This window comes from Streptomyces sp. NPDC048584, assembly GCF_043199595.1.
GTDB classification, from domain to species: domain Bacteria; phylum Actinomycetota; class Actinomycetes; order Streptomycetales; family Streptomycetaceae; genus Streptomyces; species Streptomyces edwardsiae.
In genome coordinates, this window is sequence record NZ_JBICWF010000005.1 from 54,907 (window position 1) to 108,750 (window position 53,844).

The 53,844-nt window shown below is 71.8% G+C and carries 58 protein-coding genes and 1 tRNA gene (2 of these 59 cut by a window edge); 32 read left to right on the forward strand and 27 right to left on the reverse strand.

Translation table 11 applies throughout. The features are described 5' to 3' along the window. Nucleotides 1-19, forward strand: the 3' portion of a protein-coding gene (locus ACGFR9_RS12855; RefSeq protein ID WP_393206465.1) for a YgfZ/GcvT domain-containing protein. It extends 947 nt beyond the left edge of the window; the window shows 19 of its 966 coding nt (coding positions 948-966); its start codon lies off the left edge, out of view; its stop codon occupies nt 17-19. 10 nt (nt 20-29) lie between these two features. Here ACGFR9_RS12855 and dtd read toward each other — a convergent pair whose 3' ends face one another. After that, the gene (gene dtd / locus ACGFR9_RS12860; RefSeq protein WP_393206468.1) at nt 30-455 is read right to left on the reverse strand and encodes a D-aminoacyl-tRNA deacylase; all 426 of its coding nucleotides are present in this window, start codon (nt 453-455) and stop codon (nt 30-32) included. Between the two features lie 177 nt (nt 456-632). Here dtd and ACGFR9_RS12865 point away from each other — a divergent pair, with 177 nt between their 5' ends. Both ACGFR9_RS12865 and ACGFR9_RS12870 read left to right on the forward strand, forming a co-directional pair. Next, nucleotides 633-1,265, forward strand: a complete 633-nt coding sequence (locus ACGFR9_RS12865) for an aerial mycelium formation protein (RefSeq protein WP_393206471.1) — start codon at nt 633-635, stop codon at nt 1,263-1,265. Between the two features lie 57 nt (nt 1,266-1,322). Then, on the forward strand, nt 1,323-2,579 hold the full coding sequence (locus tag ACGFR9_RS12870) for a GNAT family N-acetyltransferase (protein WP_393206474.1): 1,257 nt from the start codon (nt 1,323-1,325) through the stop codon (nt 2,577-2,579). Between the two features lie 169 nt (nt 2,580-2,748). Here the strand turns inward: ACGFR9_RS12870 and ACGFR9_RS12875 are convergent, their stop codons facing one another. Continuing rightward, nucleotides 2,749-2,934, reverse strand: a complete 186-nt coding sequence (locus ACGFR9_RS12875; protein WP_030223540.1) for a hypothetical protein — start codon at nt 2,932-2,934, stop codon at nt 2,749-2,751. A gap of 174 nt (nt 2,935-3,108) precedes the next feature. Here ACGFR9_RS12875 and ACGFR9_RS12880 point away from each other — a divergent pair, with 174 nt between their 5' ends. After that, complete coding sequence (locus tag ACGFR9_RS12880) at nt 3,109-4,023, forward strand: FadR/GntR family transcriptional regulator (protein ID WP_393206477.1); 915 nt, start codon at nt 3,109-3,111, stop codon at nt 4,021-4,023. A gap of 22 nt (nt 4,024-4,045) precedes the next feature. On the opposite strand, the gene ACGFR9_RS12885 is transcribed toward ACGFR9_RS12880, so the two are convergent. Further along, nucleotides 4,046-4,234: a hypothetical protein gene (locus ACGFR9_RS12885; protein ID WP_030223537.1), complete on the reverse strand. Its 189-nt coding sequence runs from the start codon at nt 4,232-4,234 to the stop codon at nt 4,046-4,048. Nucleotides 4,235-4,384: 150 nt separating this feature from the next. Here ACGFR9_RS12885 and ACGFR9_RS12890 point away from each other — a divergent pair, with 150 nt between their 5' ends. Then, nucleotides 4,385-5,269 carry a winged helix-turn-helix domain-containing protein gene (locus ACGFR9_RS12890; protein ID WP_393206480.1) on the forward strand — a complete coding sequence of 295 codons (885 nt, stop codon included), beginning with the start codon at nt 4,385-4,387 and terminating at the stop codon, nt 5,267-5,269. Beyond that, nucleotides 5,218-6,024 carry an HAD family hydrolase gene (locus ACGFR9_RS12895; protein ID WP_393206483.1) on the forward strand — a complete coding sequence of 269 codons (807 nt, stop codon included), beginning with the start codon at nt 5,218-5,220 and terminating at the stop codon, nt 6,022-6,024. Before ACGFR9_RS12890 ends, ACGFR9_RS12895 begins: the two co-directional genes overlap by 52 nt. Before the next feature lie 2 nt (nt 6,025-6,026). Here the strand turns inward: ACGFR9_RS12895 and ACGFR9_RS12900 are convergent, their stop codons facing one another. After that, nucleotides 6,027-6,209 carry a hypothetical protein gene (locus ACGFR9_RS12900; protein ID WP_393206486.1) on the reverse strand — a complete coding sequence of 61 codons (183 nt, stop codon included), beginning with the start codon at nt 6,207-6,209 and terminating at the stop codon, nt 6,027-6,029. Between the two features lie 174 nt (nt 6,210-6,383). Here ACGFR9_RS12900 and ACGFR9_RS12905 point away from each other — a divergent pair, with 174 nt between their 5' ends. Together ACGFR9_RS12905 and ACGFR9_RS12910 are read left to right on the forward strand one after the other, a co-directional pair. After that, entirely contained in the window at nt 6,384-7,259 is an 876-nt protein-coding gene (locus ACGFR9_RS12905; protein ID WP_030223530.1) for a winged helix-turn-helix domain-containing protein, read from the forward strand. A gap of 257 nt (nt 7,260-7,516) precedes the next feature. Further along, nucleotides 7,517-9,634 carry a phosphotransferase gene (locus tag ACGFR9_RS12910; protein WP_393207506.1) on the forward strand — a complete coding sequence of 706 codons (2,118 nt, stop codon included), beginning with the start codon at nt 7,517-7,519 and terminating at the stop codon, nt 9,632-9,634. 19 nt (nt 9,635-9,653) lie between these two features. Here the strand turns inward: ACGFR9_RS12910 and ACGFR9_RS12915 are convergent, their stop codons facing one another. Next, nucleotides 9,654-10,541, reverse strand: a complete 888-nt coding sequence (locus ACGFR9_RS12915; protein WP_393206489.1) for an NAD(P)-dependent oxidoreductase — start codon at nt 10,539-10,541, stop codon at nt 9,654-9,656. Between the two features lie 50 nt (nt 10,542-10,591). Here ACGFR9_RS12915 and ACGFR9_RS12920 point away from each other — a divergent pair, with 50 nt between their 5' ends. After that, nucleotides 10,592-10,936, forward strand: coding sequence for a winged helix-turn-helix transcriptional regulator (locus ACGFR9_RS12920; RefSeq protein ID WP_393206492.1), 345 nt, complete (start codon nt 10,592-10,594; stop codon nt 10,934-10,936). Between the two features lie 176 nt (nt 10,937-11,112). Then, nucleotides 11,113-12,336 (forward strand): aminotransferase class V-fold PLP-dependent enzyme, encoded by a 1,224-nt coding sequence (locus tag ACGFR9_RS12925; protein WP_393206495.1) that lies wholly within the window; start codon nt 11,113-11,115, stop codon nt 12,334-12,336. Between the two features lie 30 nt (nt 12,337-12,366). Here ACGFR9_RS12925 and ACGFR9_RS12930 read toward each other — a convergent pair whose 3' ends face one another. From ACGFR9_RS12930 to ACGFR9_RS12940, 3 genes are all read right to left on the reverse strand, one after another. Further along, the gene (locus ACGFR9_RS12930; RefSeq protein ID WP_393206498.1) at nt 12,367-12,954 is read right to left on the reverse strand and encodes a DinB family protein; all 588 of its coding nucleotides are present in this window, start codon (nt 12,952-12,954) and stop codon (nt 12,367-12,369) included. A gap of 77 nt (nt 12,955-13,031) precedes the next feature. Then, nucleotides 13,032-13,499 (reverse strand): hypothetical protein, encoded by a 468-nt coding sequence (locus tag ACGFR9_RS12935; protein WP_393206501.1) that lies wholly within the window; start codon nt 13,497-13,499, stop codon nt 13,032-13,034. Between the two features lie 37 nt (nt 13,500-13,536). Then, nucleotides 13,537-14,061: an AAA family ATPase gene (locus ACGFR9_RS12940; protein ID WP_393206504.1), complete on the reverse strand. Its 525-nt coding sequence runs from the start codon at nt 14,059-14,061 to the stop codon at nt 13,537-13,539. 96 nt (nt 14,062-14,157) lie between these two features. Between ACGFR9_RS12940 and ACGFR9_RS12945 the strand changes: the two genes are divergently transcribed. From ACGFR9_RS12945 to ACGFR9_RS12955, 3 genes are all read left to right on the forward strand, one after another. Next, nucleotides 14,158-14,595 carry a helix-turn-helix domain-containing protein gene (locus ACGFR9_RS12945; protein WP_393206507.1) on the forward strand — a complete coding sequence of 146 codons (438 nt, stop codon included), beginning with the start codon at nt 14,158-14,160 and terminating at the stop codon, nt 14,593-14,595. Nucleotides 14,596-14,675: 80 nt separating this feature from the next. Next, entirely contained in the window at nt 14,676-15,302 is a 627-nt protein-coding gene (locus ACGFR9_RS12950) for a hypothetical protein (RefSeq protein ID WP_393206510.1), read from the forward strand. A 131-nt stretch (nt 15,303-15,433) separates the two neighbouring features. Then, the gene (locus ACGFR9_RS12955; RefSeq protein ID WP_393207509.1) at nt 15,434-15,766 is read left to right on the forward strand and encodes a DUF2516 family protein; all 333 of its coding nucleotides are present in this window, start codon (nt 15,434-15,436) and stop codon (nt 15,764-15,766) included. Nucleotides 15,767-15,825: 59 nt separating this feature from the next. On the opposite strand, the gene ACGFR9_RS12960 is transcribed toward ACGFR9_RS12955, so the two are convergent. The 3 genes from ACGFR9_RS12960 to ACGFR9_RS12970 form a co-directional block, all read right to left on the reverse strand. Beyond that, nucleotides 15,826-17,196 (reverse strand): PP2C family protein-serine/threonine phosphatase, encoded by a 1,371-nt coding sequence (locus ACGFR9_RS12960; protein ID WP_393206513.1) that lies wholly within the window; start codon nt 17,194-17,196, stop codon nt 15,826-15,828. 390 nt (nt 17,197-17,586) lie between these two features. Beyond that, the gene (locus ACGFR9_RS12965) at nt 17,587-18,672 is read right to left on the reverse strand and encodes an NlpC/P60 family protein (RefSeq protein WP_393206516.1); all 1,086 of its coding nucleotides are present in this window, start codon (nt 18,670-18,672) and stop codon (nt 17,587-17,589) included. A gap of 218 nt (nt 18,673-18,890) precedes the next feature. Further along, nucleotides 18,891-19,688 carry a class I SAM-dependent methyltransferase gene (locus ACGFR9_RS12970; protein WP_393206519.1) on the reverse strand — a complete coding sequence of 266 codons (798 nt, stop codon included), beginning with the start codon at nt 19,686-19,688 and terminating at the stop codon, nt 18,891-18,893. A 207-nt stretch (nt 19,689-19,895) separates the two neighbouring features. On the opposite strand from ACGFR9_RS12970, the gene mshA reads away from it, so the two are divergent. After that, nucleotides 19,896-21,233: a D-inositol-3-phosphate glycosyltransferase gene (mshA, locus tag ACGFR9_RS12975; RefSeq protein ID WP_393206522.1), complete on the forward strand. Its 1,338-nt coding sequence runs from the start codon at nt 19,896-19,898 to the stop codon at nt 21,231-21,233. Continuing rightward, on the forward strand, nt 21,226-21,744 hold the full coding sequence (locus ACGFR9_RS12980; protein WP_393206525.1) for a YbjN domain-containing protein: 519 nt from the start codon (nt 21,226-21,228) through the stop codon (nt 21,742-21,744). Before mshA ends, ACGFR9_RS12980 begins: the two co-directional genes overlap by 8 nt. Here ACGFR9_RS12980 and ACGFR9_RS12985 read toward each other — a convergent pair. Beyond that, entirely contained in the window at nt 21,698-22,507 is an 810-nt protein-coding gene (locus tag ACGFR9_RS12985; protein ID WP_393206528.1) for an AraC family transcriptional regulator, read from the reverse strand. The two genes, ACGFR9_RS12980 and ACGFR9_RS12985, sit on opposite strands and share 47 nt — an antisense overlap. On the opposite strand from ACGFR9_RS12985, the gene ACGFR9_RS12990 reads away from it, so the two are divergent. Next, nucleotides 22,506-22,973 (forward strand): DUF2000 family protein, encoded by a 468-nt coding sequence (locus tag ACGFR9_RS12990; protein ID WP_393206531.1) that lies wholly within the window; start codon nt 22,506-22,508, stop codon nt 22,971-22,973. The two genes, ACGFR9_RS12985 and ACGFR9_RS12990, sit on opposite strands and share 2 nt — an antisense overlap. 148 nt (nt 22,974-23,121) lie before the next feature. Then, complete coding sequence (locus ACGFR9_RS12995) at nt 23,122-24,573, forward strand: FG-GAP and VCBS repeat-containing protein (RefSeq protein ID WP_393206534.1); 1,452 nt, start codon at nt 23,122-23,124, stop codon at nt 24,571-24,573. A gap of 275 nt (nt 24,574-24,848) precedes the next feature. On the opposite strand, the gene ACGFR9_RS13000 is transcribed toward ACGFR9_RS12995, so the two are convergent. Then, entirely contained in the window at nt 24,849-25,823 is a 975-nt protein-coding gene (locus ACGFR9_RS13000) for an alpha/beta fold hydrolase (RefSeq protein ID WP_393206537.1), read from the reverse strand. 206 nt (nt 25,824-26,029) lie between these two features. On the opposite strand from ACGFR9_RS13000, the gene ACGFR9_RS13005 reads away from it, so the two are divergent. Together ACGFR9_RS13005 and ACGFR9_RS13010 are read left to right on the forward strand one after the other, a co-directional pair. After that, nucleotides 26,030-27,421 carry a PE-PGRS family protein gene (locus ACGFR9_RS13005; RefSeq protein WP_393206540.1) on the forward strand — a complete coding sequence of 464 codons (1,392 nt, stop codon included), beginning with the start codon at nt 26,030-26,032 and terminating at the stop codon, nt 27,419-27,421. 31 nt (nt 27,422-27,452) lie between these two features. Next, nucleotides 27,453-28,055, forward strand: coding sequence for a hypothetical protein (locus tag ACGFR9_RS13010; RefSeq protein ID WP_393206543.1), 603 nt, complete (start codon nt 27,453-27,455; stop codon nt 28,053-28,055). A 20-nt stretch (nt 28,056-28,075) separates the two neighbouring features. On the opposite strand, the gene ACGFR9_RS13015 is transcribed toward ACGFR9_RS13010, so the two are convergent. Then, a complete protein-coding gene (locus tag ACGFR9_RS13015) occupies nt 28,076-28,900 on the reverse strand; it encodes a hypothetical protein (protein ID WP_393206546.1) in 825 nt (274 codons plus the stop codon). A 124-nt stretch (nt 28,901-29,024) separates the two neighbouring features. Further along, nucleotides 29,025-29,786 (reverse strand): phosphoglyceromutase, encoded by a 762-nt coding sequence (locus ACGFR9_RS13020; protein WP_393206549.1) that lies wholly within the window; start codon nt 29,784-29,786, stop codon nt 29,025-29,027. Nucleotides 29,787-29,933: 147 nt separating this feature from the next. Here ACGFR9_RS13020 and ACGFR9_RS13025 point away from each other — a divergent pair, with 147 nt between their 5' ends. Continuing rightward, a complete protein-coding gene (locus ACGFR9_RS13025; RefSeq protein ID WP_393206551.1) occupies nt 29,934-31,202 on the forward strand; it encodes an MDR family MFS transporter in 1,269 nt (422 codons plus the stop codon). 67 nt (nt 31,203-31,269) lie between these two features. On the opposite strand, the gene ACGFR9_RS13030 is transcribed toward ACGFR9_RS13025, so the two are convergent. Next, entirely contained in the window at nt 31,270-31,425 is a 156-nt protein-coding gene (locus ACGFR9_RS13030) for a hypothetical protein (RefSeq protein ID WP_393206554.1), read from the reverse strand. Nucleotides 31,426-31,558: 133 nt separating this feature from the next. After that, nucleotides 31,559-32,248 carry a phosphate signaling complex protein PhoU gene (gene phoU, locus ACGFR9_RS13035; protein WP_393206557.1) on the reverse strand — a complete coding sequence of 230 codons (690 nt, stop codon included), beginning with the start codon at nt 32,246-32,248 and terminating at the stop codon, nt 31,559-31,561. 201 nt (nt 32,249-32,449) lie between these two features. Here phoU and ACGFR9_RS13040 point away from each other — a divergent pair, with 201 nt between their 5' ends. Both ACGFR9_RS13040 and ACGFR9_RS13045 read left to right on the forward strand, forming a co-directional pair. Continuing rightward, nucleotides 32,450-33,742 carry a sensor histidine kinase gene (locus tag ACGFR9_RS13040; protein ID WP_393206560.1) on the forward strand — a complete coding sequence of 431 codons (1,293 nt, stop codon included), beginning with the start codon at nt 32,450-32,452 and terminating at the stop codon, nt 33,740-33,742. After that, on the forward strand, nt 33,739-34,419 hold the full coding sequence (locus tag ACGFR9_RS13045) for a response regulator transcription factor (RefSeq protein WP_030223454.1): 681 nt from the start codon (nt 33,739-33,741) through the stop codon (nt 34,417-34,419). The genes ACGFR9_RS13040 and ACGFR9_RS13045 overlap by 4 nt, the downstream gene beginning before the upstream one ends. A gap of 349 nt (nt 34,420-34,768) precedes the next feature. Here the strand turns inward: ACGFR9_RS13045 and ACGFR9_RS13050 are convergent, their stop codons facing one another. Continuing rightward, entirely contained in the window at nt 34,769-35,458 is a 690-nt protein-coding gene (locus ACGFR9_RS13050) for a DUF461 domain-containing protein (protein WP_393206563.1), read from the reverse strand. A 607-nt stretch (nt 35,459-36,065) separates the two neighbouring features. On the opposite strand from ACGFR9_RS13050, the gene ACGFR9_RS13055 reads away from it, so the two are divergent. The 6 genes from ACGFR9_RS13055 to ACGFR9_RS13080 all read left to right on the forward strand — a co-directional run bounded on the left by ACGFR9_RS13055 (nt 36,066) and on the right by ACGFR9_RS13080 (nt 42,639). Continuing rightward, nucleotides 36,066-36,548, forward strand: a complete 483-nt coding sequence (locus ACGFR9_RS13055; RefSeq protein WP_003953493.1) for a CarD family transcriptional regulator — start codon at nt 36,066-36,068, stop codon at nt 36,546-36,548. A 323-nt stretch (nt 36,549-36,871) separates the two neighbouring features. Next, complete coding sequence (gene ispD, locus ACGFR9_RS13060; protein WP_393206566.1) at nt 36,872-37,645, forward strand: 2-C-methyl-D-erythritol 4-phosphate cytidylyltransferase; 774 nt, start codon at nt 36,872-36,874, stop codon at nt 37,643-37,645. Continuing rightward, nucleotides 37,635-38,132 (forward strand): 2-C-methyl-D-erythritol 2,4-cyclodiphosphate synthase, encoded by a 498-nt coding sequence (gene ispF, locus ACGFR9_RS13065; RefSeq protein WP_393206569.1) that lies wholly within the window; start codon nt 37,635-37,637, stop codon nt 38,130-38,132. Before ispD ends, ispF begins: the two co-directional genes overlap by 11 nt. Before the next feature lie 145 nt (nt 38,133-38,277). Next, complete coding sequence (cysS, locus tag ACGFR9_RS13070; protein ID WP_393206574.1) at nt 38,278-39,678, forward strand: cysteine--tRNA ligase; 1,401 nt, start codon at nt 38,278-38,280, stop codon at nt 39,676-39,678. 127 nt (nt 39,679-39,805) lie between these two features. Beyond that, entirely contained in the window at nt 39,806-40,750 is a 945-nt protein-coding gene (gene rlmB / locus ACGFR9_RS13075) for a 23S rRNA (guanosine(2251)-2'-O)-methyltransferase RlmB (RefSeq protein ID WP_393206577.1), read from the forward strand. A gap of 260 nt (nt 40,751-41,010) precedes the next feature. Beyond that, nucleotides 41,011-42,639 carry a DoxX family membrane protein gene (locus ACGFR9_RS13080; protein ID WP_393206580.1) on the forward strand — a complete coding sequence of 543 codons (1,629 nt, stop codon included), beginning with the start codon at nt 41,011-41,013 and terminating at the stop codon, nt 42,637-42,639. 288 nt (nt 42,640-42,927) lie between these two features. On the opposite strand, the gene ACGFR9_RS13085 is transcribed toward ACGFR9_RS13080, so the two are convergent. The 3 genes from ACGFR9_RS13085 to ACGFR9_RS13095 all read right to left on the reverse strand — a co-directional run bounded on the left by ACGFR9_RS13085 (nt 42,928) and on the right by ACGFR9_RS13095 (nt 45,825). Beyond that, nucleotides 42,928-43,659: an NDP-sugar synthase gene (locus tag ACGFR9_RS13085; protein WP_393206583.1), complete on the reverse strand. Its 732-nt coding sequence runs from the start codon at nt 43,657-43,659 to the stop codon at nt 42,928-42,930. Between the two features lie 439 nt (nt 43,660-44,098). Next, nucleotides 44,099-44,554 (reverse strand): hypothetical protein, encoded by a 456-nt coding sequence (locus tag ACGFR9_RS13090; protein WP_393206586.1) that lies wholly within the window; start codon nt 44,552-44,554, stop codon nt 44,099-44,101. Between the two features lie 182 nt (nt 44,555-44,736). Then, complete coding sequence (locus tag ACGFR9_RS13095; RefSeq protein ID WP_393206589.1) at nt 44,737-45,825, reverse strand: ABC transporter ATP-binding protein; 1,089 nt, start codon at nt 45,823-45,825, stop codon at nt 44,737-44,739. Between the two features lie 290 nt (nt 45,826-46,115). Here ACGFR9_RS13095 and ACGFR9_RS13100 point away from each other — a divergent pair. Further along, a tRNA-Thr gene (locus ACGFR9_RS13100) sits at nt 46,116-46,189 on the forward strand. Between the two features lie 42 nt (nt 46,190-46,231). Here the strand turns inward: ACGFR9_RS13100 and ACGFR9_RS13105 are convergent. From ACGFR9_RS13105 to ACGFR9_RS13115, 3 genes are read right to left on the reverse strand one after another with little or no spacing between them, the layout of a single operon-like run. Next, the gene (locus tag ACGFR9_RS13105) at nt 46,232-47,128 is read right to left on the reverse strand and encodes an aminoglycoside phosphotransferase family protein (RefSeq protein WP_393206592.1); all 897 of its coding nucleotides are present in this window, start codon (nt 47,126-47,128) and stop codon (nt 46,232-46,234) included. Nucleotides 47,129-47,142: 14 nt separating this feature from the next. Next, nucleotides 47,143-48,117: a zinc-binding dehydrogenase gene (locus ACGFR9_RS13110; protein ID WP_393206595.1), complete on the reverse strand. Its 975-nt coding sequence runs from the start codon at nt 48,115-48,117 to the stop codon at nt 47,143-47,145. Nucleotides 48,118-48,173: 56 nt separating this feature from the next. Beyond that, nucleotides 48,174-49,334, reverse strand: coding sequence for an FAD-dependent oxidoreductase (locus ACGFR9_RS13115; protein WP_393206598.1), 1,161 nt, complete (start codon nt 49,332-49,334; stop codon nt 48,174-48,176). A gap of 132 nt (nt 49,335-49,466) precedes the next feature. Between ACGFR9_RS13115 and ACGFR9_RS13120 the strand changes: the two genes are divergently transcribed. Then, a complete protein-coding gene (locus ACGFR9_RS13120; RefSeq protein WP_393206601.1) occupies nt 49,467-50,141 on the forward strand; it encodes a pentapeptide repeat-containing protein in 675 nt (224 codons plus the stop codon). 13 nt (nt 50,142-50,154) lie between these two features. Here the strand turns inward: ACGFR9_RS13120 and ACGFR9_RS13125 are convergent, their stop codons facing one another. After that, nucleotides 50,155-50,655: a hypothetical protein gene (locus tag ACGFR9_RS13125; protein WP_393206604.1), complete on the reverse strand. Its 501-nt coding sequence runs from the start codon at nt 50,653-50,655 to the stop codon at nt 50,155-50,157. 50 nt (nt 50,656-50,705) lie between these two features. Between ACGFR9_RS13125 and ACGFR9_RS13130 the strand changes: the two genes are divergently transcribed. After that, nucleotides 50,706-52,109: a M1 family metallopeptidase gene (locus ACGFR9_RS13130; protein WP_393206607.1), complete on the forward strand. Its 1,404-nt coding sequence runs from the start codon at nt 50,706-50,708 to the stop codon at nt 52,107-52,109. Between the two features lie 66 nt (nt 52,110-52,175). Here the strand turns inward: ACGFR9_RS13130 and ACGFR9_RS13135 are convergent, their stop codons facing one another. Beyond that, complete coding sequence (locus ACGFR9_RS13135) at nt 52,176-52,751, reverse strand: TerD family protein (protein WP_030223415.1); 576 nt, start codon at nt 52,749-52,751, stop codon at nt 52,176-52,178. A gap of 170 nt (nt 52,752-52,921) precedes the next feature. Between ACGFR9_RS13135 and arfB the strand changes: the two genes are divergently transcribed. Then, the gene (gene arfB, locus ACGFR9_RS13140; protein WP_393206611.1) at nt 52,922-53,350 is read left to right on the forward strand and encodes an alternative ribosome rescue aminoacyl-tRNA hydrolase ArfB; all 429 of its coding nucleotides are present in this window, start codon (nt 52,922-52,924) and stop codon (nt 53,348-53,350) included. Nucleotides 53,351-53,709: 359 nt separating this feature from the next. On the opposite strand, the gene ACGFR9_RS13145 is transcribed toward arfB, so the two are convergent. Beyond that, on the reverse strand, nt 53,710-53,844 hold the 3' end of the coding sequence (locus ACGFR9_RS13145; RefSeq protein WP_393206614.1) for a flavin reductase family protein. Its footprint extends 447 nt past the window's final position; only the last 135 of its 582 coding nucleotides appear in the window; its start codon lies beyond the right edge, outside the window; it ends in the stop codon at nt 53,710-53,712.

Below are 53,844 nucleotides of genomic sequence, written 5' to 3' on the forward strand. Positions count from 1 at the left end.
GACCGTCGTCGAGCCCTGAGCCGTACGGCTCAGATCTCCAGCAGCACGGTGAACGGGCCGTCGTTGGTCAGCGACACCCGCATCTTCGCCCCGAAGCGGCCCGTCGCCACCGTCGCGCCCAGCGCGCGCAGCCGCGTGACCACCTCGTCGACCAGCGGCTCGGCGAGATCGCCGGGCGCGGCGGCGTTCCAGGTGGGGCGACGGCCCTTGCGGGCATCGCCGTAAAGGGTGAACTGGCTGATCACCAGCAGCGGGGCGCCGATGTCGCTGCAGGACTTCTCGTCCTGGAGCATCCGGACCGACCAGAGCTTGCGGGCGAGCTGCGCCGCCTTCTCCATGGTGTCGTCGTGGGTGACGCCGACGAGGACGCACAGTCCCTCGCCCTCGATCGCCCCCACCGTCTCGCCGTCCACGACCACGCTCGCGCTGTCGACCCGCTGTACCACTGCTCGCATACGACCATCATGCCGGTCGGGGAACAGACGGCCGACGGCGGCCCACGAGGGGCCCCGGTCGGGCTATTTTTACTCCTTACCGCCCATCTGGGGCGGATCGGGGGCACTCGCTCACAATGGGACCGCTTGGGGTGGCACGATGCTGGCACATGCCGGTCGAGGGGACGGTTGAGGCATATGAGCACACCGGGGATCGGACAGCCGCGCGCGGCTGTCGCGTCGACCCAGTCGGGCACCGGGGAGCGGGAGTTCGGCCGGCCGCCCACACAGCGCACGGACAGTCCGGTGCTGCCCGAGGACCGGGCGGTGCACGACCTGTTCGTGCTCGGCCTGGCCGAACTGCGGGCGGTGCGCCGGGACGCGCAGCGCGACGAGACCGACCTGAGTTATGTACGGCGGCTGCTGCAGGGGCGGATCGACATCCTGCGGGCGGAACTGGCCCGGCGGCTGCCGCGGGAGACGCCGTCGGTCGTCGCGCGCGCGGAGGCGTCCGTGATCGAGCGGCTGGGGGAGATCCTGCGGGACACCCCGGCCCGGCACCGCTCCTCCGCCCGGCACGTCACGCTGGGGACGCCGCGGAGCGAGGAGTACCGGCGGCTGGCGGCCGAGATGCTCGCCGAGGTGGAGCTGTCCGACCTGGGCGCCCGCACCGACGGGGAGCTGAACACGGCGATGGGGCGGCTGGTGCGGTACGAGCAGCAGGTGTCCCGGCGGCGGCAGCGGCTGCAGCGTACGGCGGACGAGTGCGGCGCGGAGATCGCGCGCCGGTACCGGGACGGGGAGGCACAGGTCGACGACCTCCTGGTCTGAGGACGGTCGGGGAAAACCTCTTCGACACCCGGCGCGGGGCCGACCTACCGTGAGGTCATGACCTCCCGCGCCGGCGTCGACGTACGTCCGATCACCGAGTCCGAGTTCGCCGACTGGCAACGGGCGATGAACGTGGGGTTCCTGCGGGAGCCCAGCCTGTCCGAGGAGATCCTCGACGCGCGCCGGGAGCAGTTCACTCCCGGCCGGTCGGTCGGGGCCTTCGACGGCGGGCGGTGCGTGGCGACGTTCCGTTCGTTCGCACAGGAGCTGACGGTGGTCGGCGGGGCGACCGTGCCCGCCGACGCCGTCACCAACGTCACCGTGAGCGCCACCCACCGCCGGCGCGGACTGCTGACCCGCATGATGGAGCGCGACCTCGCCGCCGCGAAGGAGCGCGGGGACGTCGTGGCGACGCTGATCGCGGCCGAGTACCCGATCTACGGACGGTACGGCTTCGGCCCGGCCACCTCGACGGCCGAGTGGACGATCGACGTGCCGCGCGCCGGTCTCGACCCGCGCCGGGCGGGCCCGGAGGACGGCGGCCGGGTCGACCTGGTGGACGCCGAGGACGTCCGCAAGCTGGGCCCCGAGCTGCATGAGCGGCTGCGCCGTACCCAGCCGGGCGTGGTCAGCCGGGACGAGCTGTGGTGGCGGGTGACGACCGGGGCGGTGCGCTTCTGGCCGGCCTTCAAGGAGCCGTACTACGTGGTGTACCGCTCGGCCGCCGGCGAGGTGGAGGGCATGGCCGCCTACACCGTCGACGACGAGTGGACCGACGCCAAGCAGCCGCTGAACACGGCACAGGTGAAGTGGCTGACCGGGGTGACCCCGGCCGCCGAGCGCGCGCTGTGGCTGTACCTGTGTTCCATCGACTGGGTGGTGAGGGTGAAGAGCGGCTGGCGGGCGCCGGACGACCTGCTCCCGCACTTTCTGCCGGACCCGCGCGCGGCCGCCGTGACCACACAGGCGGACTGGCTGTGGGTACGGATCCTGGACGTCGTACGGGCCCTGGAGGCGCGGACGTACGAGGGCGCGGGGTCGCTGGTGCTGGAGGTGGCCGACCGGTCGGGGCCGGCGGCGGGGCGTTACCGGCTGGAGGTGTCCGAGGACGGGACCGGGGTCTGTGGGCCGGCCGTCGGGAGTGCCGATCTGTCCCTGGACGTCGCCGAGTTGGCCGTGCTGTGGCTCGGTGACGAGTCGGCGGTGCGGCTGGCGGCGCTCGGCCGGGTCCGGGAAGAACGAGCGGGCGCCGCCCGTCAGGCCGACGCCCTGCTGCGTACTTCCAGGCGACCGTGGTGCCCGGACGTGTTCTGAGCGCGGTCGCTCCCGCGCCTGTACCCCCTGCCTCCTTCCGCCGACGACGGGTGGGTTCTCATCCGTAGCGAGCTGTTCGGTTGTGGTTGTTGTGCGGGTGGTGCCCGTCGGCAGGGCTCCCGGCTCCCCTCCGGAAGGGAGTCCGGCCGGCGGTCCGTACGGTGTGCTGTCAGCCGGACTGGGCGAGCAGCATCACGAGGATGACCGCGCCGATGCCGCTGACCAGGGTGTTGCGTGCCTTGATGCCCACGGTGAGGGCGACGAAGGCGATGATTCCCATCGGTCCGTACTTCCACTGGACGAGTTGCTCGAACCCGATGGCCAGCGCTGCGAGGACGATGGCGATGAGCGGCATGGCGGTCCCCCTAGGTGTTCACGGCCGCCCACCCGTCTCCTGATGGCCAACCCCTGCGGGAATCAACCAGGTTGTCTGAGTTGGCAGCCAACTTCTCCTTAGTTATAGCCACTTGGAAGAGTCCTATAACCACCCTTCACTGAACTGCCCGAAGATGGCGGGAAGTTGTAGTGTTTGGCTGTGGACCCGGAACACGACTCCGCCACTGGTCGGGAGAAGCCCCAGCGGCCACAGCCGACACATCGCGAGGTGGCCGACGAGCTGCGCACCCGGATCAGGACCGGGGTGCTGCGGCCGGGCCAGCGCATGCCCACCCAGGCCCAGCTGGCCGCCGAATTCGGTGTGGAGCGCCCCGCGGTGCGCCAGGCGCTGCGCATCCTGCAGTCCGAGCGGCTGCTCACGAACGTCTCCAAGGGCGCCCCGGCGACCGTCGCCGCCGACCCCGGCAGGGCGCTGACCGGCTCCGCCGCACCCCCGCTGCCCACCACGGTGGGCCTCGCGCCCAGGGTCGCCGCCGCCTTCGGGGCCGAGCACGTCGAGATCGACGCCGTCTGTCTGACCTCCATCTCCCTCACCCTCGCCATCGGGGAGCCGCTGCGGCAGATTCACTCCGGGCGGCTGAAACCGGCCAAGGTCGACCTGCGGGTCCTGCTGCCCGGCCGGAACATCGACCTCGCCTTCCCGGTGCCGGTCGAGGGGTCCGACGGCGCCGAGGGTTCGGTCCACGAGCGGTGGCTGGCCCAGCGCAACGCCCAGGGGCAGGTGCTCCGCCACAACCTGCTCGCGCTGCGCGCCACCCACGGCATCGACGTACGGGTCACCTTCCGGGCGCTCCCCTTCACCCCGCCGGTGAAGCTGTATCTGCTCAACGGCACGGAGGCGCTGTTCGCCTACTACACGCTGGCGCGCAGCAAGGCGCAGATCGACCAGGAGTACCTGGAGATGTACGACGCCCAGGGCATCCGGTCCATGCTGTTCACCTTCGAGCAGGGGCCGGGCCTGCTGGACACCACGTTCGTGAAGCAGTCCCGGCTGTGGTTCGACGCGCTGTGGGAGACGATCAGTTCGGAGCTGGTGCTCACCGGCTGAGGTCTCCCGCGCCGCCGGCCGCTCACAGGGCCGGCCTCGCCACCAGCAGGGCGAGCAGCACCGCTCCGGCGGAGCTGAGTCCCGGCCGGTTGGCCCTGATGCCTATGGTGAGCAGCAGCAGACCGACGATGCCGGCCGCGCCGTACTGCCACTGGACGAGCTGTTCGACGGTGATGACCAGGACGGCGGAGACGAGGGCGAGGACGGGCATGGGGTGTTCCTCCTTCGGGCGTGCGGCGGAACCATCGGCCGACCAACTCGCTGGAGTTGGTAACCAACTGTCTCTAAGTTGTCCCCACTTGGCCAGTACTTACAAACAACTTTCAAACAACTCCCGCCAGATGGATCAAAGTTGTAGCTTTTGGTCGTGACCCAGGAGAACGTGGCCGTGAACGGCAGCAGCAGAGTCTCTCCCCAGGAGATCGCCGACACCCTGCGGGAACGCATCCGGGCCGGCGAGCTCAAGGCCGGTGACCGGCTGCCCACCCAGGCGGAGCTGGCCGAGGAGTTCGGCGTGGAGCGCGGCACCGTTCGCCAGGCCCTGCACGCCCTCCGGGAGGACGGCCTGCTCAGCAATCACGGCAAGGGCAGCCCGCCCCGGATCGCCGCGCCGCCCCCCGCCCGGGAGGAGCCCCAGCCGACGATGGTGGGCCTCGCGCCACGCCTCACGGAGGCGTTCGCCGCGGCCCACGTGCGCGTCGACGCGGTCTGCCTGACCGCCGAGAGCCTGATGCTGGCACTGAGCGAACCCGTCCGGCACATCCACGAGGGCCGTATCCGCCCCGAGTCGGTCGACGTCCGCCTCCTGCTGCCGTCCCGGGAGATCAACCTGGCCTTCCCGGTCCCGGTCGACGGCCGGGAGAACAACGACGGCGACCCCGTCCACGAGCGCTGGCTGTCCATGCGCAACGCCCAGGCCCGGGTGCTGCGCCACAACCTGCTCGCGCTGCGCGCCACCCACGGCATCGACGTACGCGTCTCCTTCCGGGCGCTCCCCTTCACCCCGCCGGTGAAGCTGTACCTGCTCAACGGCGAGGAGGCGCTGATCGGCTACTACATGCTGACCCGGCGCGAGGAGGAGTGGGAGAGCCAGACCCTGGAGATGTACGACGCCCTGGGCTCCCAGTCCCTCCTGTTCTCCTTCGTCAAGCGGGACGGCCGGCGGGAGCAGGCGTTCGTGGAGGAATCCCAGAAGTGGTTCGACGCCCTCTGGGAAACCATCACGTCGGACCTGACACTCTCCTAGTGACTCCTGAGACGAAACAGACGGATGCGGTGACAGCCGGGAAGCGGACCGGTACCGACGACGAACCGAACGAGCTGCGGCGGCTGATCGAGGACGCCCGTGTCGTGCTGTGGGACTTCGACGGCCCCATCTGCCGGCTGTTCGCGGGCCATTCCGCGGAACGGGTGGCGAACGACCTGGCGACCTGGCTGGAGAGCCGGGGCCTGCACGGCCTGCTGACGGAGGACGAACGCGAGTTGCTGGACCCGCACGTCGTCCTGCGCGCCGTCGACCGGCGGCACCCCGGCAGCGACCTGGTCGCGGAGCTGGAGGAGCGGCTCACCCAGGAGGAATCGCGCGCCACCGTCTCGGCGATGCCCACCCCCTACGCCGATCCGCTGATCCGCACCTGGGCCGCGGTGGGCACCCGGCTGGCCATCGCCACCAACAACTCCCCGCGGGTCGTGCGCGAGTACCTCGCGTCCCGCGGCCTGGGCGCCTGCTTCGCCCCCCATGTGTACGGGCGCACACAGGAGCTGAACCACCTCAAACCCGACCCCCACTGCATCAACCGGGCCCTCAACGCCATCGGTGCCGCCCCCGAGAACGCCCTGATGATCGGTGACGCCCCGACGGACCTGCTCGCCGCGCAGGCGGCCGGCGTCCCGTTCCTCGGCTACGCGCGCAACGAGCGCAAGGGCAAACTGCTGTACGACGCGGGCGCCGAGACGGTGGTGGACTCCCTGGAACCGGTCCTGCGCCTGGTCCGGCACTGACCTCAGGCCTGGATCATCAGCACGGTGAGCACCACCGCCGCCCCGATGGCCGGGCCGTCCCGGCGTGCCCGTATCCACACGCCGAGGAAGAACAGGAGTGCCACACCGAGGGGGCCCAGTCTCGTCTGGGCGAGCAGGCCCAGGGACAGCTCGCCGAGTCCCATGAGCATGTGGAACAGGGGCATGATCCGACCATCTCCCTTCCACTTTCAGGGAAGTCTCAACTTCCCGTCCAATTGGACTGGTTGTGCTGACTGGGGTCTTCCCGGCCAGGTTGATCCCTTAACCAACAGTCCAATAAAGCCGTCCAGTTGGTGCATTTCGGTTTGCCGTCGGACCGGAAGCGGTACGGTCCGCGCATGAACGGACAGCAGACCGGCGAAGGCGGCGGTGGCAGGGAGTTCGAACGGGTCGCGGACGAACTGCGCGGGCGGATGGCGGGAGGCACGTATCCGCTGCGCTCCTTCCTGCCGTCGCAGCGCGATCTGGCCGAGGAACTGGGCGTCTCCCGCGACACCGTGCAGCGGGCCCTGCGGGAACTGGCCGACGAGGGCTGGATCGAGTCACGGCAGGGCAGCGGCTCCCGCGTGGTCAAGACCCAGCGCATACAGTCCTCGGCGGCCAAGGCCACGAGGCTGCGCGGCGCGGTGACCCTGGCCCCGTTCATCAGCGAGGCCTTCGAGCAGCCCGAAGTCAGCCTGGACGTCTACACGCTGACGTCCGAGTCCCTCGACATGCACATCCGGCTGCAGGCGGAGCGCATCCGCGGCGGCTTCATCGCACCCCAGCGCATCACGCTCCGCATGCTCCTGCCCGACTCGACGCTGCCGCTGCCCTACCCCCGGGTCAAGGACGACCCGGACGACACCCGTATGCGCGACCGGCTGCGCACCATCACCGAGTGGCACACCACCTCACTGCTGGGGGCGCTCAGGGACCTGCAGACGGAGGGGCTGGTGCCCTCGGTCGACGTCCGGATCCGGCACACCCCCCTCACCCCCACGTTCAAGCTCTACCTCTTCAACACCGTCGAGGTGCTGCACGGCATGTACGAGATCATCGAGCGGCCGCTCAAGCTGAACGCGGACGAGGTGATCACGGCCCTGGACGTGCTGGGCCTCGGGGCGACCCTCACCCACCACGAGAAGACGGACGACCCGGCCGCTCCCGGTTCCGTCTTCGTGGACAGCATGCGGCAGTGGTTCGACTCGGTCTGGGATCTGCTCTCCGCGTGAACCGTGTGCTGTAGCATTCGCGCACCGACTGAGCAAGCGCTCGCCTCCGTTCGTACCCAGGGACACAACAGCCGACTCGAACGGCCCCGGCGGCCTCCCGTAGACGGGTGACACCACCTCCGAACCGGCGGGGGGTGCTCCGTGTGCGGGGCAGGAGGCCGCATGCGTACCGTCAGTCGTGACTCCCCTCGTACCTCCCGGAGCGGCCCGTGGGCGCACCACCCCTTCCCGCGTTCCGCGCCCGGCTCCAGGACTTCATGGAACAGGCCACCCGGAACGGGACGGCCAACAGCGGCCACCACAACCAGAACTACGTACTGCCGCTGACCGAGCCGGTGGCCCGGCTGCTGGGACGTGAGGCGGGGACCTCCGTGACGGTACGGATCCGCCGGGCCGAGGCGCTGCCGGTGGTGATCAGGACCTGGGAGAACGAGGACGAGATCCTCGGCGCGGTCAGAGGGGTCCTCCCCCATGTGCCGCAGTGCCTGGCCAAAGGCGACGGCTTCGCCCTCCACAGCTATGTGGAGGGCGTACCGCTGTCCAGCGTCTGCGGCAACGGGAAGCCCGTGGACAAGCTGCTCATCAGGGCACTGGCCGGGCTGCTCGCGCAGATGGCCGATGTCCGGCGCAGTGCCCTGCCTCCCCTGCCGCGCGGCTGGCCCTTCAACGACACCGACAGCCAGGGCTTCCTGCGGACACTGGCCCATCTGGCGGACCGGCAGGTCCGGCAGCCCAACTGGGCCGTCTTCGGCGGGCTGTTCGCCGCGCTGGGCATTCCGGAGGACGCCCTGATCCGGCTGGCCGAGCGGGTGCCCGCCATGACCCGGCGGCCGTACAGCCTGCTTCACGCGGACCTGCACCGCGACAACGTGATCGTCTCCTACGGCGGTACTCCGCCGCTGATCTGCGTCGACTGGGAGCTGGCGACCTACGGCGACCCGCTGCACGACCTGGCGACCCATCTGGTGCGCATGCGGTACCCGGCCCAGCAGTGGCCCGAGGTGATCGACGCCTGGGAGGAGGCCATGCGGGGCATCCGCCCCGCCGCGGTCAGCGGACTGGCGAAGGATCTGCGGCACTACCTGGCCTTCGAGCGCGCCCAGTCGGTCTTCCCGGACGTGATGCGGGCGGCGCAGTCCCTGGAGCACGCGTTCAGCCAGAAGAACCTCGACGAGGCGACGGCGGAGGTGCGACGGGCGCTGGAGGCCGCCGCGCTGCCGCTGCGGCTCAGCAACGTGCCCGGTGCGCGGGAGATCGAGCGGGCCCTGTTCCGCTGGCTGGCGTCCCGCCGGGGCCGCGATCACGACGGCCCCGACCGCGACCAGGCCTTCGGCTGGCAGCAGGACCGGCGGCTGCCGCTGCCCGGCGACTTCCCCGAGTCCGCCGTCCTGGACGCCCTCGCGGTGGAGGGCGCCGCCCCGGCGAACCGGGTGTTCAAGGGCACCGCGCACCTCAACACCGTGGTCCGGGTTCCGGGCCACGCGGGACCCGTCGTCGTACGGCGCAGGCTGCCCGGAGTCCGGCGGCGCGAGCGCAGCTTCCTCAGCGAGCACGCCGTGCTCCGTGCCATCGAGCGCACACCCGTCGACGTCGCGGCACCGCGCGCCCTGGCGCTGGGCGAGAGCTACCCCAACGACCGTTTCGCCGTCCACACCTACGTGGGCCCGCACGACGACGTCGCCCACGCGCCGAACCACCCGGTGAACGGCCTGCTGCCGCACGAGGCCGACAGCCTCGTCGACCAGCTCTGCGCGCTGACCGGCGTGAACTACCACCCCCTCGACCCGCTGGCGGGGGAGCGCGGCTTCCACCGCCGGCTGAAGGACCAGCTCGTCCTGCTGGTCGAGGAGCTGCCCAAGAAGTCGCAGCAGCTGGCCCGGCAGCTGGGGCTGCCGGACGCGGGCCGTCTGGACCAGATCCTCTCCCGGTTCGAGGTGAGCCACCGCGAGACGTCCCTGCTGCACGGCGACCTCAACCCCTGGAACCTGGTGCGCCGGGGCGGCTCCTACGCGCTGACCATCATCGACTGGGAGATGGCCCTGATCGGCGACCCCCTCTACGACCTGGTCCGCCATATGCACCTCACCCCGACCCGGCCGGAGATCCGGGACCGGATGTTCCGCCGCTGGGAGGAGCGGCTGCCGGCCGCGTACACCCGTGACTGGCACAGGGACTGGCAGGTGTACCGCCGCCTGGAGATCGTCCGCTCGGCGTACATCGACCTCGACCGCATCGTCAACGGCGAGAGCCTGGACGCGCCCAACGTCAAGCGGGCGGTGGACTCCTACGCCGTGACCCTGGCCGTCGCCATCGGCTCCCTCGGCCTCCCCCTGCGCTCCACGGCGAACCCGTACCTCGCCCGCGCCCTGGTGTGAGCGGGCGCCGTAGTACTCGTCAGCGTCCCGCGAGGAGTTCGGTGACACGGGTGAAGCCGTCCGTGCCGTGGCCGAGGGCGATGACACGGCGGGCCTGGCCCTCGATCACGCGCATCACGCCCGCGTCGATGCCATGGGACTCGGCGGCGTGGACGACGTGGGCCATCGTCGAAGCGGCCGAGGTGACCGGGTTCAGCTCGCCCGAGTACGTGCCCGCGTCGGCGTCGGCCGCGAACTCGGTGAACAGCGGCGGCAGGATCGCGGCGATCCCCTGGGCGAAGGGGGCGAGTTCCGTCGCGGCGACGCCCTCCGCGCGGGCCAGGGCGAGGGCGTGCGTGTAGCCGGCCATCGCCGTCCAGAAGACGTCGAGCAGCGCGATGTCGTAGGCCGCCGCCCGGCCGATGTCCTCCCCGAGGTGGGTGTGGGTGCCGCCGAGCGCCGCGAGGACGGGCCGGTGCTCCCGGTACAGTTCCTCGGGGCCGCTGAGGAGGAGGACCGCCTCGTCCGTGCCGATGGACGGGGTGGGGGTCATGATCGCGCCGTCCAGGTAGCGGATGCCGTGCCCGGCGGCCCAGTCGGCGGTGTCGCGGGCGCGGCCGGGGACGTCGGCGCTCAGATTCACCACCGTACGGCCCTTGAGCGCGGCGGTGACGGCGTCCTCGCGCAGTACGGCGTCCGAGGCGTCGTAGTTCACCACACAGACGACGGTGAGCGGGGCGGCGGCGACCGCCTCCTGCGGCGACGACGCCGGGACCGCGCCCCGGGCGATCAGCTCGGCGTCCCGGCCGGGCGTGCGGTTCCAGACGGTGGTGCGCAGGCCCGCGTCCAGGAAGGCGCCGGCCAGCGCCCTGCCCATCGGGCCGAGCCCGAGGACGGTGACGGACGGCTGCCGCTGATGGTCGGTCATGGTGTGACTCCCTTAATATCCAAGGCAATTGATACGGAAAGGGGCATGGCATGGTGCACCGGCGCCACGATCCGGACGTCTGCGGGGTGACCGCCGCGATCGCCGTGATCGAGGGCAAGTGGAAGACCACGCTGCTGTGGCTGCTGGAGTCCGGACCGCACCGGCCGGCCGCGCTGCGCCGGCAGGTGCCCGGCCTCACCGAGAAGGTGCTGACGCAGGCGCTGCGGGAGATGGAGGCGGACGGACTCGTGCACCGCGAGGTGTACGACGTACTGCCGCCGAAGACGGTCTACTCCCTGACCGCGTTCGGCCGTGAGCTCGCCGAGGCGCTCGGACCGCTGTCCGACTGGGGCCACCGCCGCCTGGCCCGGCTCACCGGGGCCCCGGCCTCCTGACGGCCGGGGCGTCCTCCGCTCCTTCCCTGTCCCCCGGTCCAGGTTCGCCGCACGCGGCCGCACTGCCAAGTACGCACTTTTTTGTGCGTACGGCGGTGACCTGTGCCCCGGAAGCGGGGCGGCCGGGCGGGTGGTGTCGAATGGGTGTCCTGATGTTCGTCGCGGATGGGAGTCATGTGAGCGAGTCCGAGGTCGCCGCCGCGCCCCGCCCCCTGCTGCTGCCCGACGGCCGGCCGGCCGCGCGGGCGTGGACGCTGGACCCCGCGCTGCGCCATCTCAACCACGGCTCCTTCGGCGCCGTACCGCTGGCCGCCCAGGAGCGGCAGCGGGAGTCGCGGGAGCGGATGGAGAGCGCCCCGGTGGTGTGGTTCCCCGAACTGCCGGGACGGCTCGCGGCCGCCCGCGCCGAACTCGCCGCCTTCCTCGGCACCGACGCCGGTGACCTCGCCCTGGTGCCGAACGCGAGCGCCGGCGCGAGCGTCGTGTACGCCAACCTGGAGCGCCGGGGCGGCGGGGAGATCGTCGTCACCGACCACGGCTACGGCGCAGTCACGATGGGCGCCGAACGGCTGGCCCGCCGCTGGGGCGGCCGGGTGCGCACGGCCGGGGTACCGCTGGACGCCGGTGAGGAGGAGGCGTACGAGGCGGTGCTGGCCGAGGTCGGCCCGGACACCGGGCTGGTCGTCCTCGACCAGATCACCTCGGCCACCGCCCGCCGGCTGCCGGTGCGGCGGATCGGCGCGGAACTGCGGCGGCGCGGGATCCCGCTGCTCGTGGACGGCGCGCACGCGCCCGGTCTGATCGCCGCGCCGCTCGAGGGGCTGGCCTGCGACTTCTGGACGGGCAATCTGCACAAGTGGGGCTGCGCCCCGCGCGGTACCGCGGCCCTGGTGGCGCGCGGCCCGCTGCGGGACGGGCTGTACCCGCTGATCGACTCGTGGGGCGCCGGTGATCCGTACCCCGAACGCTTCGACCAGCAGGGCACGGTCGACGCGACCGGCCCGCTGGCCGCACCGGCGGCCCTCGACTTCATCGACGCGGCCTGGGGGTGGGCGGCCGCCCGCCGTTACATGGACGAGCTGGCCGCCTACGGTGCCCGGGTCGTGGGCGACGCGCTCGCCGCACTGACCGGTACGGACGCCTCCGTCGACGTCGGCATGCCCGTCCCCGGCATGCGGCTGGTGCGCCTGCCCGACGGCCTCGCCGGCACCCGCCTCGCCGCCGACGCCCTGCGTGACCGGGCACCGGCGGAACTGGGCGTGGAGACGGCGTTCACCAGCTTCGGCGGCGTGGGCTACGTACGGCTGTCCGCGCACGTCTACAACACGGCGGAGGATTACGAGTACTTCGCCGAGAAGTGCGTTCCGGTGCTCGGGGAGTGGGCTCGCGCGGCGGGGTGAAGGGCCTTGGCCGGTTCCCGAGCGGGCCGGTCACGCCTCCCGGGCGATGCGCTCCAGCCGGTCCCGGTAGGCCGCCCACCACGCCGGATCGTGCGACGGCAGGCTGGTGTCGGTCTCGCTCATCCCCGCCGCGCCGTCCATGAGTTCGCGGAGGATGTCGGCCTGCCCGGCGTGCCGCTGGGTGTCGGCGACGACCCGGACCACGGCGTGGTGCAGCGTCAGTTCGTCCTTGCCGTCCGGCCACCACGGCACCCTGCCGGTCGTGTCCGGCGGCAGCGCCTCGATCGTCGCGTCCGCGTGCGCCCACGCCCGTCGGTACAGGCCGGAGATGTCGTCCCGGGACTCCTCGGCGGTGGCCCACATGTCCCCGTTGGTCTCGGCGGCGTCCGCGAGCCACGGCATCGCCTCACCGGACGGCCGGCCGAAGGTATCGCCCAGATACCCCAGTTCGACACCCGCCACATGCTTCACCAGCCCGAGCAGATTGGTCCCGGTCGGCGTCATCGGCCGCCGGACGTCGTACTCGGACAGCCCGTCGAGCTTCCAGAGCAGGGCGTCACGGGCGGACTGGAGGTAGAGGCGGAGGTCGCTCCCGGCGGCACCGGTCGATGAAGTCATACGGTCCAGTCTCCCGCCACGCCCGGGCCGTCACCACGGTTCGCGAGGTCCGGAGGACGGTCCCGGTCCTGGGGTGCTCACCGCGTTCGGGCTCGACGGCGCCACCGTGGGCGGGGGCGGGCCGGTTGCAGGCCCAGGCTCATCGCGTAGCCGACGAGGCTGTCCTCGCAGCCGTGCCGGAAGCGTTTGCGTATGCGCTGGACGGGCCAGACGACCGAGCCGTCGGGGAGGCGGAGTCTGATGTCGGCCTCGCCGGGCGGGGCGTCGTCGTCCGCCTCCCAGCTCCCGCCGGCGCTGCGCCGGACCGTCTCCCCGAGATAGGCGCCGAGGGCGAACAGACGGGGCCCGAGGCCGGCCGCGAGGAGGCCTCCCTCCACCGCGATCCCGTGGTCGCTGTGTTCGGTCATGAAGCGCTCGAGGTCCCGCAGGCTCATCGGCGTGAAGTCCGCCCGGTATCCGGCGCCTTCCAGCGCGCGGGCGATCCGGACGGCGCTGGTGTGCACCTCGTCCACGAGGCGTGGTGCGTCGGCGGTGGTCGCGGTCATGCCCGGGATCATCGCCGATGCCACTGACAACGGGCGTTCAGCCCCTGACGGCCTCCGCGATCCGCAGCGCGGTCCCGCCGGGGGTGAGGCGGGTGGTGTCGACGACCTCGGCCTCGGCGTGCAGCCAGGTACGGGCCGCCTGCGCGTACGGCTCCAGGTGGGCGAGGCGGAACGGGGAGTCGGGGCCCAGGACGGCGTCACCCGCGATACGGCCGCGCAGGGTCTCCTGGTCGGCGTGCAGGACGAAGTGGCGTACGGGGATGCCGTACCGGTCGAGACCCGCGCTGATCTCCCGCCAGTACTCCTCGACGAGCACGGTCATGGGCATCACCAGGGTGCCGCCGGTGTAGTCGAGCACATGCCGCGCCGTCTCGACGACGAGCGGCCGCCACGGCGGCCAGTGCTGGAAGTTCCCCGTCTCGGGCAGCGACGGCGAGATGTCCATCAACGCCTCGCCGACCTTCTCGGCGTCGAACACCCGGGAGTCCGGAAGCAACCGCCGCACCAGCGCGGCGGCCGTCGTCTTCCCCGCGCCGTGAGTCCCGTTGATCCATACGATCATGCGCCCACGCTAGCGTCACGCGTGTGTGCGTGTGCCGTGGCGCACTATTGCAAGCAGGTGCTTGCAATAGTTAGCGGGGTGCGGCAGGGTGGGGGTATGGCCTCGCTCAACGTCGGGAATCTCGGTGAGTATCTGCGCGAGCAGCGGCGCAACGCGCAGTTGTCGTTGCGGCAGCTCGCCGATGCCGCCGGGGTGTCGAATCCGTATCTCAGCCAGATCGAGCGCGGGCTGCGCAAGCCGAGCGCGGAGGTGCTGCAGCAGGTCGCCAAGGCGCTGCGGATCTCCGCCGAGACGCTGTACGTCCGCGCGGGCATCCTCGACGCCGAGCGCGACCGCGACGAGGTCGAGACGCGGGCCGTCATCCTCGCCGACCCCACGCTGACCGAGCGGCAGAAGAACGTACTGCTCCAGATCTACGAGTCGTTCCGCAAGGAGAACGGGTTTGCGGGAGACGAGGACGGTGAGGCGACGCCCGTGCCGGCCGACGACGACACCGACGACAGTGACAGCGATCCGCGGCGGACGGCCGGCTGAGCCGGACCAGGGCACCGGCCGCCCGCGGCGGATCACATAAAACCCTCAGCCGAAAGAAACGATCCGGGAGGACCATCACCATGGCCATCACCGACGACCTGCGCAAGACCTTCAGCGACCCGACCCCGCTGTACTTCGCCGCCGGCACCGCCGACCTGGCGCTGCAGCAGGCCAAGAAGGTGCCCGCCCTGGTGGAGCAGCTGCGCACCGAGGCCCCGGCCCGTATCGAGGCCGTGCGCAACACCGACCCCAAGGCGGTCCAGGAGCGGGCGACCGTCCGGGTCCGGGAGACGCAGGAGAACCTGCAGAGCAAGGTCGGCGAGCTCATCGGCTCGCTCGACACGGACCTGAAGAAGCTCGGTGAGAACGCCCAGGACCTCGCGTTGCGCGGGGTCGGCATCGCCGCCGAGTACGCGGTCAAGGCCCGGGAGGCCTACGAGAAGGTCGCCGAGCACGGCGAGCAGGCCGTGAAGACCTGGCGCGGCGACGCCGCCGAAGGCATCGAGGACATCGCCGTGGCCGTCGAGCCGGCGGCCGAGCCGAAGCCCGCGCCCCGTCCGGAGCCGGTCAGGCCGGTCAAGCCGGTCGAGCCCGTCGAGGTCAAGGACGACAGGCCCGCCGAGGCCGCGGTGAGGAGGCCCGCCGCCGCCAAGAAGGCCCCGGTGCGCAAGAACACCGCGAAGAAGCCGACTCCGCCCGCGAAGTAGGGAAGTAGGAGTGGGCCGACGGGCCGGGCACTCTCGTGGTGCCCGGCCCGTTGTCCGGGTAGCCGGCCGGGGTATGCGGGTACGGTGACGGCGTAGAGGACGAGCCGAGTCGGGTGGTGGACGTAGTGCTGATGCAGGGCTTCGCCGGGTTCATGTGGCTGCTGAGCATGGCCCTGATCGTGTTCAGCGGTTTCGCGCTGATCGACGCGGCGACGCGCCGTGAGGACGCCTACCGTGCGGCGGACAAGAAGACCAAGCCGTTCTGGCTGATCATCCTGGCCATCGCCTTCGTGGTGAACCTGATCTTCAACATTCTGTCGTTCCTGCCGATCATCGGACTGATCGCGACCATCGTGTACATGGTCGACGTCCGTCCGGCGCTGCGCGGCCTCTCCGGCGGCGGGCGGCCCCGCAAGGGCTCCAGCAGCGACGGCCCCTACGGCCCGTACAACGGCGGCCGCTGAGGCCCAGTCCTGTCGTCACCTTCGCGGCAGGCGGGAAGGTGACGACAGGGCCCAGGGCGTCACACCGCCCGGTCCAGCAGCAGGACGGCCACGTCGTCCGTCAGCTCGCCGCCGTTGAGGTCCCGGACCTCGTTGACGGCGGTGCGCAGCAGTTCCTCCCCGCGCAGCCCCTCGGAGAGCTGGCGGCGGATCATCTCCACCATGCCGTCCTGGCCGAGCCGCTCCCCGGTGTCGCCGACCCGGCCCTCGATCAGACCGTCGGTGTAGAGCATCAGGCTCCACTCGCCGCCCAGCTGCACCTGCGTCCGCGGCCAGCGGGCCCCCGGCAGCAGGCCGAGCGCCGGGCCGTTGTTGTCGTACGGCAGCAGTCGCGCGGGCATGCCCGGGCGGACGAGCAGCGGTGACGGGTGGCCGGCCAGGCACAGGCCGGCCCGGCGGCCGTCCGGCGCGATGTCCACCGCGCACAGCGTCGCGAAGATCTCGTCGTCGGACCGCTCGTGCTCCAGCACCTCCTGCAGCGTGCCGAGGAGCTGGTCCCCGCAGAGGCCCGCGAGGGTCAGCGCGCGCCAGGCGATGCGCAGCTCCACCCCGAGGGCGGCCTCGTCCGGGCCGTGCCCGCAGACGTCGCCGATCATGGCGTGCACGGTGCCGTCCGGGGTGCGGACGACGTCGTAGAAGTCACCGCCGAGCAGGGCGCGGGAGCGGCCGGGGCGGTAGCGGGCGGCGAACCGCAGCGGGGAGCCGTCCAGCAGCGGTGTCGGCAGCAGGCCGCGCTCCAGCCGGCGGTTCTCCTGGGCGCGCACGCGGCCCTCCGCGAGGCGCCGCTCGGCCGAGTCGGAGCGCTTGCGCTCCACCGCGTACCGGATCGCCCGGCTCAGCAGCCGGCCGTCGAGCTCGTCGCGGACGAGATAGTCCTGGGCGCCCACCCGGACCGCCTCCGCGCCGCGCTCGGCGTCGTCGGCTCCGGTGAGGGCGAGCACGGCGTGCCGGGGTGCGAGCTCCAGGACGTGCTTGAGCACGGCCAGCTCGTCACCGCCGTCGCCCGCCCGGCCCGGCGCGGGCAGCGCCAGGTCCAGCAGGATGCAGTGCACGTCGTCGGTCAGCAGCCGCTCGGCCTCGGTGAGGTTGCGGGCGGTGCGGACGCGGATCGGCCTGCCGGACTGGTCGACCGGCTCCGGCACGATCGACGACCCGCCGGGGTCGTCCTCGATCAGCAGCAGGGTGAGGGTGGTGTGCGCGGCGGCCGTCCCGGACCCGCCCGGCGCGGTGCCGGCCCGGTCCGTGGTGTGCTCGGACGGGTCCGTCGCGCGGGGGGCCGTCGCCCTGGTCTCCGAGGAGTCCTGGGCGGAGCCGCCGTTCGGTGAAGCGGCCGGCGCCTGACCACCTTCCGCGGCCGGGATCGCTCTCTGCCGCGGTACGGGTGCGGGCATGGTTCCGGGTTCCTTCCCTCCCCCCGAGGGCACGGTGGGGGCGACGGCCATGGGCCCTGTGCCCCGCTCCCACCTCCGTGTGCGAGCGAAGGACGCCCCCTTCGAACGGGGACCATAGCGGGTGACGGCGCCGCAGCGGAATGGCGTGAACCACCCGGCTGCGCCATCGACCACTGTCATATGCCGCGTTTACTGCCGCAGTTGGACAGGCCGTGGACGCGGCGGGAATGACGAACGTCACGTCCGCACGGGGTGTGGCGCCAAGATCGACGTGCGATGGGTCACGTGGCTCAGGTCACCGGGCAGTTGAGGGGCCGGCCAGAGGGGCAGGCCGGGGGCGGCCAGGGGGCCGGCCACGGGCGACCGGGGGGAGCGGGCCCTCCCGTCCGCCTACGCGTCCGGCCGTACCACCCCGAGGATCGGCATCGATCCGGCCCCCGCGAGCGTCACCGTCCGCCCCGGGCGCGGGGCGTGGACGATGGTGCCGTCGCCGACGTACATCCCCACATGGCTGGCGTCGCCGAAGTAGATGACCAGGTCACCGGGGCGCATGTCCTCGACCGCGACGTGCGTCAGCTGCTTCCACTGCTCCTGTGACGTCCGCGGGATGCCCCGGCCGGCCGATATCCAGGCCTGCGAGGTCAGTCCGGAGCAGTCGTACGTCTTCGGCCCCTCGGCGCCCCACTGGTACGGCTTGCCGATCTGGGCGGTGGCGTACGCGACGGCCTTCTTGCCCTGGTGCGTCGCCTCGCCCTTGATGTCGTCGAGGATGCCGGAGCTCAGCCAGGAGGCCTGCGCGGCCTCGGCGGCCCGGCGCTCCAGCCGGGCCAGGCGCTCCTTCTCCTCCTTCGCCAGCGCGGACTCGAGCTTCTCGGCCTCCTCGATCCGCTTCTCGATCTTCTTCTGTGCCGTGGCCTTGGCCTTGCGGCCCGCCTCCAGCTTCTTCATCTGCCCTTCGGCGTCCTGCGCGTACTGCTCCAAGTCCTCCTGCGTACGCGTCAGTTCCCCGAGCAGTCCATTGGTCGCGCGCTCCCCCTGGCGGACCCGGCCGGCGCCGTCGAGGAAGTCCTGCGGGTCGTCGCTCAGCATCAGACGGGCCTCGGGCGGAAGCCCGCCCCCGCGGTACTGGGCGGCTGCCGCGGCGCCCGCGCGGGTCTTCAGCTCGTCGAGTCTCTCCCGGCCCTCGACGATCTTCTTCGCCAGCGCGACGATCTGGGCGGACTGCTCCCGCGCCTTCTCGTCGGCGGCGTTGTACTCGTCGGTGGCGACGGCAGCCTCGCGGTAGAGCTTCTCCAGCTTCTCGCGTACGGCCTCGAGCGCCGTGTCCTCCTCGTCGACCACGGTGACGCTCGCGGCCGTGCCGGGAGGCGGCGGGGGAGTGGGAGCCGCGAACGCCGTGCCGGGCAGTGCCAGTACGGTGACCGCGCAGACCACGGTCACGGCCGCTGTGAGCAACCCGCGCTTGCCCGGTCCCATGATTCACTCCCCCGTTGATTAACCGTCAGTAACATCCTGTCACCCGGGGGATGCTGCCATGCCTGCGCGCGAAACGACAGAGGGAGTACTTCCCTTCCGCCCCTTCCCGGCATTCCCCGGCACAGCGATCATCCCGTCAGGGTGACGAACGACTCAGGGAGATCGTTCCCGATGCCCCGGCCTGTCACGAGAGGTTCACCGGGCGGGCATCCACCGCGTCACCCCCGGGGCGCCAACGCCTCCCACCTCACCGTCACTTCCCCCTGCCGCCACCGCGCCGGCCCGTCCGTCACCGGCCAGCCCGCGGCCACGAGATCCCGGACCGCCCGGATCCACCGCTGCCGTGCGCCGTACGAGGCATAGGGCGCCGCGCTCGCCCACGCGCGGTCGAAGTCGCGCAGGAAGGCGTGCACCGGCTCACCCGGGACGTTGCGGTGGATGAGCGCCTTCGGCAGGCGTTCCGCCAGGTCGGAGGGGCGTTCCAGTGAGCCCAGCCGGGTCGCGAAGGTGACGGTGCGCGGTCCCCCCGGACCGAGGGCGACCCACACGTGCCGGCGCCCGATCTCGTCGCAGGTCCCCTCGACCAGCAGTCCGCCGGGGGCGAGCCGCCCGCACAGCCGCGCCCATACGGCGGCCACCTCGGCCTCGTCGTACTGGCGCAGCACGTTCGCCGCGCGCACCAGTACCGGCCGCCCGGCCACCGGGAGCTCGAAGCCGCCGTGCCGGAAGGTCAGCCCGTCGCGCTCGTACGGCCGTGCCGCCGCGACCCGGGCCGGTTCGATCTCGACGCCCGTCACGCGCGTGCGGGGTGCGACGGTCCGCAGCCGGTGCAGCAGCTCGACCGCCGTCCAGGGGGCCGCCCCGTAGCCGAGGTCGACCGCGACGGGGTCGGCCGCGCGGCGCAGCTCCGCGCCGTGCGTGGCCGCGATCCAGCGGTCCATGCGGCGCAGCCGGTTGGGATTCGTGGTCCCGCGCGTCACCGTGCCGACGGGGCTGGAGGTGGCGCGGGCAGTCATAGGGACGAGTATGCGGGTACCCGGAACCCTCGCCGCTGGGGGTGACGCGGCCCACGCTCGAACGGTTGAGCGACTACCGGTAATGATTCGGCAAAAAGCCGGAACCGGGGACGCCGTCCGGAAATGGGAGCGGACGCTTCCGGCGTTGACCCCGCCGGGGGTCGAACACCCTCCGTCAGCCATGCCCGCAGCGAGGAGGAACGCCACGTGAGCCAGTACATCGCGAGGCTAGGACGGCGTTCCCCCGCCGCGCCCGCGCGGCTGCGACTGCACCGCAAACCCCGCCGCGTGGCGATGCTCTCCGTGCACACCTCCCCGCTCCACCAGCCGGGCACCGGCGACGCCGGCGGCATGAACGTCTACATCGTCGAACTCGCGCAGCGTCTCGCCGCGATCAACATCGAGGTCGAGATCTTCACGCGCGCCACCGCCGCCGCCCTCCCGCCCGCCGTCGAACTCGCCCCCGGCGTCCTCGTCCGGCACGTCGACGCGGGCCCCTACGAGGGCCTCGCCAAGGAGGAGCTGCCCGCCCAGCTGTGCGCCTTCACCCACGGCGTGATGCAGGCCTGGGCCGGCCACCGCCCCGGCCACTACGACCTGGTCCACTCGCACTACTGGCTCTCCGGCCACGTCGGCTGGCTCGCCGCCCAGCGCTGGGGCGTCCCCCTCGTCCACGCCATGCACACCATGGCCAAGGTCAAGAACGCCAACCTCGCCGTCGGCGACACCCCCGAGCCCGCCGCCCGCGTCATCGGCGAGACCCAGATCGTCACCGCCGCCGACCGGCTCATCGCCAACACCGACGAAGAGGCCGACGAGCTCGTACGGCACTACGCCGCCGACCCCGACAAGGTCGCCGTCGTCCACCCAGGCGTGAACCTGACCCGCTTCCGCCCGGCCGACGGCCGCGCCGCCGCGCGAGCCCGCCTCGGCCTGCCCCCCGACGCACTGATCCCCCTCTTCGCCGGCCGCATCCAGCCCCTCAAGGCCCCCGACGTGCTGCTGCGCGCGGTGGCCGCACTCCTCGGCGAACGGCCCGAACTGCGCTCCCGCCTCTGCGTCCCCGTCGTCGGCGGCCCCAGCGGCAGCGGCCTCGCCAAGCCGGAGGGGCTGCAGAAGCTCGCCGCGCGGCTCGGCATCGCCGACGTCGTACGGTTCCGGCCGCCCGTCGGACAGGAACAGCTCGCGGACTGGTTCCGCGCGGCGTCCGTGCTCGTCATGCCGTCCTACAGCGAGTCCTTCGGCCTGGTCGCCATAGAGGCGCAGGCCGCCGGCACACCCGTCCTCGCGGCCGCGGTCGGCGGCCTCCCCGTCGCCGTACGGGACGGGCACACCGGTTTCCTCGTCCAGGGCCACGACCCCGACGCGTACGCGCGCGTGCTGCGCGACTTCGCCGACCACCCGCACCTCGCCGACCGCATGGGCGAGGCCGCCGCCCGGCACGCCCAGTCCTTCGGCTGGGACACCGCCGCCGCGGCCACGGCCGACGTCTACGCGGCCGCGACCCAGGCCCACCGCCGTCACGTACGCTCGCACCATGGCTGACAGGGCGACGGAGGCGGCGCGGATCATCGAGGGCGTCCTGAAGGACGCCGAGCTGGAGTGGGAGAGTCCCGAGCCCGGCAGCTACGTCGTGAGACTCCCCGGCACCCGCAAGCTCTCCACCACCGTGTCCCTGATCGCCGGCCGGCACACGCTCTCCCTGAACGCCTTCGTCGTCCGCCACCCCGACGAGAACGAGGCGGGCGTCCACCGCTGGCTCCTCGAGCGCAACCTCAAGCTCTTCGGCGTGAGTTACGCCGTCGACCCGCTCGGCGACATCTACGTCACCGGCCGCCTGCCGCTCTCCGCCGTCACCGCCGACGAACTCGACCGCCTCCTCGGCCAGGTCCTGGAGGCCGCCGACGGAAGCTTCAACACCCTGCTGGAGCTGGGCTTCGCCTCGGCGATCCGCAAGGAGTACGACTGGCGCGTCTCACGCGGCGAGTCCACGCGCAACCTGGACGCCTTCACCCACCTGCTGCAGCGCCCGTCGCCCGGTAACGACCCGGAGTGACCCCCACCAGCCTGCGGAAGTGCCGGGTCAGATGCGCCTGGTCGTAGAACCCGGTGGCGACGGCGGCCTCGCTCGGTGAGCGTCCCTCCAGCAGCAGCCGCCGGGCCCGGCCGACCCGCCGTGACATCAGGTACTGGTGCGGCGCGATGCCGTACGCCCCGCTGAACGCCCGTACGAGATGCGCCGGATGGGCCGACAGCGTCCCGCCTGCCTCCGCCAGGGCGACGCCCTCCACGATCCGCTCGTCGAGCAACTCCCGCAGCCGCCGCGCCAGTACGGGATCCCGCCGGGGTACGCCGACGGCCTCCCGGGACCGCAGATGCTCCCGCAGCCGCTCCCCGACCAGCGTCAGCCTGCTCTCCGCCTCCAACTCGTCCCCCGGCCGTACGAGCGCGGAGTGCACCTGTCCGACGCGCCGCCGCAGCAGCGGATCGCGCAGATCGGGCCGGTCGACGGCGGCCCCGATGAGACTCTCGGCGAGATGACTCCCGTCGAGATACAGCACCCGCTTGCGGAAACCGCCGGCGGTGGCGGGAGCCCCGTTGTGCGGGACGTGCGGCGGCAGCAGGGACACGGTGTCGTGCGGAGTGCCGTGCTCATGCCGGTCGAGGTCGTACCGTACGGCGCCGTCGTCCACGATGAGCAGCGTCCAGGCGTCGTGGACGTGCATCGGGTAGGCGTACTCGGTGAAGCGGGCGTGGAACACCTCGACGACACCCGGAACACGGGGCCGCCAGGCGGAGACGCTCGCCTGTGAGGCCATGCAAACAACGTACAAGACGCGGCCCCGGCCCGGTCGGCAGTCTCATCCCATGAGCACTCGCTTCGACACGAAGATCGCCGTACTGCTGCGCGAGGACCTCGAACCCTGGCAGCGCCTCAACGTCACCGCGTTCCTGGTCAGCGGTCTGGGCACCGAGCTCCCCGAGCTGATCGGGGAACCCTACGCGGACGCGGACGAGGTGCCGTACCTGCCGATGCTCCGCCAGCCGGTCCTGGTCTTCCAGGGCCCGAAGGAAGTCCTGCGGTCGGCCCACACCCGCACCCTCACCCGCTCCCTCCCCCGAGCGGTCTTCACCTCCGACCTCTTCACCACGGGCCACGACGAGGCCAACCGCGCGGCGGTCCGCGCCGTACCCACGACGGACCTGGACCTGGTGGGCCTCGCGGTCCACGGCCCGAAGAACGCCGTGGACAAGATCCTCAAGGGCGCGCGGATGCACCCGTGAGCACCGGCCGGACCGGGGCGTCCGGCAGTGATGCCGCAGAGGGCGGAGAAACGGGGTTGTCGGCGTACAACCATTGAGGTCCCGCGGGCGTCCAAGATCCCAGTTCAAGCGTCCCGTCCACAGGACGCTTCCGGGACCTCGGAGAAGCATGCGATCCTCACGCACCGTCCTCGCCGCCGCGGCGGCACTCGCGGCGGCACTGTGCACCCCGCTCCTCATCGCTCCCACGGCGTCCGCCGCGCCGTCCGGGCTCGCCGACGACTTCAACGGCGACGGCTACCGCGATCTGGTCATGCTGGGCGGGACGCACGGCAAGGACGGCCGGGTCACGGTCGTCTACGGCACGTCGAGCGGCCCGGGCACGCGCGTCCAGGTCATCCACCAGGACTCGGCGGGCATCCCGGGCGCGGTGGAGGAGGGCGACCAGTGGGGCTTCGCCGCGACCAGCGCCGACCTCGACCGTGACGGTTACGCCGATCTGGTCGTCGCCTCGCCGGGTGAGGCCGTCGGCGACATCCAGATGCGCGGCGGACTGACCGTCGTGTGGGGCGGGTCGAAGGGCCTGGGCTCCGGCACCGTCTTCCACTCGCCCATCGCGCCGGAGTACGCGGGCTCGGGCGACTCGTTCGGTGAGGACGTCGTGGCGGGTGACTTCGACGGCGACGGCGACCAGGACCTCGCGGCGGTCAGCCACAGCCGGGCCGGAGCGATCCTGTTCGAAGGCCCGTTCACCCGCGGCGGCGGCAAGGCCGGCTGGCAGAGCCTCGGCGAGGACTACGAGTACCTGCACGCCTCCCAGCTCGCCACGGGCCGGGTCACCGCGGACGCCGCCACGGACCTGTACATCCTCGGCTCGGACCTCGGGGACGACGACGATGCCATGGGTGCCTTCTTCCACCGCGGAGGCGCGGGCTTCGCCCGGCTGGCCGGTCAGCTGCGCGTACCGGACGACCTCGGCCATCAGGTCGGCGGCGGTACGGTCACCACCGTCGGCGACTTCGACAAGGACGGGTACGGCGACCTCGCCATCGGACGCGGCTACGAGAACCCGGACAACGGGCGGGGATACGTCACGGTCCACTACGGCGGCCCCTCCGGCCCGAACACCGCGCGCAAGCCCGTGAAGTTCACGCAGAACACCGCGGGCGTGCCCGGCGGTTCGGAGGACGACGACCACTTCGGCGCCTCCGTCTCGGCGGGCGACGTCAACGGCGACGGCTACGCCGACCTCGCCATCGGTGCCCCCGGCGAGGACCTCGTGGGCAAGCGCGACGCGGGCATGGTCACCGTGCTGCTGGGCCGCGCGGGAGGCCTGTCCGGCACCGGAGCCAAGGCGTACGACCAGAACACCTCCGGAGTCGCGGGCGGCATCGAGGACGACGACTACTTCGGCTGGAGCGTCAAGCTCGCGGACTACACCCGCGACGGCCGCTCCGACCTGCTCATCGACACCAACGACTGGCTGGACAGCAGCCGCCACGGCATGATCCACCTGCTGAAGGGCACGGCCTCCGGCACCACCGGCTCGGGCTCGAAGACCTTCACGGTGAACACCCTCAAGATGACGTACAAGTCGCTGTCCGGCCCCTTCACGCACTGACGGACCCCTGCGCGGTGACGGACCCCCCGCGCGGTGACGGCCGGTGAAACGGCCTGGCGGAGGCGGACTCCCCACGACCGGTGGTGTCGCGCTCTTCGCCAGGCCCCCTGTGCGGGGTTCTGCGGCAGGCCGGCATGTCCGCGCCGATCCGTATCCCTGCCGCGCCACGCGCTCGCCGAGGCCGACCGCGTCCTCGCTTCCGCGGCGCGGTGAGCGCGGTCCTCTCATGGCGTCCTCCCCGCAGGGCGATACCCGGTGCACGGGGCGCGAAGCCGTCAGAGCGCGGCCAGCCAGTCGACGAGGATGCGGTTGACGTCGTCGGGGCGCTCCTGCTGGATCCAGTGCCCGCAGCCGTCGAGGAGGTGGGAGGAGACCAGTCCCGGCAGCGTGACCGGGTACGCCTCGATCGCGTCGGCCAGCCAGGTCGTGGAGGCGTCCAGGCCGCCGCCGACGAACAGGGACGGCAGGCTGATCGGGGCACCGTCGAAACCGGCGAGGTCCTCCCAGTCGCGGTCCATGGTGCGATAGCGGTTGAGCGCCCCCGTGAGCCCCGTCCGCTCGAACTCCCCGGCGTACACGTCGAGATCACGCTCGCTCAGCCAGCCGGGCAGCCCTCCCTTCGGGAACCGGTCGCGCAGGGTCCCGCCCTTGCCGACGAAGTGCGGATCCGGGGCGCCGGGCGCGGGCATGGTGCCGGCGGACAGGGCCGCGTAGAACCCCGCGAGCCAGCCCCGTACATCCGGCTCGATCTCCGCCTCGGCACGGCCCGGCTCCTGGAAGTACGAGACGTAGAACTCCTCGTCCCCGCCCATCCCGGCGAAGATGTCCGTGGGCCGGGGCCCGCCGCGCGGGGTGTACGGAACGCTCAGCAGCCCCACCGCGCGGAACACGTCCGGCCGGACCAGCGCGGAGTCCGCGGCGATGTTCGCCCCCCAGTCGTGCCCGACGACGACCGCGGACTCCTCGCCGAGGGCGCGCACGACGGCGACGTTGTCCTCCACGAGGTCGAGCATCCGGTACGCCTCCGTCGCGGCAGGCCGGGACGAGCGGCCGTACCCGCGCACATCGATCGCGACCGCGCGGTACCCCGCCGCCGCGAGTACGGGCAGCTGATGCCGCCACGAGTACCAGGACTCCGGAAACCCGTGCACGAGCAGCACCAGCGGCCCGGTTCCCTGCTCCACGAGATGGACCCGCCCGGCGGCCGAGGGCACCAGCCGGTGCGTGATCTCCGTGGCGTTGCTGTTCATGCGCCCTCCTACGGGTGCGGTGGTCGTACGCCGATGATGCGGACGCCCGCGGCGAAAACCCGAGCGGGCTTGCCGACTCGGCAAACCGTTCTGATCGGGAGCCATGTCATGTGTGATGCGTTCACAACAGCCATGGGTCGCCTCGACGGCCTATCCTGAGCCGCGAGCGGCCAAGGCCAGGCCGGTTGTCGAGGGACGGGGCGGTCATGTCGTTTCGGGGGGCGAATCCCGAGGATCTGGAGCAGTTGGCGAAACTCCTGGACGGGCGCGGTGGTGTGGAGGACCGCCTCGACGAGGCATTCACGCGAGCGGCCGGGCTGGGAGTGAGCGGGCATCTGGCACCGCTGAAACCGATGCGCCCATGGACCCGCGACGAGGCGAAGGACCTGCGCAAACGCGCGGTACTCCTGCGGCTGGAGAACGGCGACCCGCTGGCCGGGCTGCTGTGGGCCGGCTTCACGGCGAAGGACCTGGAGACGTACCAGGGCGAGGGGATCAGCCCCGAGACCCTGCTGCTCGCCAACTCGGTGGCGGCGAGCGGCGATCCGAACGCGAAGGACCTGGCACGACAGCCGGGCGAGAAGCTCGGCGACTGGGTCGCACGGCTCGAGGGGCACGCGCTGTCGAAGATCCCGGGCCTGGAGCCGCACGAAGAGACCCTCACCGAGATGATCAAGTTCGGCAGCGACGCGTTCAACGTGGTGGCCGCGGGCCAGGTCTCTCTGGCGAGCGGCTTCTCGGGAACCAAGATCCTGCTGGGCAACGCGGTGAAGACGGGCAGACTCGGCCCGATGAAGGACGCCCTCGCGGCACGCTGGACCGCGGCCGGCAGCAACCCCATCCTGCGCTGGGCCGGCACCAAACTCGGCAGCTACAACCCGCCGATCCGCTCGCTGTCCGCCCCCGGCAGCTGGCTTCCCGGCCAGCTCGGCAACATGGCCTCCCGGAGCCCGCGGTACCAGCGGGTCGCCAACGTGCCCTTCAGTTCGGGCTTCCTGGGCGACCGCTGGGGCGGCGGCTGGGACGCGCTGCGCGGGCGCGGCTTCATGAACGCCAAGATCCTGGGCTTCACCCCCAACCAGGCCATCAACTTCTTCGCCGGATCCGACGACATGGCCCGCATGTACGGCGGACTGACCCACTCCGGTCAGGCGGTCACCCGCGCGGGGCAGGCCAGCCTGTTGACGGTCGGCAAGGCCGGCGGGTTCAGCGCGGCGGCGAAGACCGCCGGACTGTGGCGCGGAGCCGGCATCGTCGGCTCCGCGGGCGCGACGGCGTTCTCCATCGCCAACATCGCCACCATGGACCACGCCAAGGAGTGGGAGAAGAGCAAGGCCGGCTACCTGGCCAACTACGCCGAGGTCGGCTTCAACGCCTCCCTCACCGCGGCGATGGTCGCCCCCAACCCGATCACCATCGGCCTCGCCGTGGGCACCGGCCTCGTCTACGGCGGCCTGAAGGTCGTCGAGCACTGGGACGACATCACGGAGGGCGCCGACAAGGCCGCCGAGTGGGTGGGCGACAAGGCGAGCGACCTCGGCAACGAGATCGCCGACGGCGCCAAGAAACTGGGCAGCGCGCTCAACCCGTTCGACTAGCACCACGCGAGAGAGGAGGGGCTTGGCCACCATGGGAACGAGTACCGAGTCCTTGGAATTCGAGCTGCTGCCGTACAAGCACACCCCCAAGAAGGAGCTGCCGACGGCCGGACTCAAGGGGGAGGTCGGACACTTCGGCTCCGTCACCGTCGAGCGCTGCCCGCTCCACCGGCCGCTCGACAAGGGAATGGACACCGCCCGGCTGAGCGGCCCCGCCTTCCCGGAGACGGTCTTCCGCGGCAAGCGGCGGTCGGGACAGCCGTCGCTGTTCAAGGCCGAACTCACCCTCGACGGCCGGAACGCGGAGCTGCGCTTCAACGCCAAGGCCCTGAAGCGCGACGACCGGGTCCTGCGCATCGCCTACGACGGGCGGGAGTACGTCTACTCCTCCGAGGGCCTGGGCAAGGCGAACGTCCTGGAGCGGGAGGGCGTCCGGATCTCGGTCGCCCTCGGCCGGCAGATCCCCCCGGCCGATCTCGCCCGAGCCGGCACGGCCAGTGGCCCGGTGGACGCCGTGGACCTCGCCATCGCCATCGTGCTGGAGGAGGTGGACACCGACGTCCTCACCCTGACCGGCGCCGCGCTGTCGTCCCCCTTCGCCCTGATGCAGCACTTCTCGGACCGGGCCGAGTAGCGGCGGCCCCCCAGGCCCGCTCAGGCTCGTGAACCCAGCTCCGCCTTCTCCGGAATGAGGCCGGTCAGCTTCCGCCAGACCTCCCCGGCGTCCGACCGCACCAGCTCCAGCGGACTGTCGGGTGTGACCTGGCCGGGCAGGATCGGCTCCTGCGGCTGCTCACGGATCCAGTAGCCCCGGGAGCCGCAGTCCCAGACCGCGAGGCTGCGGAACATCGGCGCGTGCCCGCCGTCGTGTTCCCCGTCCCAGGCGACGGTGACACGCCAGTACGAGTTCAGGGCGAGGATCAGCTCCGTCAGGGTGTCCGCCGACTCCCCGGAGGTACCGGCGTCGGTGACGGCCTTGTGCACCGTGTCCCGGTCCTGCCCGGCGTCGCCGGACGGAGCGTCCAGCCCCGCGAAGGCGGCGTCCAGCGCCTTCACCGTCGACACGACACGGTCCGCCGACGGCTGCTCCGCACCGCCGCGCCGCAGACACACCATGCGGGCGAGCTCGAAGACCAGGGTGCTGGGCTCGACGGGGATGTACTCCGACTCCTCGTCACCCGGCCAGCCCTCGTGCGCGATCACCGAGTTCGCCCCGACGACGACGCCGTGGTGCACGGGACCGGCCTCACCGGTGATCTCGACGCTGATGTTGAGCACGGGAGCGGCCAGGGTTTCCACCAACTCCCGCAGCAGCGGCGAGAGTTCCCCCTCCTCACCGACCAGCCCGAGCTCCTGCAGCTCCCCGAGTGACGGGAACAGCTCAGGGCTCGGCGTCTCCCTCTCGGCGAGCCGGGCGATCACCCGCACATGACGATCGGCCAACCGCAGCCGGGACCTCGAACTGTCGTAACCGGGCATGAACACATCCTCCACGACTGACCCGCCCCGAGGCTAGCCCACACCCACCCCACCCGCCCCACCCCACCAAAAAGCGCCCCCCACCAGCGCGGAACGCGGACGGGGGGCGCTCTCACGCGGGCGCTTACTTCTTCTTGCCCTGGTTCTTGACTGCCTCGATTGCCGCTGCCGCGGCGTCCGGGTCGAGGTACTTGCCGCCGGGGGTGACCGGCTTGAAGTCCGCGTCGAGCTCGTAGGAGAGGGGGATGCCCGTGGGGATGTTCAGGCCCGCGATGTCGGCGTCCGAGACGCCGTCGAGGTGCTTGACCAGGGCGCGCAGGCTGTTGCCGTGGGCGGCGACCAGGACCGTGCGGCCGGTGAGGAGGTCGGGGACGATCGCGTCGAACCAGTACGGGAGCATGCGGACGACGACGTCCTTCAGGCACTCCGTCCGCGGGCGCACCTCCGGGGGGAGGGTCGCGTAGCGCGGGTCGGTGAACTGGGAGTACTCGGCGTCGTTGTCGAGCGGGGGCGGCGGGGTGTCGTAGGAGCGGCGCCACAGCATGAACTGCTCCTCGCCGAACTCCGCGAGGGTCTGCGCCTTGTCCTTGCCCTGCAGCGCGCCGTAGTGACGCTCGTTCAGGCGCCAGCTGCGGTTCACCGGGATCCACAGACGGTCGGCGGACTCCAGCGCGAGCTGCGCGGTGCGGATCGCGCGCTTCTGGAGGGAGGTGTGGAGTACGTCGGGCAGCAGGCCGGCGTCCTTGAGCAGCTCGCCGCCGCGCGTCGCCTCCTTCTCGCCCTTCGCGGTGAGGTTGACGTCCACCCAGCCGGTGAACAGGTTCTTCTCGTTCCACTCGCTCTCGCCGTGGCGGAGGAGGATCAGCTTGTACGGTGCGTCGGCCATGGTCCCGAGCGTAATCCACGGCCCGCGGGGGCCGCGCGCCCTGCCCGGCTGGCGGACGGTTGACGGGATCTGTTAATTGAGTGGCCCCCCGATGCCGGCGTTTGTAAGTTGTGCCTGCCGCTACAGACGCTTACATACGGGGGTTCCATGTCGGTCGCCGGAGTGCGACGTGCCGCGCGCGAGTCCGTGTCGGGGCTTCCCCGCGAGTTCTGGTGGCTGTGGACCAGCACCCTCGTCAACCGGCTCGGGGGCTTCGTCGCCACCTTCATGGCGCTGTATCTGACCCTCGACCGCGGCTACTCCGCCTCGTACGCCGGTCTCGTCGCGGCGCTGCACGGGCTCGGCGGGGTGATCGCGTCGCTGGGCGCCGGGGTGATGACCGACCGGCTGGGGCGGCGGCCCACGATGCTGATCGCGCAGACGGCCACCGCCTTCTCCGTGGCCCTGCTGGGGTTCATGCAGCATCCGGTGGCGATCGCCGCCGTCGCCTTCCTCGTCGGCATGGCCTCCAACGCCTCCCGGCCGGCCGTGCAGGCGATGATGGCCGACATCGTGCGGCCCGAGGACCGTATCCGGGCCTTCTCCCTCAACTACTGGGCCATCAACCTCGGCTTCGCCGTCTCCGCCGCGGGGGCCGGGTTCATCGCCGAGTACAGCTATCTCGCCGGGTTCCTGATCGAGGCGGTCATGACCCTGGTCTGCGCCGTGCTCGTCTATGTGAGGCTGCCCGAGTCCCGGCCGGGGGAGGAGACTTCGGGCGCCGCGGACAGCGCGGCCGTCTCCCTCGGGACCGTGCTGCGCGACGGCCGGTACATGGTCGTCGTCGGGCTGTCCTTCCTCATCGCCCTCGTCTTCCAACAGGGCTATCTCGCGCTGCCGGTCGCCATGGGGGAGGCCGGGTTCACGCCCGCGGACTTCGGGACGGCCATCGCCGTCAACGGCGTACTCATCGTCGTCCTGCAGATTCCCGTCACCCGGTTCATCGAACACCGCGATCCCGGACGGCTGCTGGTGATCTCCTCCCTGCTCGCCGGCTACGGCTTCGGCCTCACCGCGTTCGCCGGGTCCGTCGGCGTCTTCGCCCTCACCGTGTGCGTGTGGACGCTGGCCGAGATCGTCAACGCGCCGACCCAGACCGGGCTCGTGGTCCGGCTCTCCCCGGTGCACGGGCGCGGGCGCTACCAGGGGATGTACACCATGTCCTGGGCCGTCGCCTCCCTCGTCGCCCCGCTGATGTCCGGCTTCGTCATCGACCACTGGGGCGCCGAGTGGCTGTGGGGGATGTGTGCCGTCGTCGGCACGGTCGCCGGCCTCGGCTATGGGCTGCTGATGCGGCGGCTTCCGGAGGAGGAGAAGAAGGAGACGGTGGGCGAGGCCGTGGTGGGGGAGAAGGCCCCGGCCGCCGTCCAGCCGTAGGCCGAGGACCCCGGCGCCCGTCGTGGGCACCGGGGTCCTCGGCCGGTCGCGGGCCGCGCGTACGGCGTCAGCCGCACTGGCAGGCGTTGCCCGACTGGCAGCCGCAGCCGCAGCCCGAGCCGCAGCCGCAGGCGGCGATCAGCGTGAGGTTCCTGATCTCCGCCGGCTGCTCGGTCTCGCGCTCCGCCGCGGGGTCGGGAGTCGTGCTGGGGGAATCGGCCATGGGTCCCTCCTCGGGGCTGTGCCTGTGCACACCTCCGACCATTGGACGCCCGGCCCGCCGGGCGCATCAACGGCGCATTGAGGCTCGTACGCGCCCTGACCGACTTCCCCGCGCGGGGGCACGCCCCCCCTGGTCAGACCCCCTCCGCCCCCGGCATCGTCTGGATCTCCGGCTGGATCTCGTCCGCGTGCTCACCGGTGACCAGGTACACCACCCGCTTCGCGACCGAGACCGCGTGGTCGGCGAAGCGCTCGTAGTAACGGCCCAGCAGCGTGACGTCGACGGCCGTCTCGATGCCGTGCTTCCAGCGGTCGTCCATCAGGTGCTGGAACAGGGTGCGGTGCAGCAGGTCCATCGCGTCGTCGTCCTGCTCCAGCTGCAGCGCCAGATCGACGTCCTTGGTGATGATCACCTCGGCCGCCTTCGCCATGAGCCGCTGCGCGAGCTGCCCCATCTCCAGGATCGTGGCGTGCAGATCGTGCGGCACCCCCCGCTCCGGGTAACGCAGCCGGGCCAGCTTCGCCACATGCTGGGCCAGGTCGCCCGAGCGCTCCAGGTCGGCCGACATCCGCAGCGACGTGACGACTATGCGCAGGTCGGTCGCCACCGGCTGCTGGCGCGCCAGCAGGGCGATGGCCCGTGCCTCCAGGTCGTGCTGCAGCTCGTCGACCCTCTGGTCGGCCTCGATGACGGCCTCCGCCAGCTTCAGATCGGCGTCGAGGATGGCCGTCGTGGCGCGTCCGATCGCCGACCCGACCAGCCGGGCCATCTCCACCAGACCGTCGCCGATCGAATCAAGTTCCTCGTGGTACGCGTCCCGCATCAGGGTTCCTCTCGTGCGTCACTGTCCGGGCTTCAGGGGCCGGGTCTCCTCCCCACGCTCCCACGGTGCGTCCCGTACGCGTCCGGATCCGACCCCTCACATGAACCATCCCTGGCTCCAAGGTGAACTCTGGGCGACGAGTGTTCGAGCTCGCACTCCGACGGCTGTGGGCACCGCCCGTGGCATGCCTAACCTGGACGCATGGACGTGAACGCGGCGGTCGCCGCAGTGGCAGCGATCGCCGGAGTGCTCACCGGCGTCATCGCCATGCTGGCGTTCCGCTTCAGCGAGCGCGAACAGCGGCGCCCCACGCGCACCTCCCTGCACACGGACCCGGTGCTTCCGCCGGGTGTGGACACCGTCCTGTCCGTGCTGCGCTCGTCCGCCGTCGTCCTCGACGAGGCCGACGGCGTGGTCAAGGCCAGCTCCGCCGCGTACGCCCTCGGACTGGTCCGCGGCGGCAAGCTCGCCGTGGAACCCATGATGCAGATGGCACGTGACACCCGGCGCGACGGCGAGATACGGCAGGTCGAGCTGGACCTGCCCCGCCGGGGGACCGGACGCGGCGAGGCCCTCGCGGTGTCCGCGCGGGTCGCGCCGCTCGGCTCCCGGCTGGTCCTGCTGCTCGTCGAGGACCTCACCGAGGCCCGCCGCATAGAGGCCGTACGACGCGACTTCGTCGCCAATGTCAGCCACGAGCTCAAGACCCCCGTCGGCGCCCTCTCGCTCCTCTCCGAGGCCGTGATGGACGCCGCCGACGACCCGGAGGCGGTGGAACGGTTCGCCGGACGGATGCAGATCGAGGCGACCCGCCTGACCAACCTCGTGCAGGAACTCATCGACCTCTCCCGGGTGCAGAACGACGACCCGCTGGAGGACGCCGAACCCGTCCGCGTCGACGAACTCGTCGCCGAGGCCATCGACCGCTGCCGGCACCAGGCCGGCGCCAAGGAGATCACCATGGCCGCGGGAGGCGCGGCCGACCTGCACGTATGGGGCAACCGCGGCCAACTCGCCGCCGCGCTCGGCAATCTCGTCGAGAACGCGGTCAACTACTCACCCGCCCGCACCCGCGTCGGCATCGCGGCCCGTACGGTCGTACAGCCCGGCGGGGACCTGATCGAGATAGCGGTGACCGACCAGGGCATCGGCATCTCGGAGAAGGACAAGGAGCGCGTCTTCGAGCGCTTCTACCGGGTCGACCCGGCCCGCTCCCGCGCCACCGGCGGTACGGGGCTCGGCCTCGCCATCGTGAAGCACGTGGCCGCCTCGCACGGCGGGGAGGTCACGGTGTGGAGCGCCGAGAACCAGGGTTCCACCTTCACCCTGCGGCTTCCGGAGGCCGGCGCGGCCCGTGGCCGCGCCCACCAGATGTCCCACCGGGACGACACCCAGGGCTTCGACGATGAGGCCGGACGGGCGTCCCACCCATCCCCCCACTCTCCCGATCCATCCGCGTACGAAACGCTTCCCTCCCCGGAGGTCCTTCCGTGACCCGAGTGCTCGTCGTCGAGGACGAGGAGTCCTTCTCCGACGCCCTGTCGTACATGCTCCGCAAGGAGGGCTTCGAGGTCGCCGTCGCGACCACCGGGCCCGACGGACTCGACGAGTTCGAGCGCAACGGCGCCGACCTCGTCCTCCTCGACCTGATGCTGCCCGGGCTGCCGGGCACGGAGGTCTGCCGCCAGCTGCGCGGCCGTTCCAACGTCCCCGTCATCATGGTGACCGCCAAGGACAGTGAGATCGACAAGGTTGTCGGGCTGGAGATAGGGGCCGACGACTACGTCACCAAGCCGTTCTCCTCACGGGAGCTGGTGGCCCGTATCCGCGCGGTGCTGCGGCGGCGCGGGGAGCCGGAGGAGGTCACCCCGGCCGCGCTCGAGGCGGGGCCGGTGCGGATGGATGTCGACCGGCATGTGGTGACCGTGAGCGGGACGAAGGTCGATCTGCCGCTGAAGGAGTTCGATCTGCTGGAGATGCTGCTGCGGAACGCGGGGCGGGTGCTTACGCGTATGCAGCTGATCGACCGGGTGTGGGGGGCCGACTATGTCGGTGACACCAAGACGCTGGATGTGCATGTGAAGCGGCTGCGGGCGAAGATCGAGCCGGATCCGGGGGCTCCGCGGTATCTGGTGACCGTGCGGGGGCTGGGGTACAAGTTCGAGCCCTGAGCCTGCGGCGGCTGGCCGGTGCCGGTGGCTGTGGTGCCGGTGACCGTGCCGGTGCTTGTGGGTGCGGCGGCGTTGGGGCCGGGCGGGGGGTGTTGCGCAGCCCGGCGATTGCGGGGTGCCGCCGCGCCCACCCGTGCCGCCCCAGCGGCACGATTGCCCGCGGTTACGGGGCAGGTAGCCCGCGGTTACGCGGTGGGTTGCCTGCGGTTTCGGGGCACGACTGCCTGCGGTTGAGCGGCGGGTTGCGCGCGGTTACGGGGCGGGTTGCCTGCGGTTACGGGGCGGGTTGCCTGTGGGTGTGACTGAAGGGCGGGACCCCTTGGGTTCCGCCCTTCAGGTTGTGCGGGGGTCAGCCGTTGGACTGGGTGCTGGCCGAGGCCGCGTCCGTCGGGGTGGTCGACTCCGGGTCGGTTTCCGACGAGGGGTCGGTTTCCGGGGTGTCGGCGGGCTTGTCCGCCGAGGTGTCGTCCGCCGGCTTGTCCGAGGACTCCGCCGACGGCTCCGCGGAGGCGCCGGGGGCGGCCGGGACGTCGCTCGGGCCCCACTTCTCGAAGAAGTGCTCGGCCGGGACGACGAACGCGCGCAGGCTCACGTCACCGGTCTCGCTGAACGCGAAGGTCACCTTCTGCGCGTTGCCGTCCTGGACGGACTCACGGCTGCTGGGCAGCACGGCGGCCGCGTTGCCCTCCCCGCCGAGGATCAGCGAGCCGCCGGCCGGGACGGTGAGGCTGCCGCCCTCCGCGGGGGTCAGCTCGGCGGTCTTGCCGGTGCCGGGGAGGGTGATCGAGTCCAGGGTCTGGTCGGTGTCACCCGTGTTGAACAGCGTGGCGGAGACGACGGCCGGGCCGGTCGACTCCAGGTCCGGCTGGGTGATGACCGTAGCGTTCTGGACCTTGATGTCGCCGACGGTCGTCGACGCGTTGTCCGGCTGGACCTGCAGGGTCTGGGCGTTGTGGCCGGCCGCGCACGCGGAGAGCGAGGCGATCGAGAACGCGATGGCGGCGGCGGCAAGAGCACCGCGTCGAAGGCTGCTGCTCACGGCGGCGGCAACTCCTCTTGACTCGAGCGTTTGGCGACCGGTTAAAGCCGCCCTAAGTGTCTGTCAGCGGCCTCAGGTTACCGAGCCGTTCCCGCGCCGCCGCACCCGACCCTCCCGAGACGCCCCGCGATGCCCCTGGACGGCGTGACCGGCGCACCCCGGTCACAAGTGACTCACCGGTCACTTGAGTCACTTTGGCGCCGCAGTCCCGCGCCATTCCCATAGTGATCGGGTATTTCCCGTGAAGGAATGAGCGGAGGGCCAAGGAATTGATCACCGGGCGCTCATCTCGCACCCCGTGATCAATTCCGGATTCGACCGGAACCCGGCTCCGCGCACCGAACGGAGTAGCGGAACTCGAGCACGTGGAACCGGACATTTGGGGATGTTCAACCGCTCGTGCGGCGCTCCGGATGCGTGTAACGTACGCGTTTCGCTCGCGCCGAAGAGCCGCTCCGACCTGCGAATACCTGCTTCCGCTACCCGTCCGAAGCACGTTCCTGTCGCTGTTGTCAAGCCCCGAGAATGGCCCTGACCTGCGAAAACGCCATTCAGAACGCGCCGTATCCGTGTTACTCTGGATAGCCACGGAAGGGGTACCTGTCACATGACGTTCAAGGTTGGCGACACCGTGGTCTATCCCCATCACGGGGCCGCGCTGATCGAGGCTATCGAAACTCGCCAGATCAAAGGCGTGGACAAGACCTACTTGGTGCTGAAGGTCGCCCAGGGTGACCTGACGGTACGTGTGCCAGCGGACAATGCGGAGTTCGTCGGCGTACGTGATGTGGTCGGTCAGGACGGGCTGGACCGGGTCTTCGAGGTGCTGCGCGCTCCCTATGCCGAGGAGCCCACGAACTGGTCGCGTCGTTACAAGGCAAACCTGGAGAAGCTCGCGTCGGGCGATGTCATCAAGGTCGCGGAAGTCGTGCGTGACCTGTGGCGTCGTGAGCGCGAGCGCGGACTCTCCGCAGGTGAGAAGCGCATGCTCGCCAAGGCGCGTCAGATCCTGGTCAGCGAGCTCGCCCTCGCGGAGAACACCAACGAGGACAAGGCGGAGGCCCTGCTCGACGAGGTTCTCGCCTCCTGAGATTCCTGAGTCGCTCAGCACTCAGTGCACTCAGCGCTCAGCGCATCGAAATGCCGCGGTGCCCGATGACATCATGGATGTCGCCGGGCGCTGCGGCATCTTCGTACCCGGACACCTTTCGTAGGCTGCACCTGCGCCTCACCGGGGACCGTGTCACGACTCATCTCCCCGCTCCGGCGTGCCGGGCCCGGGCGGTCGACTCGACCAGAATCACGGAAGGGGCTGGTCAAGGCGGAACGCCCGGTACTCCCCCCGCTCCGGGAGCAGGGGGTACGCCCAGGCCATACCCACGTAGGCCGAGCACACAAACCTGACAGGAACCGATGTCTGCCGATCCGCTTCCCCCGCCGTCGCCGGCCCCCGCGTCCGGCCCCACGACCAGCCGCACGGCGGCCGTGATCCCGGCCGCCGGCCGTGGTGTACGCCTCGGCCCGGGTGCCCCCAAGGCGCTCCGCGCGCTGGGCGGCACGCCCATGCTCATCCACGCCGTCCACGCCATGGCCGACTCCCGTGCCGTCTCCCTGGTCGTCGTCGTGGCCCCGCCCGACGGCGCACCCGAGGTCAAGTCGTTGCTCGACGCGCACGTCCTGCCCGACCGCACCGATGTCCTCGTGGTCCCCGGCGGTGAGAGCCGCCAGGAGTCCGTGAAACTCGGCCTGGACGCGCTGCCGCCCGGCTACGACATCGTCCTGGTCCACGACGCCGCCCGCCCGCTCGTCCCCGTGGACACCGTCGACGCCGTGATCGGGGCCGTACGCCACGGCGCACCGGCCGTCGTCCCCGCGCTGCCCCTCGCCGACACCGTCAAGCAGGTCGAGCCCGCCGCCCCCGGCGAACCGGAGCCCGTGGTCGCCACCCCCGACCGCTCACTGCTGCGCGCCGTGCAGACCCCGCAGGGCTTCGACCGGGCAACCCTCGTACGCGCCCACGAGACGGTGACGGACGACGTCACCGACGACGCGAGCATGGTCGAACAGCTCGGCCTCACCGTCGTCACCGTCCCCGGACACGAGGAGGCCTTCAAGGTCACCCGCCCCCTCGACCTCGTACTCGCCGAGGCGGTCCTCGCCCGCAGGAGGCTCAACGATGGCTTCTGAGCAGCCGTACCCCCTGCCCCGCGTCGGCATCGGCACCGACATCCACGCCTTCGAGGACGGCCGCGAACTGTGGTGCGCCGGCCTGAAGTGGGAGGGCGAGGGCCCCGGTCTCGCCGGCCACTCCGACGCGGACGTCGTCGCCCACGCCGCCTGCAACGCCCTCTTCTCCGCCGCCGGCCTCGGCGACCTCGGACAGCACTTCGGCACCGGCCGCCCCGAATGGTCCGGCGCGTCCGGCATCACCCTCCTGACCGAGGCCGCGAGCATCGTCCGCGCCGCGGGCTTCCGCATCGGCAACATCGCCGTCCAGGTGGTGGGCCCCCGCCCGAAGATCGGCAAGCGCAGGGAGGAAGCACAGAAACTCCTCTCGGAGGCAGCGGGCGCCCCGGTCTCGGTGTCGGGCGCGACAACGGACGGCCTGGGCTTCCCGGGGAGGGACGAGGGCCTGATGGCAGTGGCGACAGCCCTGGTGGTCCAAGCAGCGTGACCGTGCCTGCCTCAGGGGCGCGGGGCTGTGCCGAGGTGCGGCTCCGCCGCGTGAGCGCGACCGGCCCCACCGGCCCGCGCGTGACATACGTCGTCGAAACCGTCAGCGGCGCACCGCACGCCCCGGGGCCTACTACCCTGGTCCCGTGACTATTCGCCTGTACGACACCAGCGCCCGGCAGATCCGTGACTTCACCCCGCTCCAGCCGGGCTGTGTCTCGATCTACCTCTGCGGTGCCACCGTGCAGGCCGCCCCGCACATCGGCCACATCCGCTCGGGCCTGAACTTCGACATCATGCGCCGCTGGTTGGAGTACCGCGGACTGTCGGTGACGTTCATCCGCAACGTCACCGACATCGACGACAAGATCATCGCCAAGTCCGCCGAGCAGCACCGCCCCTGGTGGTCCATCGGCTACGACAACGAGCGCGCCTTCACCGACGGCTACCACGCCCTCGGCTGCCTGCCGCCGACCTACGAGCCGCGCGCCACCGGCCACATCACCGAGATGGTCGAGATGATGCGCGGCCTCATCGAGCGCGGCCACGCCTACGAGGCCGACGGCAACGTGTACTTCGCCGTCACCTCGTTCCCCGAGTACCTGGGCCTGTCCAACCAGGAACTCGACAATCTGCTCCAGCCGTCCGCCGAGGGCGAGACCGGCAAGCGGGACCCGCGCGACTTCGCGATGTGGAAGGCGGCCAAGCCCGGCGAGCCCAGCTGGGAGACCCCATGGGGCCGCGGCCGCCCCGGCTGGCACCTCGAGTGCTCGGCGATGGCGCACAAGTACCTCGGCAGCGCCTTCGACATCCACGGCGGCGGCCTCGACCTGATCTTCCCGCACCACGAGAACGAGATCGCCCAGGCCAAGGCGTACGGCGACGAGTTCGCCCGCTACTGGGTGCACAACGCGTGGGTCACCATGAGCGGCGAGAAGATGTCGAAGTCGCTCGGCAACAGCGTCCTGGTCTCCGAGATGGTCAAGCGCTGGCGCCCCATCGTGCTCCGCTACTACCTCGGCACCCCGCACTACCGGTCGATGATCGAGTACAGCGAGGAGGCCCTGCGCGAGGCCGAGTCCGCGTTCGCGCGGATCGAGGGCTTCGTGCAGCGCGTGATGGAGAAGGCCGGCGGAGTCGTCGAGCCCGCCCCCGAGGTGCCGCCCGCGTTCGCCGAGGCGATGGACGACGACCTGGGTGTCCCGCAGGCGCTCGCCATCGTGCACACCACCGTCCGGCAGGGCAACAGCGCGCTGGCCGCCGACGACAAGGAGGAGGCCGTCGCCCGCCTCGCAGAGGTCCGCGCCATGCTCGGCGTGCTCGGCCTCGACCCGCTGGACCCGCACTGGGCCGGCGAGAACGACCGCGGCGACGACCTCCACGGCGTGGTCGACACCCTCGTACGCATGGTCCTCGACCAGCGTGAGGCCGCCCGGGTCCGCAAGGACTGGCCCACCGCGGACGCCATCCGCGACCAGCTGGGCCAGTCCGGCCTGGTCATCGAGGACAGCCCGCAAGGACCGCGCTGGAGTCTCGGCCCCCGCTGAGGCCTCCGGCCACGGTGCCTGAAGATCGATTGTGCCGTCCGGGCCTCCGGGCGGCACACTTCTTGGGCACACCTCACCGACGCAGACACCCAAGCACCACCCACGACACAACGGAGACGGATACCTCATGGCCGCGAACAACCGCCGCATGTCCGGCAAGAAGGGCGCGCAGGTCGGCAGTGGCGGCCAGCGACGCCGGGGCCTGGAAGGCAAGGGCCCGACGCCGCCCGCCGAGATGCGCAAGGGGCACGCCAAGCAGCGCGCCGCCCAGGCGAAGGTCCGCCGCGCCCAGGGCGGCCGCCCGCAGCAGCGGCGCGGCGGCGGCCGCTCGACCTCGGAACTCGTCGTCGGCCGCAACCCGGTCGTCGAGGCGCTGCGCGAGGGCGTACCCGCGACCATGCTGTACGTCCAGCAGTTCATCGACAACGACGAGCGGGTGCGCGAGGCGCTCCAGCTCGCGGCCGAGCGCGGCGGCATCAACCTCATGGAGGCCCCGCGTCCCGAGCTCGACCGGATGACCAACGGCCTGAACCACCAGGGCCTGGTGCTCCAGGTCCCGCCGTACGAGTACGCGCACCCCGAGGACCTCGTCGCCGGCGCCCACGACGAGGGCGAGGACCCGCTGATCGTCGCCCTCGACGGCGTCACCGACCCGCGCAACCTCGGCGCGGTCGTCCGCTCCGTGTCCGCGTTCGGCGGCCACGGCGTCGTCGTGCCCGAGCGGCGGGCCGCCGGCATGACCGCCGGCGCCTGGAAGACCTCCGCCGGCGCGGCCGCCCGTACGCCCGTCGCCCGTGCCACCAATCTGACGCGCGCGCTGGAGGCGTACAAGAAGGCGGGGATCACGGTCGTCGGTCTGGCCGCCGACGGGGAGGCCGAGATCAGTGAGCTGGCCGCGCTCGACGGCCCGGTCGTCATCGTCGTCGGCAGCGAGGGCAAGGGACTCTCCCGGCTGGTCGGCGAGACCTGCGACCACCGGGTGCGGATCCCGATGCCGGGCGGCGCCGAATCGCTCAACGCCGGTGTGGCGGCGGGCATCGTGCTGTATGAGGCGGCACGCCGGCGGGGCTGACCCTTCGGGGCCGGCGGAGGGCGCCGGTCGGAGGCCGGCGCGGCCGTGCGAAGCCGCGCAGCGTGCGAGTGCGGCAGAGAGGGGTGCCGCCGGTGTGGCGGCGGGCATCGTGCTGTACGAGGCGGCACGCCGGCGCGCCTGAACGGGTGTTCGGTCAGGTCACCCACATGGAGTGTTCCGGGCGGTCCGGACCGGCTTGACGCGGTCCGGACACATCCGCCGGGTCAAGGCAGTGTCCTAACGGCATGTCACTCGGTTAGATGAGTGTGGACACCAGAACACCCCGCACACCCACGGGGGACCGCTCGTCGGCACTCGACGACGCTCCCGCGCTGAGCATGGTGAAGGTGCCGAGCGATCCGGCGCAGGTCATCGTCAATCACGCCAGCTTCCGCGTGCAGCTGGGCGTCTCGGCGCGGCGCGCCTCGTCGCCGCGGATCGCACGGCACATGAGCGCCGCCGAGGACACCGCCCGCATCCCCGTGGTCACCACCGTGGGCACGCCCGGCCAGGCCGCCCGCCGCCGGCCCGTCGTCTGGAGCGGCCGGTCCGCGCCCGACGACACCGGCGCCCACCGGCTCCTCCAGGCCGTACGGCACGAAGGCGTCCGCCCCGCCGACGAGCGGCTCACCGACTCCGGCGCCACCCGGCTCGTCCCGCACCCCGGCACCGGCTACGACGACTCCGTCACCCAGACCCTCGAGACCCCGCTCGTCGGCGCCCAGCGTGGTCCGGCCGACGGACCCCTGCTGCCCCCGATGCGGCCGGTCGGCAGCGCGTACGACGAGCCGGCCTACGCCGGGCCGGACGATCCCGCGTACGACTCCTACGGCTCCTACGACGAGGCGGAGGGGACCGGCCGGCGCGGCAGGCGGCACGGCGGCGACGACCCGGCCCGGCACGCCTACTACCCCGGCCGCCGGATGAACCTCGGCGTCGTCCTGCTCCCCCTGCGTGTCTTCCTCGGCGGCATCTCCGTCTACGCCGGCATGGGCAAGCTGTGCGACCCGCTCTACTTCGACGGCGGCCAACGCGGCTCCATGGTCAAGTGGCTGCACACCCTGCACCCGTGGGAAGTCGCCGAGCCGCTGCGCCAGTTCGCCCTCGAACACCCCATCGGCTCCGGACTGGCCATCGCCTTCGCCCAGATCGTCGTCGGTGTCCTCACCGTCCTCGGCTGCTGGCAGCGCGTCGCCGCAGTCGTCGGGGCGACCCTCTCCGCGGCCCTGCTGGTCACCGTCAGCTGGAAGAGCGTCCCCGCCTACGAGACGCCCGACATCATCTACCTCGCCGCCTGGTCACCGCTGATCATCGCGGGCGCCCCCGTCTACTCCGTCGACGGCCGCCTCGCCGGCGGGGCCTGGCGCCGGCTCGGCCCCCGCGCCGACATCTGGGACCTGCGCCGCTACGTCCTGCGGCGCGGCGCCCTCGTCGCGTTCGTCGTCTGCGGATTCAGCATGCTCGCCGGCTCACTCCTCGGCGGCGCCGTCCGCGACACCGACCGGGTCGTCGTCCCCGGGCCCGGCGAGGCCCCGCGCAACGAACTGCCCGGCTCCCCGCTGCCGGACGACTCCGGCGAACGCCCGAAGGAGAAGCGGACCCCGTCCGCCTCCACCTCGCCCACCCAGGGCGCCACCTCCGGTACGACGAGCCCGTCCGCCGGCACCACCAGCCCCGGCGCGACCCAGGGCGCCGGAGCGGCCACCACCGGCGCGCCCGGCCAGACCCAGGGCAGCACCGGCCAGGCCCCGCCCCAGCAGTCCACCCCGGCCGACCAGGCCCCAAGCACCACCTCGGGGCCCACCTCGGGCGGCGCCTCCGGCAGCCCGAACGGCGGCAGCGGCGGCACGTCGGGTGAGCCGGGGCTGGTGGGCGGGCTTCTGGGCTAGGGGGTGTCGTTTGGATCTTGTCGGGGTCGCGGGGTCTGGTATCGCACTTCGCCGCGTTGTCGTCGGTTGCCAGGGCTCCGCCCTGTCGCCCTCCTCCGCCTTGCGATGTACGGCGCCAGACCCCGCTCGGCTTGGCTGCAGGGCACCGCTCACTGGAGCCGAGCTGATCCAGACGACACCCCCTGGCCCGCATACGACGACGGGGTCCCGCACGGATGTCGTGCGGGACCCCGTCGTCGTACGGCGGTGTGCGGTGGCGCTGCGCCGGCCCAGTGGCCCCGCGGCGTCCTAGCGGCCCTGGGCCGAGAGTTCCTTCGCGGCCTCCGTCAGGTCCTTCGCGGTGTCGATGGCCCGCCAGTAGGAGCCCTGCGGGATCGGGAAACCGGCCAGCCGCCGCTCGCGCGCGAGATGCGGGAACGTGGTGCGCTCGTGGTCGCCGCGCTCCGGGAGGAGGCCGGAGAACTCGGGGGAGAAGACGTACACACCCGCGTTGATCTCGAAGGTCGACGGCGGCGCCTCGATGAAGTCCGTGATGTGCCCGAAGCCGTCGGTGCGCACCGCGCCCCACGGGATGCGCGGGCGGGCCAGGGCGAGCGTCGCGACGGCGTCCCGCTCGGTGTGGAAGTCGGCCATGTCACGCAGCGAGAAACGGGTCCAGATGTCGCCGTTGGTGGCGTACCAGGGGCGGTCAGGGTGCGGAAGGCGGGCCGCGGCGTACTTCAGGCCGCCGCCGCGGCCGAGGGGTTCCGTCTCGACGACCGTGGTGACCGAGAGGGGGAGGTCCGCGGTCTCCAGCCACTTCTGCAGTACCTCGGCGAGGTGGCCGCAGGAGACCACGACATCGGTCACGCCCTCCTCGGCGAGCCAGGTGAGCTGGTGGCCGATGATCGGGGTTCCCGTGCCGGGGATCTCGACCATCGGCTTGGGGCGGTCGTCGGTGTACGGGCGCAGCCGGGATCCCTGGCCTCCGGCCAGGACTACGGCTTGGGTGGGGCGGGCGACGGCGCGCGGATCGGTCATGCCCGCACTTTACGCGGCGCTTGCGGGGGGTTGGGGGGTGGTGCGGGTGCCTCGCGCCGGGGGTGGGCCGCGGCTGTGCGGGCCCCCGCGCCGGTGCGGGGGTGCTCCGCGGTGGGGTGGCCGGGGGGTGTTGCGCAGCCCGGTGTTTGCGGGGTGCCGTCGCGCCCACCCGTGCCGCCCCAGCGGCACGACTGCCCGCGGAGGGCGGAGGCGTGGCTGTCCGCGGAGGACGGAGGGTGGAGGCGCGGCTGCCTGCGGAGGGCGGAGGGCGGAGGGCGGATCGCGGAGGGTGGGGGCGTGGGTGGGTGCCGTGGCGGAGGGTGGAGGCGTGGGTGGGTGCCGTCGCGGAGCGTGGAGGCTTGGGCGTGGCGGGGTGGCCGGTCGGGCGGGAAGCCCGGGTCGAGCATCTCGTCGGCCTCGTCGCCGTCGGCGGCGGGGGTCAGCTGTTGGCTGTGGTGATGCCCGAGGCGAAGGAGGTGTCGCAGACCGGGCGGGCGTAGGACTGGGCCTTGGTGGGGCCGTAGACACGGACCGCCGCCTTGCCGAGGGTGCGGGCGATGGACGTGCAGTGCTTCGCCAGCGACGGGCGGTCGTTCACGGCCTGCTGGAGATGGGTGAGTGCCACACCCGGGTCCTTCTCCCGCATCTCCACCAGCAGCATGTCCCGCAGCACATGCTGCGGCGCACGCTCACCGGCACGCGAGGACGCACCGGAGGCGGAGGTGTCCGAGGCGGCGAGCACGGGGCTCGACGGGCTCCCCGACCAGTTGACCCGCGCGACCGCGAGTGTCCCGGAGAGCACCAGGACGACGGGCAGGACGAAGGCGAGGGAGCGGCCGATCCGGCGGGCGGGGCCCCGGCCGCGACGCGTCTGACGGTTAATGGAGTGCTTCACGCGTGTGAGGGTAGCGCCCGGTAGCGGAAAGAAAACATTCCGTCACCGTTACGGGTGACGCGGAACCTCGCGCTCCGGCCGGCGTGTTGACGTACGAGGTCGAAATGCCCGTTGTGCCGGGGTATTTGTCGACAACGCGAAGGGCCCCGCAGCACACTGCGGGGCCCTTCGCGAAAACGGCGTCAGTCGGACAGGCGCGCACCGGTCGACGTCGAGAACACGTGGGTCTCACCCGCGCGCGGCACGACGTGCAGCTGGCTGCCCTTCTCCGGGACCTCACGGCCGCCGACGCGGACGACGATGTCCTTGGACTCGCCGCCGACCTGGGCGGTGCCGTACACGAACGCGTCGGAGCCGAGCTCCTCGACGACGTTCACGGTGACCGCGAGACCCTTGTCGGCGTCGGCGCCGGCCACGTCGAAGTGCTCGGGGCGCACGCCCACGGTGACGGTCTTGTCGCTGGTGGCGGAGAGCGCGTCACGCTGCACCGGCACCACCGTGTTGCCGAACTTCACACCGCCGTCGGCGACCGGGACCTCGACCAGGTTCATGGCCGGGGAGCCGATGAAGCCGGCGACGAACAGGTTCGCGGGCTTGTCGTACATGTTGCGCGGCGTGTCGACCTGCTGGAGGAGACCGTCCTTGAGGACCGCGACACGGTCACCCATGGTGAGGGCCTCGACCTGGTCGTGGGTGACGTAGACCGTGGTGATGCCGAGACGGCGCTGCAGCGAGGCGATCTGCGTACGCGTGGACACACGGAGCTTGGCGTCCAGGTTGGACAGCGGCTCGTCCATGAGGAACACCTGCGGCTCACGCACGATCGCGCGGCCCATCGCGACACGCTGGCGCTGACCTCCGGAGAGCGCCTTCGGCTTGCGGTCCAGGTACTCGGTGAGGTCGAGGATCTTCGCGGCCTCCTCGACCTTCTGCCGGATCTCCGCCTTGTTGACGCCGGCGATCTTGAGCGCGAAGCCCATGTTGTCGGCGACCGACATGTGCGGGTAGAGCGCGTAGTTCTGGAACACCATGGCGATGTCCCGGTCCTTCGGCGGCAGGTGCGTGACGTCGCGGTCACCGATGCGGATGGCACCGCCGTTGACGTCCTCGAGCCCCGCGAGCATGCGGAGCGAGGTGGACTTGCCGCAACCGGACGGGCCGACCAGGACGAGGAACTCGCCGTCCGCGATGTCGATCTCGAGGGCGTCGACGGCGGGCTTGGTGGAGCCGGGGTAGATCCGGGTCGCCTTGTCGAACGTGACAGTGGCCATGGTGAATGGTCCCCTTCTACCGGCAGGAACGTGCCGGACGATCCGAGTAGGAAGGTGTTGCCACGACGGATGTCCCGTTGTGGTGTTGGTCCACATGAGTGAACTGGCTCAGGACGGTACCTGCCGTTCACCTGCTTGTCAGTAGTTCCAGGGCTGTGAATTTCGCGGAAACTTTCGGCCGCGGGGATGACTGTTCGATTTCGTGCGTGATCATCGCACTGCCGGAAGTGCGTGGCTGGGCGAAACCCGCTCTGTGTACAGTGGAGCAGCCTTCGCGCGCGCAGCGCGGCGCCTCCTTAGCTCAGTTGGCCAGAGCAACGCACTTGTAATGCGTAGGTCGTCGGTTCGAATCCGACAGGGGGCTCTGCCGAGATCCCAGGTCGGACCCCTTCCGGCCTGGGATCTCTCATGTCGTACGACCCTGCAGTCGGCGCGCGATCTCCAGGTCCGCCTCGTCCAGGGGGCGGCCGTCCTCGGTTTCCCACAGGCAGTTCTGCAGGAGGCGGCCGTAGGTCCACGCGCGTGCGCGCGTGCGGTCCAGGGCGAGGACGTCGGTCATGGCGTCGAAGCGCCAGGTGATGTCGTCGGGGTCGAAGCGGTTGTTCAGGGCGGGCCAGAGGTCGAAGGCGGGGTCGCCGGCGAGGGGTTTGGGGTCGATGGCGAGCCAGGGGGCGCGGTCGGCGGCCAGGACGTTGTCGAAGTGCAGGTCCCAGTGGAGGAGCCGGTCGCCGGGTTCGTCGGCGACCTCGCGTACGGCGGCGGCGCAGTCGGCGACGATGCGGCGGGCGGCCGGGTCGGGGATCCGGGCCAGGGCGGCGGGGGTGCGCTCCAGCATGACGCTTGTGATGTCGCCGAGGCGGCGCATGTCCGCGGGGGCGGGGGTGGTGTGGAGGTGGGCGAGGAGGCGGGCGATGACCAGGACGGCTTCGTGGGTGTCGTCCTGGTGGGAGAGCATCCGGGAGGCGTCGAGGCGTTCCAGGAGCATGGTGCCGGTGGGTTCGTCGTGGTCGAGGAGGCGGACCGCTCCGTCGCCGTTCCACAGGCGCAGGGCGATCGGTTCGCCCTCGCTCTCGTGGTCGCGGATCTGGAGTTTGAGCACCGCGTGTGTGCCGTCCGCGCGGGTGACGGGGAGGACCAGGGCGCTCACGCCGTGCATGGGCGCCCCGGTGACGCGCAGTCGCCAGCGGTTCAGGAAGGCCGTGGTCAGGTCTGGGAGGGCGGCGATGAAGGCGCGGCCGGCCTCTTTGTTGTACTTCTCCTGGGCGGCGGCGAGTTCCGCGGGGATGTCGATCACGTCTCGCACGGTAGTGGTGTCGGCTACGGCTCCAGTACGACTTTTCCGGTCGTGGCCCTGTTCTCCAGGGCGCGGTGGGCTTCCGCGGCCCGGGCGAGCGGGAAGCGGTGGACGGCCGGGGTGAGGCGGCCTTCGGCGGCCTGGGCGAGGGCGCGTAGTTCGAGGGTGCGGACGGGGTCGGGGCCGCCTGCTCTGCGCATCATCTCGGGGCCGAGGACGTTGACGGTGGTGCCTTCGACGACGTACGGGCTGTCGCTGCTGATGCCCTGGGAGGTCCAGCCGAAGACGACGTGCCGGCCGCGCGGGGAGAGCAGGGCGACCGTCGCGCGGGCGACGTCGCCGCCGACGCCGTCGTAGACGAGGGTGACCTCGCCCTGGTGGGCGGCGAGGCGTTCGGGCCAGCCGGGGGCGGTGTAGTCGATGGCGTGGTCGGCGCCGTTCGCCGTGACGCGTGCGGTCTTCCGGGGGCCGCCGGAGAGGCCGATGACGGTGGCGCCGGCGTTCTTGGCGTACTGCACGAGGAGGGTGCCGATGCCGCCGGCGGCCGCCGGGACGACGACCACGTCGTCCGGGCCGGGTTCGGCGAACTGGACGATCCCCATCGTCGTACGGCCGGTGCCGATCATGGCGACGGCTTCGGCGAAGTCGAGGCGTTCGGGGATCTCGTGCAGGCGGTCGGTGTCGGTGACGGCGAGTTCGGCGTAGCCGCCGGGGACGAAGCCGAGGTGGGCGACGACGCGGGTGCCGAGCAGGTGTTCGGGGGCGCCGTCGCCCAGTGCGTCGACGACTCCGGCGACTTCGCGGCCGGGGATGGTCGGGAGGGTGGCGGGGGCCGGGCCGGGGCCTTGTGCGCCCTCTCGCAGGGCCACGTCGAGGAGGTGGACGCCCGCCGCGCGGACGGCGATCCGGACCTGTCCGGGTCCCGGCCGCGGGTCGTCGGCCTCCTCGTAGGTGAGGTTCTCGGCGGGGCCGAAGGCGTGGAGGCGGATGGCGTGCATGTGGAATCCCCCGGGGGTGTCGTGTCCGGTGTCGCTGCGGTTCCCACCCTTCGGCCTCAAGCGTGCTTGAGGTCAAGCGCGTTCCGGCCGAGGGCGAGGGAGACGGCGGTCAGCGCGCTGTTGAAGGAGACCTCGGAGAGGACGCCGGGTGCGGCGACCTGGTCGCCGGCGAGGTAGAGGCCGTCGCCGCGGTCGATGGCGGGGCGGTCGCGCCAGGTGGTGCCGGGCAGGTCGACGGCGCCGGTGCGGCCGTTCGCCACGGCGTCCCGTCGCCAGGTGACGCGTGAGCGCCAGCCCTCGAAGGCGAGGTCGAGGAGTTCCTCCGCGCGGGCGGTGCCGTCGGCCTTGGACCGGCCGGGGGCGATGGGGATCTGGCCCTGGATCAGCTGTTCGCCGGCGGGGGCGAGGGTGCGGTCCTGGGCGGTGAACCGCTCCAGCCAGCCGGGGGCGTCCAGGTCGGACACGGCGAAGGCGTCCTTGCGCCGGGTGCGTACGGCGAGGTCGACCAGGACGGTGCGGCCGCTGGGCCAGGTGAGGGTGGGGTCGCCGAGGAGGCGGCGGGCGGAGTCGAGGGACGTGGCCACGACGACGGGGGTGTCGGTGGGCAGGGTGGTCACGCGGGAGAGGGTTTCCATGCGTACGCCGAGGTTCCACGCGCGGGCGGCCATCCGGTCGATGAGTCCGCCCCAGCCGCCGCGCGGGTAGTGCGCCTCCGGGGGCAGCTTGGTGGCGCGGCGCAGGCGCTCCTGGACGAACGCGGCGGACAGCGAGCCCGGATCGTGGTGGAAGACGGCGACGGCCGCGTAGTGGGCGGCGGCCCGTGCGCCGTCCTCGCCGGCGATCCGGGTGGCCCAGGTGAGGAAGTCGGTGTCGGCGGGTGCCTCGGCGACGCTTCGGCGCAGCAGTCTCAACAGGGCGAGGGGCGGGGTGCGGCGCAGTGTGCCGCGGTGGCGGAGGCGGAGCCGGGCGGCTTCCAGGGGCGGGAGCGGGGCGAGGGGGCCGATGAGGCCACGCTGCCGGAGCCAGGTCCAGTGGGGGCCGCCGTTGTAGAGGGCGTGCGGTCCCTCGTTGGTGCGGTAGGTGTGCTCGGCGGTGCGGGCGCGGCCGCCGAGGGTGTGGTGGGCCTCGTGAACGGTGACCTTGGCGCCCGCCTCGGCGGCGGTGATGGCGGCGGTGAGGCCGGCGAAGCCGCCGCCGACGACGGTGATGCGGTGCATGGCTGGGGTCTCCCTCGGTCGGGGTCGCCTTCCGGCTTTGGGGATACGACGAGGGGGGTGCGCGGGATTGTGACATGCGGGGCGTTTTCGCAGGTCGGGGGGATTGTCAGTGGGTGGGTGCAGCATGGGGGCATGGCGAGGAGAGCGGTGGGTGGTCCGGGAGTGAAGGGGGCGCGGCGCCCCGAGCTGCGGCTGCCCGCGTTGGAGCGGTTCGAGGGCGCGCTGGAGCCGGACGGGGATTACGACGGGCTGGAGTTCCTGGAGGCGGATCTCGCGGGGCAGGACGGCGGCGGGGCGCGTTTCATGGACTGCGCGCTGACGGGGTGTGCGCTGGACGGGGCGCGGCTGTCCCGGGTGCGGGTGCTGGACTCGGTGCTGGCCGGTGTCCGGGGGGTGGGCACCGATCTCGTGGAGGCGACGCTGCGGGATGTGGAGGTGACGGAGGCGCGGCTGGGCGGGGCGCAGTTGCACGGGGCGGTGCTGGAGCGGGTGCTGGTCCGCGGCGGCAAGCTCGACTTCCTGAACCTGCGGTCGGCCCGTCTGAAGGACGTCGTCTTCGAGGGCTGTGTGCTGGTCGAGCCGGACTTCGGCGGTGCCCGGTTGGAGCGGGTGGAGTTCGTGGACTGCGCGCTCAAGGGGGCGGACCTGTCGGGGGTGACGCTGAAGGACGTGGATCTGCGGGGCGCCGCCTCGCTGGAGATCGCGAGGGGGGTGGACCGGCTGTCGGGTGCGGTGATCAGCACGTCCCAGCTCCTGGACCTGGCGCCGGTGCTGGCGGGGGAGCTGGGGATCAGGGTCGAGGGCTGAGGGGAGAGGGGGGTTACGGGAGTCGGGGGAAGCGGGCCTGGAGGGTCCAGATGGCGGGGTTCTCGGCGAGGTCCTCGTGGAGGTCCGTGAGGTCGGCGAGGAGGTCGTGGAGGAAGTCGCGGGCCTCGCGGCGGAGTTCGGTGTGGGAGAAGGTCAGCGGGGGTTCGTCGGCCGACTGCCAGTCGGCCTCGATGTCCACCCAGCCGAAGCGGCGCTCGAAGAGCAGGCGGTCGGTGGATTCGGTGAAGTCCAGTTCCGCGTGCTGGGGGCGGGAGGCGCGGGAGCCGGCGGGGTCCCGGTCGACGTGCTCGACGATGTCGCACAGGGCCCAGGCGAAGTCGAGCACCGGCACCCATCCCCAGGCTGTGGACAGTTCGCGGTCCGAGGTGGTGTCGGCGAGGTAGACGTCTCCGCAGAAGAGGTCGTGGCGCAGGGCGTGGACGTCCGCGCGGCGGTAGTCGGTCTGCGGGGGGTCGGGGAAGCGGTTGGAGAGGGCATAGCCGATGTCGAGCACGGGGGTGATGGTGTCACGCCCTGACGGGGCGGTCCTCATAGGATCCGGGGGTGCGCTTCCCCCGCCCCTGGTCCCGTGGTGCCGCCGCCGCCCTGCTCGCGGTCTCGGTGGCCGCCTGCGGCGGCGGATCCGGGGATTCCGCCGACAGCGCCGGCCTCGGTGATCCGTATTTCCCGAAGGCCGGCAACGGCGGCTACGACGTCCGGCACTACGCCCTCGACCTCGCCTACGACCCCGGCGCGCACCGTCTCACCGGCACCGCGACGATCACCGCCCGGGCGACGCGAGGTCTGCCCGCGCTGAACCTCGACCTCGAGGGCCTCGACGTCGAGGAGGTCACGGTCGACGGTGCGGCCGCGCGCTGGAGCCGTGACGGGCAGGAGCTGACCGTCCGCCCGCGCGAGGCCGTGGACGGCGTCTTCCGGGTGACGGTCCGCTACGGCGGCGCCCCGGTGACCCTCACCGACCCGGACGGCTCCGAGGAGGGCTGGCTGCGTACGGCGGAGGGTGCGCTGGCGCTGGGGGAGCCGGTGGGGTCCATGACGTGGTTCCCGGGCAACCACCACCCCTCCGACAAGGCGACGTACGCCGTGGCGGTGACCGTGCCGAAGGGCTTGCGGGTGGTGTCCAACGGGGAGCCGGCCGGTGAGGAGCGCGCGGGGAGCCGTACGACGTACCGCTGGCGCACCGGTGAGCCGATGGCGAGCTACCTCGCGACGCTGGCCATCGGCAGGTACGAGGTCCGGCGCACGGTGACCGCGGGCGGGCTGCCGGTGTACACGGCCGTCGATCCGGCACAGGCGGAGGCGAGCCGTGCGGTCCTGGCGCGGATTCCCGAGGTGGTGTCCTGGGCGGAGAAGGTCTTCGGACCGTACCCGTTCTCCTCCACCGGCGCGATCGTGGAGCGCCCCGAGGACGCCGGGTACGCGCTGGAGACGCAGAACCGGCCGGTCTTCCCCGGTGCGCCCGACCTTCCGCTGCTGGTCCATGAGCTCGCCCACCAGTGGTACGGCGACTCGGTCACCCCGGAGTCCTGGCGGGACATGTGGCTCAACGAGGGGTTCGCGACCTACGCGGAGTGGCTGTGGCGGGAGGACCACGGCGGAGACAGCGCGCAGCGGACCTTCGACGCGCTGTACGCCGGGGAGTACTTCCCGGACGCCGCGTCCGACCAGGAGCTGTGGTCCTTCGCGCCCGCCCGGCCGCCCGGGGCGGCGCGGATCTCCGGTGTCCCGGTCTACTGGCGTGGCGCGATGGTGCTGCACAAGGTGCGGCAGACGGTCGGTGACGACGCGTTCCGCGCGCTGCTGCGGGGCTGGGCGCGGGAGCACCGGCACGGCAACGCGGACACCGGCGACTTCACGTCGTACGTCGAGGGGGCGGCCCCGGACAAGGACTTCGCCGGGATCTGGGAGGAGTGGCTGTACGGCGCGGGGCGGCCGCGGCGGCCCTGAGCGGGCGCGCCGGAGCCCCCTCGCCCTGGCGGGGCCGGGGGCTCCGGTACGGGTGCGGGGCGACCGTCAGACGCTCACGCCGAAGTCCTGGGCGATGCCCACGAGGCCCGAGGCGTAGCCCTGGCCGACGGCGCGGAACTTCCACTCGGCGCCGTTGCGGTACAGCTCGCCGAAGACCATGGCGGTCTCGGTGGCGGCGTCCTCCGACAGGTCGTAGCGGGCGATCTCGGCGCCGCCGGCCTGGTTGACGATACGGATGTACGCGTTGCGCACCTGGCCGAAGTTCTGGCTGCGGTTCTCGGCGTCGTAGATCGACACCGGGAAGACGATCTTGTCGATGTCGGCGGGGAGGGCGGCCAGGTTGACGTTGATCGCCTCGTCGTCGCCGGCGCCCTCACCCGTGCGGTTGTCACCGGTGTGGACGATGGTGTTGTCCGGGGTCTGCTTGTTGTTGAAGAACACGAAGTGGCCGTCCGAGTAGACCCGGCCCTGCGTGTTGACCGCGATCGCCGAGGCGTCGAGGTCGAAGTCCGTGCCGGTGGTGGTGCGGACGTCCCAGCCGAGGCCCACGGTGACGGCGGTCAGGCCCGGAGCCTCCTTGGTGAGCGAGACGTTGCCACCCTTGGACAGGCTTACAGCCATTGTTGGGAGTCCCTTCCCTCGTTTGCGTACGGCTACGTACGGCCTAGAAGCTACAGCTACCACCTTGAACGCGGAGAGGGGTGCGTGAGGTTCCAGGTCGCTTTACTTTCTTTACCGGGATCCGAATATTCGGATGACGTGACCGGGTCAGGGGCGGGAACCTGTATGTCATGTCCGGTCCCTATGTCATCCGCGGCTCCGTCTCCCTGCCCGAGGCCGAGCTCACGTGGCGTTTCTCGCGGTCGTCCGGGCCGGGCGGGCAGCATGTGAACACGAGCGACTCGCAGGTCGAACTGCGTTTCGATCTCGCGCGTACGGAAGCGCTGCCGGAAGTGTGGAAGCAGCGGGCGCTGGAGCGGCTGGCGGGGCGGCTGAACGGTGGGGTGATCACTGTTCGCGCTTCGGAGCACCGGTCGCAGTGGCGCAATCGTGAGACGGCGGCGGTGCGGATGGCCGCGCTGCTCGCGGAGGCGAGTGCGCCGCCGCCGAAACCGCGGCGGGCTACGCGGATTCCGCGGGGGATCAATGAGCGGCGGCTGCGGGAGAAGAAGCAGCGGTCGGAGACGAAGCGGGGGCGCTCCGCGCGGGACTGGGGGTGACCCCCCCGGGCCCCCTCGGGGTGTGACCCCGGGCCCTGGCGCCCCCTGCGGGGGGTGGTTTCGCGCCTTCGGCGGGTGCGGGTGTGTTGTGGCTGGTCGCGCAGTTCCCCGCGCCCCTTCGGGGGGTGTGGCTCGCGGCGGCTGTCGAGTTCGTGGGTGGGTGCGGGTGTGTTGTGGCTGGTCGCGCAGTTCCCCGCGCCCCTTCGGGGGGTGTGGCTCACGGCGTGCCGCAGGGTGGCATGGGTGGGCGCCGGGTCGCGCCGTTCGCCCCCGGTTGTGATCCCGTGCGGGGAATTCATGCGGGGCGGGAGGGGAAATCCCGTGAGGGAAACGGGATTTCGGCTGCCGGCGCAATGCGGTCAGCGCAACTGGCGGTAACGGCCGCGGAAATAGGCCAGGGGGCCGCCCTCCGCGCTCGGGATGTGGGCCGTCAGGACGTGCCCGATGACCAGGGTGTGGTCCCCGGCCGGGACGCGTCGTTCCGTGCGGCATTC

Coding starts and splice junctions, on each gene's coding strand:
- dtd (WP_393206468.1), bottom strand. CDS start 455: ATGCGAGCAGTGGTACAGCGGGTCGACAGCGCGAGCGTGGTCGTGGAC.
- ACGFR9_RS12865 (WP_393206471.1), top strand. CDS start 633: ATGAGCACACCGGGGATCGGACAGCCGCGCGCGGCTGTCGCGTCGACC.
- ACGFR9_RS12870 (WP_393206474.1), top strand. CDS start 1,323: ATGACCTCCCGCGCCGGCGTCGACGTACGTCCGATCACCGAGTCCGAG.
- ACGFR9_RS12875 (WP_030223540.1), bottom strand. CDS start 2,934: ATGCCGCTCATCGCCATCGTCCTCGCAGCGCTGGCCATCGGGTTCGAG.
- ACGFR9_RS12885 (WP_030223537.1), bottom strand. CDS start 4,234: ATGCCCGTCCTCGCCCTCGTCTCCGCCGTCCTGGTCATCACCGTCGAA.
- ACGFR9_RS12900 (WP_393206486.1), bottom strand. CDS start 6,209: ATGCCCCTGTTCCACATGCTCATGGGACTCGGCGAGCTGTCCCTGGGC.
- ACGFR9_RS12905 (WP_030223530.1), top strand. CDS start 6,384: ATGAACGGACAGCAGACCGGCGAAGGCGGCGGTGGCAGGGAGTTCGAA.
- ACGFR9_RS12910 (WP_393207506.1), top strand. CDS start 7,517: ATGGAACAGGCCACCCGGAACGGGACGGCCAACAGCGGCCACCACAAC.
- ACGFR9_RS12915 (WP_393206489.1), bottom strand. CDS start 10,541: ATGACCGACCATCAGCGGCAGCCGTCCGTCACCGTCCTCGGGCTCGGC.
- ACGFR9_RS12920 (WP_393206492.1), top strand. CDS start 10,592: ATGGTGCACCGGCGCCACGATCCGGACGTCTGCGGGGTGACCGCCGCG.
- ACGFR9_RS12930 (WP_393206498.1), bottom strand. CDS start 12,954: ATGACTTCATCGACCGGTGCCGCCGGGAGCGACCTCCGCCTCTACCTC.
- ACGFR9_RS12935 (WP_393206501.1), bottom strand. CDS start 13,499: ATGACCGCGACCACCGCCGACGCACCACGCCTCGTGGACGAGGTGCAC.
- ACGFR9_RS12940 (WP_393206504.1), bottom strand. CDS start 14,061: ATGATCGTATGGATCAACGGGACTCACGGCGCGGGGAAGACGACGGCC.
- ACGFR9_RS12945 (WP_393206507.1), top strand. CDS start 14,158: ATGGCCTCGCTCAACGTCGGGAATCTCGGTGAGTATCTGCGCGAGCAG.
- ACGFR9_RS12950 (WP_393206510.1), top strand. CDS start 14,676: ATGGCCATCACCGACGACCTGCGCAAGACCTTCAGCGACCCGACCCCG.
- ACGFR9_RS12955 (WP_393207509.1), top strand. CDS start 15,434: ATGCAGGGCTTCGCCGGGTTCATGTGGCTGCTGAGCATGGCCCTGATC.
- ACGFR9_RS12960 (WP_393206513.1), bottom strand. CDS start 17,196: ATGCCCGCACCCGTACCGCGGCAGAGAGCGATCCCGGCCGCGGAAGGT.
- ACGFR9_RS12965 (WP_393206516.1), bottom strand. CDS start 18,672: ATGGGACCGGGCAAGCGCGGGTTGCTCACAGCGGCCGTGACCGTGGTC.
- ACGFR9_RS12970 (WP_393206519.1), bottom strand. CDS start 19,688: ATGACTGCCCGCGCCACCTCCAGCCCCGTCGGCACGGTGACGCGCGGG.
- ACGFR9_RS12980 (WP_393206525.1), top strand. CDS start 21,226: ATGGCTGACAGGGCGACGGAGGCGGCGCGGATCATCGAGGGCGTCCTG.
- ACGFR9_RS12990 (WP_393206531.1), top strand. CDS start 22,506: ATGCAAACAACGTACAAGACGCGGCCCCGGCCCGGTCGGCAGTCTCAT.
- ACGFR9_RS12985 (WP_393206528.1), bottom strand. CDS start 22,507: ATGGCCTCACAGGCGAGCGTCTCCGCCTGGCGGCCCCGTGTTCCGGGT.
- ACGFR9_RS12995 (WP_393206534.1), top strand. CDS start 23,122: ATGCGATCCTCACGCACCGTCCTCGCCGCCGCGGCGGCACTCGCGGCG.
- ACGFR9_RS13000 (WP_393206537.1), bottom strand. CDS start 25,823: ATGAACAGCAACGCCACGGAGATCACGCACCGGCTGGTGCCCTCGGCC.
- ACGFR9_RS13005 (WP_393206540.1), top strand. CDS start 26,030: ATGTCGTTTCGGGGGGCGAATCCCGAGGATCTGGAGCAGTTGGCGAAA.
- ACGFR9_RS13010 (WP_393206543.1), top strand. CDS start 27,453: ATGGGAACGAGTACCGAGTCCTTGGAATTCGAGCTGCTGCCGTACAAG.
- ACGFR9_RS13015 (WP_393206546.1), bottom strand. CDS start 28,900: ATGCCCGGTTACGACAGTTCGAGGTCCCGGCTGCGGTTGGCCGATCGT.
- ACGFR9_RS13020 (WP_393206549.1), bottom strand. CDS start 29,786: ATGGCCGACGCACCGTACAAGCTGATCCTCCTCCGCCACGGCGAGAGC.
- ACGFR9_RS13025 (WP_393206551.1), top strand. CDS start 29,934: ATGTCGGTCGCCGGAGTGCGACGTGCCGCGCGCGAGTCCGTGTCGGGG.
- ACGFR9_RS13030 (WP_393206554.1), bottom strand. CDS start 31,425: ATGGCCGATTCCCCCAGCACGACTCCCGACCCCGCGGCGGAGCGCGAG.
- phoU (WP_393206557.1), bottom strand. CDS start 32,248: ATGCGGGACGCGTACCACGAGGAACTTGATTCGATCGGCGACGGTCTG.
- ACGFR9_RS13040 (WP_393206560.1), top strand. CDS start 32,450: ATGGACGTGAACGCGGCGGTCGCCGCAGTGGCAGCGATCGCCGGAGTG.
- ACGFR9_RS13055 (WP_003953493.1), top strand. CDS start 36,066: ATGACGTTCAAGGTTGGCGACACCGTGGTCTATCCCCATCACGGGGCC.
- ispD (WP_393206566.1), top strand. CDS start 36,872: ATGTCTGCCGATCCGCTTCCCCCGCCGTCGCCGGCCCCCGCGTCCGGC.
- ispF (WP_393206569.1), top strand. CDS start 37,635: ATGGCTTCTGAGCAGCCGTACCCCCTGCCCCGCGTCGGCATCGGCACC.
- rlmB (WP_393206577.1), top strand. CDS start 39,806: ATGGCCGCGAACAACCGCCGCATGTCCGGCAAGAAGGGCGCGCAGGTC.
- ACGFR9_RS13080 (WP_393206580.1), top strand. CDS start 41,011: ATGAGTGTGGACACCAGAACACCCCGCACACCCACGGGGGACCGCTCG.
- ACGFR9_RS13085 (WP_393206583.1), bottom strand. CDS start 43,659: ATGACCGATCCGCGCGCCGTCGCCCGCCCCACCCAAGCCGTAGTCCTG.
- ACGFR9_RS13095 (WP_393206589.1), bottom strand. CDS start 45,825: ATGGCCACTGTCACGTTCGACAAGGCGACCCGGATCTACCCCGGCTCC.
- ACGFR9_RS13110 (WP_393206595.1), bottom strand. CDS start 48,117: ATGCACGCCATCCGCCTCCACGCCTTCGGCCCCGCCGAGAACCTCACC.
- ACGFR9_RS13115 (WP_393206598.1), bottom strand. CDS start 49,334: ATGCACCGCATCACCGTCGTCGGCGGCGGCTTCGCCGGCCTCACCGCC.
- ACGFR9_RS13120 (WP_393206601.1), top strand. CDS start 49,467: ATGGCGAGGAGAGCGGTGGGTGGTCCGGGAGTGAAGGGGGCGCGGCGC.
- ACGFR9_RS13135 (WP_030223415.1), bottom strand. CDS start 52,751: ATGGCTGTAAGCCTGTCCAAGGGTGGCAACGTCTCGCTCACCAAGGAG.
- arfB (WP_393206611.1), top strand. CDS start 52,922: ATGTCCGGTCCCTATGTCATCCGCGGCTCCGTCTCCCTGCCCGAGGCC.